The organism is Lachnotalea glycerini (assembly GCF_003201285.1).
GTDB lineage: Bacteria > Bacillota > Clostridia > Lachnospirales > Lachnospiraceae > Lachnotalea > Lachnotalea glycerini.
Map to the genome: position 1 here is coordinate 173,014 of NZ_QICS01000003.1, position 57,671 is coordinate 230,684.

The window sequence follows — 57,671 nt, forward strand, 5'->3', positions numbered from 1 at the left end:
TCCATCTACATCTTCTGCTGCTTTTTCTCCTAGATAAATCAAATCACCGGAATTCATAGTCTCTAATAAGGTCGCACAGCGAAGAAGCGTCGATTTACCCGATCCTGATGGACCAATAATGGATACCACCTCTCCTTCTTCAACTGACAAGCTAATATCCTTAAGCACTTCATTTCCATCAAAGCTTTTTTTCACATGATTCATTTCCAATAACTTTTTCATTTTGTGCCCCTCCTAACGATAATAACTCATTTTCTTTTCCCAAAGCTCCATCAGACCTGCAACAGCAAAGTTAAAGACATAGTAAAATACCGCTGCCGCAACAAATGGTACCATGCTCTTTTGCGAGGCTGCAATCGACTTTGCTATTGTAAACATCTCTGCATAAGCAATTGAAAAAGCAAGAGAGGTATCCTTTACCAATGTGATTACTTCATTAGTAACCGATGGCAGAATTCTTTTTATCACCTGAGGTAAAATAATCTTAAAAAATGTCTGCGCCCTATTATATCCAAGAACCTTTGCTGCTTCATATTGTCCGTTTGGCATTGATTCAATTCCACCTCTGAAAATCTCCGCAAAATAAGCGGCATAATTAATCGCAAAAGCAATAATAACTGCGTAAGCACGGTAGGAAGAGGATATTGAAATTCCCAATATGTAATAAGGTCCAAAATACACTACCAAAAGCTGTAGCATTAATGGTGTTCCTCTCATAATAGAGATATACATTTTGGTTATATTGCGAAGCAGAAACTGTTTTGACATACGTCCAAAAGATAGAATAAGTCCAAAAGGCAGAGAAAAAATTAAAGTCATAACGAATATCAATATAGTTGTAACCATTCCGGTGCTTAGCTGACTAAGCATAACTGATAAGCTCATTTATCCTACTCTCCTAATATACATACATCATAACCAAAATACTTGTCTGAGATTTTAGCAAAGGTTCCATCCTTTACCATTTCCATTAGTGCCGCTTCTACTTCATCTCTTAACTCTTCATTCCCCTTTAAGAAACCTATACCGTACTGCTCACTGGAAATTTGTTCCTCTAATACCGTAAATTTATCTTCTTTTCCCTGTAGCTGATACTTTGCAACACCGATATCAATTCCGATTGCATTTACAGCTCCCGATTCCAAATCCATAAATGCCGTATTGTATTGATCTACTGTTAAAAACTGCCCAAAGGATGCAAGCAAATCAGTATGATTTTCATCCTCTAATGCTGTTTGTGCAGAGGATTCCTTTTGTACCTCAACCACCTTGCCTGCTAAATCTGCAAATGATGTGATTCCTGAATCTGCCTTTACTATAAATACCTGAGAATTATCCATATAGGGTTTACTCCAGGTATAGTCATCCTCTCTCCCGTTAATTGTGAAACCATTCCAGATACAATCAATGGTACCTGACTCCAGTTCCATATCCTTTGCATCCCAATCAATTGGCTGAAGCGAAATTTCTTTTCCCATACGCTTCGCACATTCGGTTGCTAATTCTATATCAAAGCCTGTAAATTCTCCGTCATCACCAACGTAACCAAATGGTGGAAAATCCTGATCAAATCCCACAGTCAGGGTATTACTGCTTGCACTGTCCTTTGTTTCTTTGCTGCTATTTCCACATGCAGTCATGGAAAATATCATTCCCACTGATAGTATAACTGCTACTATTTTCTTCATACAATATCTCCTCCTGTTTTATATGGTAACATGTTATTACGCTGCCATAATAAAGTACTCATATAAACTAACACATTTGGAGTCAATTTGTCAATTATAATGGGATAAATTCAAAAAATTCCCGGGCAATATTTTATAAAATGAATAAATTTATGATGCAACCACTTTACTGCCTATTGAATTGCTTATTTTGATTTCAGATAGTGTCCTTTTTCTCTACAATGAAAGCAGAAATGGTCATACTAACTATGCATATAATACTTCCGCTAAATAGTATGGCAGTGCTACCCAGTAAGGAATGGTTTGCAAACCATTGCATATCTAGTTCTGTATATTGATTAATCATCTTTAAGAAATAACTTAATCCAAAAAGCATAATAAAACCTGGCGTCATCATAATAATCCCTGCTAACTGCTGACTTTTTATTTTACCTAACATATAAAAGATAGTATACTGAATGGAATAAAAAATCAAACCAATGCCCAAGCAGCCTAAAGTAGCAACTATTGCAAGCCTTGGAATTTTTTGAAAAAATATTGAATAGATACCTAAATCAATCCAGCTTAAGATAAAGGCTGCTATTTGTAACATAAAACCATAAAAATAACGGCCAACAACTCGATTCTTCTTGGAACCCGGGAGCATATTGACAAAGCCAACTTCTGCTGTTTGTTCCTGTACAAACGGCTGTATTGAAATTACAACAGCGAAAAAATATATATAATAAATAACACTTAATGAACTATCTGAAATTTTCATAAGCCACAGATTCCACGCAGCCATTACCAAAAAAATTATAACCTGTAATCTGCTTTTCATAAAATCTACAAAAGAAAATTTAATTGCCTGCATAAGTCATCTCTCCGTTCTTAATAATGTGAAGTACAATCTGATCAATACTTGGTTTTTCATAAACGAATCGGCTGCCAAATTCAGTTGCATCATCTGCCGATATAATTGCTTCAAAGCCAAAATCTCCGTTTATTTTTCCAATCAGTTTCGATCTTAAACTTTGATTTATTTCATTTTCTGCACCCTTAATTAACAAATATTGGTCAATCAACTCTTCTTTCGAAGCCTTGAATTGCATCTTGCCCTCATTAATGAAAATAATATAATCCGCAATCTGCTCTAAATCACTCAATATATGAGTAGAAAACAGAATACTCTTTTCTCCGTCTTCTATATAAGCCTGCAGAATTTTTAAAACATCATTTCTCACAACCGGATCCAAACCGTTTGTAGCTTCATCCAATATTAGTAATTTCGTATCTCTCGACAACACTGAAGCAAACATTAATTTCACTTTCATACCTCTTGAATATTCTGCAATTTTCTTCTTTTCCGGAAGTTTCCATTCCTCTACTAATTGGTTGAATTTATCGACTTGAAAGGTTGAAAAGAATTTCGTCATGATGAGTCTGATATCTTTTAGCTTAAATTCCTTCGGAAAATAAAATTCATCTCCTACATAGCCAATCATTTCTTTATAAGAAATGGGATTTTGAGCATAAGTCATTCCATCTATTCTAACTTCCCCCTTATCTGCATTTGATAATTGTGTAATTAAATTAATCGTGGTGGTCTTACCTGCTCCATTTTGTCCTATATATCCCATGATATAACCTTTCGGCAAGGAAAATGTTATATCATGAAGCTGAAAACCTGAATAACTCTTATACAAACCTTTTACTTCCAATAAATTCATTCTTCCATCATTCCTTTCCATATTTGTGATATCAAATTATGTACTTGTGCTTCCGTCATTTCTATTCTTTTCGCAGTTTCAACAGCAGTGAATAATCCTTGCTCGATGCGCACAAGATATTGTTCCTTTAAAATTTTATTTTCTTTGGATAAAACAATACTTCCTTTTCCCTGCATAGAAGAAATATATCCTTCCTTTTCTAAATCGTTATATGCTCGGGTAGTCGTTATTACACTGACTCCAATTTCTTTCGCAAGCATACGAATTGAGGGTAATACCGTTCCTTCTAATATCTGCCCATTTAAGATCTGTTCTTTTATTTGTTCTTTTATTTGAGCATATATTGGTAACTCAGATTGATTTGATACTAATATTTTCAAATTTTACCTCCATGTATTCCTAAAAAGCTCATACTGTATATATTTAATTATATACAGTATGAGCTTTTTGTCAATCAGTTTTTAATGATTCATAAATTTTTCTTTCTTGACACTCAAAGTTCTTAGCGGTTACAATGGAAATCAAATAGGAATGTATTTGGGAGGTATGAGATGAAAGAGAACCATGTTAAATTATACAACTTAATTTTTCCAATATGGATTTTATGGCTGATCCCCACTACTTGGGTTGTAGTACTGCCTTTGAATTTTATAATAGATATGACTGTTGTTATGTTAACTATGAAACATTTGAAAATTCAAAATATGAAAAAAAATGTAAAGTCTGTTATACTAAAAGTCTGGATATTTGGTTTTATTGCGGATTTTATTGGTACACTATTAATGTTTAGTGCTATTTTAATCGATTTTAATTACGAAACTCCCTTTGGCAAGTGGTGGTATGATAATATTTCTTCAGCGGTCAGTTATGATCCATTCAAAAGTATTTTTGCTTTATTATGGGTAACAATTAGTATAGTCATAACGGCATTTTTTATTTATTTGTTTAATTATAAAATATGTTTCAAAAAGTCAAATCTTGGTGACTATCAGAAAAAAAAGATATCATTAGCACTTGCCGTCTTTACAGCTCCCTACTTGTTTTATCTTCCTACGGCTTGGTTTTACTAGAAGAGAATAAAGTGCCTTTTCTATCTTTTCTAATACTTATTTATATAACTCTGATAGTTAGCCGTCAGAGTCATATAAAGGTATTCAACTATGTTGGCCTTAAGCTATTGATAAAATACTTCGATTAGATTAAGCAGTCCATCAAAATCCATATCCGCTATGCCACTAAATGCTTCGGTATGAAAGCCAGTATTTAGCACCATTTGCAGTGTATTAAAATCATATATGACCGGTTCATCTCTCTTTCCAAGCAGGTTTTCTCGTATGGATTCTATCTTTGCCAACAAACACAAACGCTGATATTTTTGATCAATATATTGTGTATTGTTGTTTGGATGTGCATAGGTAAAATGCTGCGTCGGTGTCAAAGCAATTAAGTCCTCCATACAGTCTGCAAGTGCGGGAAATTCACTTACAGAAAACATATGATGCATCTGCGTTGCCGTATCCAAAAGATGTCTTTCTTCTTTTAACTCTGTTTTTCCATCGCGATACCGGTCATTGAATCTTCTAAGATTACGTTTGGTTTTATTGATTCGATAGCTCGTCATATAATCTTCATTTGGCTTTGGTAAAGTGCTTTCGTATTCAATTCGTGGCATATTTTTTGGTTTTGCAGATATAACGTCACGCCAATTCCTCTGGTTATACATAATCATATCCTGTGTAATTATATCCTTCGATATACGCCCTCCTACCGTTCCATACTTTTTGTATTTGCAGGCAAGGGGATTTAGAACCTTCGTAAAAATTCGTCCACACTCTGTTTCACCATTGATTGGCGTATTTTGTATAATAAAGCTAATATAGGCATCTCTTAATTGTTTAAAACTGGTTTTATCCTGCTTTTGAAAGAATTGTTCAAAATATCTGTATATTCCACTGTCTTTTAATACTTTCTCAATATAGAGAGTAAGAAACTGTAAGCTGTTTCGATCTCGATAGCTGATATATTCCAAAAGTTCACGATTTATTACCGTATATTGATATCCACGCCCGCTTTTTACGCCACGAATGATTCCTGCTGCATCCAGTAACTTTATTGGCTGACCAAAATATTTATCATATTCATTTCTTGCCTTTTCGGTGGGGTTTGGCTTACTGAATATCTGCTGTACATTTTGGGCAGTATAATCGCTGTACCATATATCGTTTACCGTAAATAATCGGTTAAAGTCTCCGCTTGTAAACTCCAGTATGCAATCTGAAATAATGCTGACAACATCCATCGTACACTTTTGGTCAATCCATCTTCCGTTTTGCGTGATTTTGATATCGTAATTATGTTGGTCTAAAAAATTCTGTATTGCTTGTTCATTCATTCCCTTACTCCTTTAGTACTCCATAGAAATATACACTTGCCGCATCTACGTTTAACGATCTGGTCTGATAGTTCCTCGCAATTTTGTAAAACTCACGATATTCTTTTGTCGCAAAATAGGCTAACTGGCTATCTGTCAATTCAATATTTTCCTTTGGTATGAGCACAGCAACCGAACCATTGACTACTGTATTTTCTACATTTCTTATCACACGAGGTTTATAGGTCATATTTGGTGTTAGGTAAACTGTATGATCGTTTACATACTTGTATGCGGCAAGCTCTTTTACTATATCTACATCAATATAAGCATCGTAACCTGGTATGTCCACTATTTTGGTTCCATCCTCGTTAATGTTTCTCGATTTCAAAACCCTGATTGCATTTTGGGTTTTATCACTTGTCTTAGAATTTGTAATTTGCCTGTCACGAAAAACGTTAAATAAATTAAATGTAAGCTTTGAGCTAATTTGGTCAAAAAATTCATCTCGGTAAATCAGCCAGTACGGATATTTGGAGTCCATGATGTAGGATTGCTTTTGCTTTACTATTTTTTGAAGTGGCAAGGATTTAATTTTTGTGATATTTTTTCCTCCCTGCATGTTAATAAAAATACAAATGGTTTCTACTAGAACCCCTTTAAATCCTAACTCTCCAAAATCCTCGATGCATTCAACTTTTTGATTTTGCAACAACTCTCTGGTCAAACGAAATTCAGGTGTGTTTAACAAGGCTTTTGGTGTAATCATCGCTACATAATGACCTATTTGCATTGCCTTTTCTACGAAAAACTCAAAGGTATTTGTCGTCGCCTTATTATAATTGTTTTTAAGATAGTCCTTGGCTTCCTTTGCTTTTAGTTTGCTAAACGGAGGATTTCCAATTACTAAATCATATTTTTTATGAAAATTATGTTTTAAAAAGTCATCATGAATAAAACGAATTGTAACATTATCAGGAATTTGCTGGTTTTTCAATAAGGACTTGAGAATATTGATATTATTGGAATCAATATCAACCACATCCAAATTCACTTTTGCTGCTCCCTCGTATTTCCTAAAAATAAAAGGTAGAAAGTTACCTACGCCAACAGACGGTTCTAAAATATTAATTTCAGCTTTTTCAAAGTCTGGAAGCTCCTTATAGATTTCGTTTATGATAAATTTATTTGTATAGAATGCCGCATTGTTTTCACGCTGAGAATTTGCTAATTCCGCAATTCTTGCCAGTGTCGCATGACCTAAATTATGTGGATTTCTTTTTATAAATTGTGCCAGCTTCTTAGCATCTATCAGCTTATTCTCGTCAATCGTCTTTAATATCTGATTGTTGCTATAATGCATCTGTTCCATAAAGTTCTTGATATTACAGGCTACCTGATAAAAAATATGCGTCGGAACTGCTTCACCGATGCTTTGTCGTATTTTGATCTCTTCTTTTTTCAAGAGCTGCTGCTTTTGTTCACTGCTTAGTGCATTCAGTTCCTCTAATGACTGATTCACCCATTTGAAATCATCCGGAATGGTCATAATCTTCATCAGTTCCCGAATGGAAAATACGCGGTCTTCTACCGGGTGTACGGTGTTCTGACTTGCCAACTGATCGTTTCGTGTATGGATACAGGGTGCAGCTTTGTCCCAATTTTGTCTTGTATATTTATCTCCATTCTTTTGTTGATTCATTACGATAGTTCCGTCCACTATTTTATGTGGACGCTTTAATTCATCCTGATTATCAAATGCACTTTGTCCTTCCTTTAAATCATGCACCCAGCATCTCATCTCTTTAGGATAAATTCGAAACGCATGATAAAAATCTTCTTCACATATCTCTCCCCACTCAAGAGCGGGCATGTTCCCGATTACTTCTTTTAGCGTTTTTTCATTTTGGCAGGACGGATAAAGCTCAATCGGAGCTACAAATTCTGATAAGCTTTTACTTACTCCAATGACCAAAGTTCTTGTTCTGGAAGAATTCGAGCCATAATTTTTAAAATTTAAGATTCGGTTTGCAATAATATAATCCTCTGCCAGCTCCTCATAGATGACATCACCGATTGCCTTTATCGTTCCATCCAAAGCGGTACAGCCCGTCTTCATAAATGCCGAAACATTTTCAAAGACGAAAAATCTTGGCTTTATCTGCTTTACAATATGTATGGATTCCACAACAAGACTGTTTCTGACTATTTCATCCTCTGCCTTTTTATGATTAGCAACCGACATTCCCTGACAAGGAGGGGTTGCAATTAATACGTCAATTTTGTCATTACCAAGCTTTTCCCAGCGCTTTATCTCGTCAAATATCTGCTTTTTGGTAGAAGCTTTCGTAATATCCTCGCAGATGTAACCTGAGTCAAATCTGCATTTATGATTATATTTTTGTACCTTGATTCTTCTTTCTACCAATTCGTTTGTTGCAATGCATTCAAAACCTGACTCCTTAAACCCAAAGCAGCCAACTCCTGCACAACTGAATAAGCTAATATATGTTAATGTTTTATCCTTTAACATGATTACACCTTCCTATGTCATTTTTTAAACTGCTTCCACGTGCTTCTTTCTTGCATCCTGTGGTTTTATTGCATCATATGGTATCAACCATGTTTTTCCTTTTTTAATTACACCTTCAATTCGCTGTTCTTCACACAAAACGGCAATTCTTCGCGGTGAAATCCCCCATTTTACAGACATTTCATTCGTCGTTAAGTAATCCATTTTATGACCTCCTATTTCTTGTTTTATTATATTCATTTATCTGAATAAAATCAAGTTTTTTCGAACTTTTGTTCCTTGTTTTCTTGAAATAACAAAGCGGACAAGTCCGTACCTACTCCCTAATCTCTTACTCCTGAGAGACTTGACCGCTTTTTCGCGCCGAATGCAGTCACGCTGTGACATTTGCCACTTGCATTCGTGCGCATTGTGTTTTTATTTCATAGAATCAAAGCTTTTATACGTTATCACAGCAGATCTTTTCTATGAAATAACAAAGCGGACAAGTCCGTACCTACTCCCTAATCTCTTACTCCTGAGAGACTTGACCGCTTTTTCGCGCCGAATGCAGTCACGCTGTGACATTTGCCACTTGCATTCGTGCGCATTGTGTTTTTATTTCATAGAATCAAAGCTTTTTTACGTTATCACAGCAAGATCTTTTTTTATGAAATAAAAAAGCTTTGAAGCCAGTCTTCCAAGCTTCAAAGCCTATTCTTTATAGTATTATTTTATCCATTTCATTACCAGTTCTGCTTCGCCTGTATTATCATCAACCTGTTTTAAAATAATGGTAAAGCCTTCCCTAAGGTAAAAGCTCACTGCACGCTCATTCTTTTGATAAACCTGCAAGGATAATTCCTTATGCTTTGATTTTACATAATCAAGCAATTGCTTTCCGATTCCTTGTGACTGTGAATCCTCTGCTACAAAAATACCTGCTATATAGCTTTGGTTTAAGCCGATAAAGCCTTGAAGCTTCCCATCCTGTTCCACAACGAATAGCTTCGCCTGAGGCAACATTTCTTTTACTGCCTCATAATTATCTTTCCAATAAGCATTTTCTATAAAAGAATGAGCTGATACATTGGTGTCAAGCCATAGCTTCATTATTTTCTCAATATCCTCTGCCTTAAAATCCCGAATCATCTTATCTCCTTTACACATCATATATAATTCAGTTTATCGTTTTTATTATGAAAATCCTTTATCGATTCCCATATCTCTTCAATTGAAACAGGCTTTCCATCATGAGAATCCACGCCAACTTCATAGCGGCGAATCGGTTCTCTCGTTGCCTTTAAGCTGTGTAAATGTCCGTGAAGGTGAGCTCTGTCATTATCATAACCTACCCACACTTCGATAGGAAAATGAAACAATGCAAATTTGGTATTCAAGGTACGCAGCTCATAATATTGCTTCGTCCATACGTAAAGGCTTTGGTCAAATTGGGAGTCCTTTAGGTATTTATCATTATTTCCAATGACAAGATATTTTGTTCCATTCAGTCTCTTTAATATTTCATTTGTTTGCTCTCCCGTTCCGTCAGAAACGTCACCAAGCAAATAAACTTCATCCTCTGGTTTTACAACACTGTTCCATTGTCTGATGATGTATTCGTTCTTCTCCTCACAAGATTGAAACAGATGTTTTCCTATAAAAGGCGGCTTTTTGCAGTAGAAATGAGTATCTGAGGTAAAATATAGCATTTGTGTCACTCCTTTTTTATAAAAATCGAAATCGCTTGGATCAATAATGTAAAGAATTTTTGCATAGATATTTCATAGGATGGAAAAATGCATCCACAACTTTCACTGTAACGTTAAAAATATGTTACTGCTATCAGAATAATAGTGTAATCATGAATTAGTATTAAAATCCATACTAACTATTGTTTCTATGTTCTCATCTGATAACTCATACCATTGCACATCTTTTTTCTCATTTTGCTGATCGCAAAAAGCATTGTAATCATCTTCTGTAACAGAAGCATTATTTATGAAATACGAAACTACTGCATCATCTCCACTTAAATCTGCCTGCGAATACCCAAGTGTTTCCGTTTCAACGGTGTCCGAATTAAAGTTCAGAATTTTATTGATTCCTGCGTCTGCCGCACTGTCTGCATAACTATATGTTCCGTCTTCTTTTGGCATTTCAAAGCCCCGATACACAAAATTGTATCCATAAACCATGCCATTGATGTAATGTAATATCTCATATTGTTCCGGAGAATCACCCAAAGATAATTCAAGTACCACTTCCGGTATTTGATCCTTGTCCATATCGATTACGGTAAAATTTGTCACTTTGTAACTACCTTCGTATTCAGAATTTTTTTCCAAAAATTCCTTTAGAGAAAATTCGTGATTATCCTCCGTGCTGAGGAATGAAACCTCGTTTTGCAAAACAGCCTTATATGCATTTGCAGGCGAAGCGTCCTCATCCTCTGAGTAAGAGGTATCGGCAGCAGACTCGCTTGTTGAAACGTCATTCATTTGTGCACTGTCTGTGATAGTGCTTGATTTGCTGCTATTCGTAGTTGAATTGATCTTATTAGTGGAACACGCGCTAAGTGCAAGAATAAATAGTAAATTTAATAACATAATATAAGCTTTTAATTTCATAAAATACTCCTTTTTAATTTAAACAATGTTTGTCTTAAAATCTGTCACTTTAATTTTTGCCAGACTTCCACAACTTCACAATATGCATGGTTTTCATCTGGATAATGATCTCTTAATAAAATTTGTTCAGCTCTATGTTACTGATATTCCCATATTATTGACATTTTTATCTCCTTGTATAAAAACCACTCAAATTCACTCATTTGTAACTAACTTTATTACTAAAATTTAAATATTTGTTTTGCACATCAATATACATTCAGATAATATTTCGCTTTCTATTATAGAACTATCTATTATATCAAATCCATTTTTGCAGACAAATTCTATATATTCATCAGACTTCCACTTATGAAAAGTATGAAATCCTAATAGCTCCATTAACCTAATTCGTATCTTATTGACTTTTCCATCATAAACAAAAGTCGGTGCAATCAGTAATCCTCCCCTTTTTAAAATACGTCGTATTTCCGACAATGCATTTTCAGGGTTTGGCATAATATGAAGAGCATTTGCAATAATAACTGTATCGAACTTTTCATCTTCATATGACAGGTTCGTTGCATCCTGTATCGAAAAAGTAACTGGAAAACCAGATGCTCTTGTCTTTGCTTCTTCAATCATTTTTTCTGAAAAATCAGTTGCTTCCCAGGCACCTGCTTTTTTACATAGCGGAAAGGTAAGTTGTCCGGAACCACAGGCCAATTCTAACACTTGCATATTCTGATCCAAATATTTTGAAATTACCTTGCATAATTCCAGATATAGTTTCGCGTTTTTTCTCTCCTGCATGGGTGTATACAATTTTGCAAACTTTTCCCAGAACTTTTTATTTGAAATTTCTTTATCCATACTATCAATACCTCTCTTATTAAACATCTCCAACTCATTATTTTTGATACCAAATAATGTATATTTCAATATACCCATTATAGCATTCTAATACACAAAAATATAGCAATGAATACTCACAAAGTAAAATTCATTGCTATATATATTTCTAAATTTTTCTACCTAAACCGCAGTACTCCTGTGATCTTTTACTCATTGATTTCTATGCTTTCATTTACCATTACATAATGCCTGCCCTTTGGAACAATAAACGGAGAGCCGGAAACCGGGTCTTTGATGACAGCGCAGTCTAGTTCAAATACCTGCTTCATTTGTTCTTCTGTAATTACTTCAAAGGGCGTTCCCTGTGAAATCAGTTCTCCCTTTTTGACAGCAAAAATGTAGTCGGCGTAGCGCGCAGACAGATTAATATCGTGCAACACCATAACAATTGTCGTTCCCCTCTTTTGATTCAAATCGGTTAACAAGTCCAATATCTCTACTTGATAGGTAATATCCAAAAAGGTAGTCGGCTCATCTAGTAATAAAATGTCTGTCTGTTGTGCCAATGCCATGGCAATCCAGACTCTTTGTCTTTGTCCTCCTGAAAGCTCATCTACGCTTCGATTGGCAAGCTCCGTAATTCCCATAATATCCAGTGCCTCTTTTACTGCTTCATAATCCTTTTTACCCATTCCCTTTAGAAAGCTTTGGTAGGGAAAACGACCTCGAGATACTAAATCAGAAACAGTAATTCCCTCGGGAACAACCGGGGATTGCGGAAGCAGTCCCAATTTTCGCGCCAGTTGCTTTGGCGCAATTTCGCTGATTTGCTTTCCATCTAAAATGACTTCTCCCGAAACAGGCTTAATTAATCTTGCCATCGTCTTTAAAAGAGTTGATTTTCCACAGGCATTTGCTCCGATAATCACACTAATTTTATTTTTGGGAATTATAATATCTATGTTATTTACAATAATTTTTTTATCATAGCCGGCAACAAGACTGCTGGCTGTAAAGTAAGGTGTTTGTTTCATGCTGCCCCTCCGCTTTTATTCATGCGTATCAATAAGTAAATAAGATACGGTGCACCTAAAATACCCGTAATGATACCCACAGGGAAACGTGTATCAAAGGCATACTGTCCTATGATATCTGCCAGAAGCACCATAACCGCTCCTGTCAAACCCGCAGGCAGTATGGTGGAAATTCCCTTTCCAGCAAGCCACCCCGCAATCGGTCCTGACAAAAAGGCAACAAAAGAAATAGGTCCTGTCACCGATGTTGCCACAGCAATCAAAAATACTGCACACATTACCAGCAGAACTCTTGTCTGATCGGTTCTAAGTCCAAGCGTTATGGCTGAATGTTCCCCAAGCTCCAGAATTTTCAACTGTCTTCCCAAAAGAAACAACAAGCCGCCAAAAATCCAAACAGTCCAAAAAAGCCCTGCCATATCCTTACTTTGTATCCCATTTAAGCTGCCGCTAAGCCACCTGAGAGCTGCGGGTACATCATATTGATTGGCACGAAGCAACAAATAGGATATGACTGCATTTAGCATGGCCTGAATACCGATTCCAATCAAAATCATTTTTCCACCCGAAAAACTTGCACCGCGTGAAAGTACGTAAATCAGACAAGCAACTAACAGTCCTGCCAGAATAGACGCAATCGACGCAACTGTCGTGTTCACCTCTAATACCAAGATAAAAAACACCGCTGCCACACTTGAGCCTGAAGTAATGCCGATGATATCTGGACTTGCAAGAGGATTTCGAAGCATCGTCTGAAATGTGCTTCCCGCCATTCCAAATGCCATTCCTGCCATAATCCCTGCAAGCATTCTGGGATACCTAAGTGTCCTAATTGAGAAGGAAGCTCCTTGTATCTGCTCTCCCATAAGTACTCTGACTATCACAGAAAGTGAATATCTGGTATTGCCTAAATAAAGCATTGCGATACTTAGCATCAGTACGAAAACAGCCAGCAAAAATGTCACAGTGATAAAACGATTTTTCCTTTTTCGAAAACCTTCCTCTACATAATGATTCTTTTTTGTCATAATGAACGCACCTTCGCTCTCATCGCAATCGATACCAATACGGGTGCACCGATAAATGCTGTGACAATCCCTGCCTCTAATTCACCCGGAGTTCCAATTAGTCTTCCCAGAATATCAGATGTTGTTAAAAGGATTGCCCCTCCAATAGCAGACATTGGAACTACCAGACGCATATCTGCCCCACAAAGAAGCCTCATGGTGTGTGGAATCATAAGTCCCACAAAGCCAATTGGTCCTGCCAAAGCGGTAGTTGCGCCGCACAATAAAACACCTGCTAAAGCTCCGATTAATCGCACGACACCCGTTCGTACACCAAGGCCAGTTGCTACATCATCTCCAAGTGCCATAGCATTTAGGGCGGAGGCAAGGAAAATTCCCATAAGTAATCCTGCTGCCAAAAAAGGTGCTATGATGCGTATTCCGTCCCATGTAGCTCCGCTTACGCTTCCCACCTGCCAGAAGCGAAACGCATTCATGACTTCGGTTCTGGGCAAAATAACTGCACTGACCAGTGATGACAATGCAGCACTGGTTGCTGTTCCCGCTAATGCTAACTTGATTGGTGTTGCTCCACCATACCCCATTGAACCGATACGATATACAAATATCGCAGTAACCGCGGCACCTGCCAGTGCAAACCATATGTATTCACTTGCTGAATTGATATGAAAAAATGCTATTCCGCTGACTACAAACAAGGACGCTCCTGTATTAACACCCAGAATACTTGGATCAGCCACCGGATTTCGAGTTATCGCCTGCATCAGGGCACCTGAAACTCCAAGAGAAGCTCCTGCTAGAATACTAAATACCGTTCTGGGTATGCGCTCACGTATGACTCGCGACTCAAAAGAACTGCCGCCAGCTAACAGAGTATGTAAAACCGTATCTAAACTGATGTTTCTAGAGCCAAAAGCCAATGATGCTGCAAAACACAATATGATTCCAAGGCTGCTGGCGCCAATCATCAGGATCATTTTTTTTCGCATCATTCTACTTTATCTGCCGCCTCTCCAATCAAACTCAGATATTCATCAATGGTTGCGGGTATGGAGAGTGCACTTGGTGTTCCAGAAGCGGCAAGCGGTGTTTTGTCCTCAATCAAGGCAACAGAACCTCTTTGTACAGCGGGCAGTGTACCAATCAATTCGTCAGACTGCAAAGCCTCAAGAAGGGATGTATCCCCATATGCAATTAAAATATCTACGTCCTTTAATAAGTCCACATTTTCAGCACTCATTTCAATTGCAAAGCTGTCTGCATTCTCTGCAAGCTTCTTCACACTATCTGGCACGGACATACCAAGATCTGTTAAATAGGCTGCTCTTGGATCTGTCGGAAGATAAACATAGAATTTTCCTAAATCGGCAGGATTGAAATAAAAGAAAGCTGCCGTCTTATTTTCTATTTGTGTATACTTGGCTGATTTTTCTGCAATTAGCTGTTCTAAATCTGTAACCAACTGCTCTCCTTCTGTTTCCATTCCCATACCGGCTGCATCTAAAATAATCTGTTCACGCCAATAGGTCTGCCATGCAACTGTTGGATATGCAATGACAGGTGCAATTTCACTTAACAGGTTATATTCCTCCTGTGTAATTCCAGAATAAGAAGCAAGAATTACATCCGGCTGGGCATCACTGATTGCTTCATAATCAAGCCCATCCGTATCGTGAAATAAATTCGGTGTCTCTACACCTAATTGTGTAAAAGCTTCTTTTGTCCATGGAAGTAAACCACTATCATCTGTTACTCCGTAATTTGCTTCTGAAACACCAACCGGAACAACGCCAAGTGCTAAAGGTACATCTTGATTTCCCCACGATATGGTTGCAATTTTCTCTGGCTTCGTTTCAATGACAGTTTCACCAAATGCATGTTTTATAATGATTGGATATTCTACCTCTTGCGCGCTTTCGGTTTCTTTTGCATCTATTTGTTCTGTTTTTGAATTGTCTGTTTGCACTGTACTGTTTGTTATACCACTTGACTCAGTTGTATTTGTTGTTTCACTTGAGCATGCAGTCAATGTTATGACCATAGCAACTGCTATAATTGTACTTAATTTTTTTAATCCCATAGTAAACTCCTAACTTTGTGTATGTGTTTTATTATTCTTACTATTATTAGTTGTATCTAACCAATGTAGTCTAACATTGCTTTCCTATTTTGTCAATATAAAAAGTATGCTTTAGCAACTACTTTATGCTTTGATCTGTCTCTTATTTACTGTTCATGATTACTTACACAAAAACAAAGGACTTGATTTTTGCCCATTTAGCTATTACAAGTCCTTTGTTTTTATTGGTACATATTTTGTATCTTATCTGCCCTTATGTTTCTCTTTTCTTTTCTGTTGCTTTCGTTCGAATTGAACTAATTTTTCAGCCTCTTTTTGTTCACGGGAACGAGTCTTTTTTTCCATTTTTCCCAGTTCGTGCTGAAGCTTTAAAGCTTGTTGCGACTTTGTTCCTATTCCCACTTTCGTCATCTGTTTTTTTACTTCTCTTTGCAGGCGCTTCGGATTCATCCGCTCCTTTGCTTCTTTTACAGTATCAACAAAAGGGCTAAAGGGAAGTTTTTCGTAATTTTTCAAAATGAACTCCTGAATTTCATGATCTTTAGGTTCTTCGCCAAATGTAACCTTACAAGCAGATAGCTTACCATCAACTACTTGTTCAAAGACCCCTATCCAAAATGCTCCTTCAAAAAATACCTGTAATCTCCCTGATACTTTGTTCATTGTAATTCCTCCTTTTAGAATAAATGAACAAAGAATGGACAACCAAGGAGGCAGGTTACTGACAACAATAGTCTATGTTGCTCCCGGACTACCTACCGGGATGTGTTTTTATCTTTGTATTTACATTATATCAGATTGTATTCAAATTTCAAATAATATGTGACCGTTTCACTGCAGCCATCTCTATATAACCTCTTCTGCCAATCGGTTCTAACTGAATGCTTGGATTTGTATCATCCCATTCATATCCTTGAACACTTGGATTGTATTTCTTAATCAATTCTTGCACCTCTTCGATTGCCTGACAATAATCCGCTTCCAAAAACGGCTCCCCCTGAAACATCAGATAATCCGCTTCCTGCAGTTCTATCACATCAAATCCATTTGGAATATTTCCTGTATAGTCAAGTGGCACTTCCACGCCCTGAACATATTCTGAGGTTTCTGGTTCTCGATATTGTTTTGGCAGCCATAAACTGACTGGCTCGCCAAGAGTCCCTTGCATACTGGTAAGCAGTCCCCATATATCACAACCCATTTCCTCACAATATGAGAAATACTCTTTTGCATTTTTTCCACGTTTTATCAGCACTTTCCTTGCCGGTTTATGAATCAGTTGTATAAATACATGTTTTAATTCCGCCATTTTTTTATATTCCTTTCGAATTTCATTATATATCACTCCGTATGGAATGAATAAATAAATAGGAACCGGATTTTTAGCATATTCTCTTGGATTACATCCAAATTCGCGGTAAAAAGCCCGTTGATATCCCTCCACACTTTGAAATCCCATATCAAAAGCCACCTCTATCACTTTGCACTTATCATCTCTCAACCTTAGTGCTGAGGTAGATAACCTCAGCTTTCTGATATAATCAGCCGGTGTAAGATTGGTATATTCCTTAAAGAGACGATAGGAATACCAAGGTGAAAATAAAGACACATTCGCTAAATCTGCCAATGTAATGTTTTCATTGATATGTTTGTTGATATAATCTTGCATTCTTTGAACTGCTAAAACCTGCTCCTGCATTTTTTCTCCAATCTGAGGATTTTAACCGCTGCTAATCAATTTAGTTGATTTACATGTTTAAGAGTACAAGATTTACATACCCGTACTCCAAATATTTAATTTATAAAACTATCATACATGATTCTTTTATTATTTGCTCGACTTATTTTGCTTTTATAAAGCAGTAAGCATTTTAATGCAACTGCTTTCTTATTCCCAACGAAACAAACGAATGGAGCAGCCAATACAGACGATTGCAATGATAAGCATTACAATAACAGGGATCAGAACATTTTCTAATGCAATACCTAATGTTGCTGCTTTTAATATTTTAATTCCTTGCGTCAGAGGCATCAGATCTACTATTTTCTGCATTGGTATAGGCATCACTTCGTAAGGCAGCGTTGCACCTGAAAATACAAGCATTGGAAAATATAAAACAGATGCAATAACGGATGCGCTCTTACTGTTTTTTGCCACACCACCAACCAACATACCGATGCTTAGTATGGATAATAAAATTAGAAACCATCCTGCAAAAAAGACAAGATAAGAACCATGCATCTGAAAGCCCCATAATAATTTCGCAAGTATCCAAAGAAGTATAACCGACACGACCGAATAAATAGTATAAATTACTAAGTGAACAAACAAGATCAATGCAGGACTTACAGGAGTCACCTGAAACCTTTTTAAGATTTTTCGTTCTCGATAATCCGATACCAAAATTGGCAATCCCATTAGACCACCTGCGCATATTGCTATTGTACTAAGTGCTCCAAATGATTGCTCCAAAAATGTATATTGGGCTCCTTCAAAAGCTGGATTTTGTCCATAAATAATTCCTAGAATAGCAAGAACGATTATCGGCATAATAATAGCAAAAATAACCATATTCATATCACGAATGGATAATTTCATTTCAATTTTTAACATTTTTCTAAATGTTTTCATCTTGTCTTCCCTCCTCATCCGAAAACCAAAGATATGCATCCTCGAATTTGTCATATGGACTCTTTGCAATTGCTTCATTAACTGTTCCGTAAAATACAGTTTCGCCTTTCTTTAATATACAGATTATGTCGCATAGCACCTCTACTTCATCCATAAAATGCGAAGTTAAGATAATTGTTAATCCATTTTTCTTTAGGTTATCTAGTGTTTTCCATACTTCTTTCCTTGCTTTTGCGTCTAATCCTGTTGTTAACTCATCCAGAAACACAATTTGGGGGTTTGGAATCAATGCCAGAATTATAAACAGTCTTTGACGCTCACCACCCGATAAATCCTTAACTGCACATCTTTCTTTTTCTATAATACCAAACTGTTTTAATAAGTTATGCCAATCTTTGGGATTTTTATATATTGCTGAGGTTTCATCGCATAGTTCATCCACTTTAATTTCTCTTTGGTAATTTGCTTCTTGAAATTGTACACCTACGTTTTGAAATAATTGCTTTCTGTCTGATATGGGATTCTTTCCAAGAACCGTAACGAAACCACTATCTGGTTTTTTTGTTCCAAGAATACATTCAATACTTGTACTTTTTCCCGCACCGTTTGCTCCCAATAGACCTAGAACCATTCCCTTTTTCACTGATAAGTTTAAATTCGTAACAGCTCTATTTCCATGATACGATTTTGAAAGTTGTTTCACTTTTAATATTTCTTCCATTATTGCCTCCTATCTTTCACAACTCCATCATATCGTAAATTTATTTGGAATCTCTCGACTATTTTTGCTATTCTGATAGACATTAGCCAATTAATATCTTAAATATCAATTGCATTTATTCCTGTAGTGAATTTAAAGAGAATTAACTTGTTTGATACAAAAAGTATGCATTGACAACCTTATAACCAATTGGCTGACAATGCATACTTTATCTATACTTTATTTCTATCAATTACTTCCACTCTTTTTAGACATGGCTAAGCTGTAGTTACTTTAAACCTTAATATTCCTTATGTTTAAAAGACAAGCTAATGCCTATTGACATGATTACCATAAATAGTAACAAAACTATAATAAATCCATATATCATATTACTTCTGATAAATACTTCTTTCATATCTATCGTTAAATAATGAAATGGTAGTAGTTTCTTCCATCTATATTTTTCAATTAACAAATTAATTTTCCCTGCGAATATAAAAGTTGAAATGGGAACAATCAAAGCAATCTTGTCATTATTGAAAATAAAATATATAAAAGTCATAAGTACAATTAAGAAAATTGTTTTATATAAACTCAAACCAATACTCACAAAAAAATCTACTATATAGTTACTTTCTACTATACTTTTTTCAACCATTTTTACATAAATATAATCATTTCCATTGATACCAAACCGAAATAATCCCACAAGAAATGAAATAAAAGCATAGCTTAAAAATACTGCACAGGTAAGCATGATTGTAAATATCATTTTACCTAAAATAATTGTATTTCTATTCCTGCCACAACATACAAGATTTTTCCAAGTCTCATTTTCACTTTCTACACTATATACTCTACTACATAAGTATATGCATAGGAAAATAACAATTGTGAACAAATTTGTAGTTCTTGACATAAAATAATATACATTAGATGGATTGTAAGGTATATTATTTTTTAAACAATAATCTATAGTTGATACAATTCCATTGAAATAATCAATTAACTTGTCATAGTTTTCTTCTCCTGATTCTTTAGAAAGTGCTAATATACCCTCTTGTTGCAATTCTTTCATTTCCTGCGCATTTTCTTTCCATTCTTCAATCGGAGCAGACTCAAATAAAAGAGAATATGCCGATATTACAACAAACATAGAAATAAATACCACAATCAAATATTTTAATGTAACATTTTTATATAATTCACTCAATATCATATTCTTCATATTATGTATTACCACCACTTATTTATTGTCCATATATTGTTTCCAAATCTTCTGATTCCATATAGGTATTTATGATTGAAACCATTCTGCCGGATTTAATAAAACATACTTTGTTACATACTAAATTCAACTCGCTAAGTATATGACTTGAAACAATAACAATCTTATTTTTATTAGAAAGACTTTTTATAAGTTCTCTTACATATTTAATACCATCAGGATCTAAGCCATTTATCGGTTCGTCTAATACCACAATCTTAGGATCATTTATTATACTCATAGCAATCCCTAATCTTTGCTTCATTCCTAAGGAATATTTCCCTACCCGCAAATCCTTACTACTTAATAATCCAGCATTTATGATTGCATTATTACAAATTTCCTTGTTTCTTATCCCCTTAGTTAATGCATTAATTTCTACATTCTTATATCCAGATAAATGCTTATACATAGATGGTGATTCAATCATTACTCCAATCGGATATTCTTTTTTACCATAATAATAAGAAATTGGCTGATCATCCAACAAAACACTCCCTGATGTCATTTGACATAACCCACATATAATCTTCATGATTGTTGTCTTTCCAGCTCCATTCGGCCCAATTATTCCCAAAACATCTCCATGTTCCAAATTAAATGAAATATCCTTAATAATAGCTTTCCCTTTTATTTCTTTCGAAATATGGTTTATTGTCAATTGCACTAATGTCCCTCCAGTATATTTTTTCTTAAGAACCAAGTTGTTAAATTAGCTTCTACAAATGCTGCAACTACCGTAAGAATCATGATAAGAATACATAATTTAAAATTAGCCTTAAAAAAATCTTTAATAGATAATTTTTTTTTACAAATACAAATCAGACCGACCCATATATGAATTCCAATAGCTCCTGAAAGTACAATGGACGGAACTTCTAGTATTCCATGAAAAAATATAAAAGACATTGCATACATAAACGATTTTCTTATTGCAATACCACGAATAATCATACCTAATGATAACATTTCGCTTCCAACAAATAAAATTCCATACAATCCAAACGATCTGATTGATGTTAGAATAGCACTGAAGTTCACCATTAAATTATTCGATAAGATTTCCCAAAATGACAAATTTAAATTTGGATTATAGTCTATATCTAGTTCAATTAAATAGCCCAAAAAGAAACATATTATACCCAATGTAAATAGTACACCAAAGGAATACCAAATCGTTTTTTTTAATACCACAGCAATCTTCCTTATTAATATAAAGTAGTAGTTTTTATTGTCTCTCTCCAAAGACCCTATATATACTAACAATTACATATGAATTCAACGATAGATCATCGTATTTGTATTTACAATATTAAGCTCATTTGTGGTAAATCTATCTAACTTCTCATCATTTGAATGAGTCGCATATATCATAATTGCCTTATTTTGCTCAATATATCTTTTTAGATAGATTAACAGATTACTTACAGAGTTTTCATCCAGGTTGACAAATGGCTCATCCAAAAGAATCACTTTTGGTTTATCCAACAAATTTGTAACAACCGATACTTTTTGCCTGGTACCTAATGACAAATTTTTAATTAAGGTATCTTTAAAATCATTCAACTCAAGCAAATCAATTAATTCAAAGATTTTATTCTGCTCCATTATGCTCTTTTTGGAAGTATTCATAATATCAGATAATAGTTCGATCATCTCCATAAGAGTTAAATATTGATACGAAAAAGCTTCATTCGATAAAAATGAAATATTCCCCATATATTTAACGTAATTATTATGTAAGCTTATATCATCATAATACACATTCCCTTCAAAATTTATCAAACCACCAATTATATTTAATAATGTAGTTTTTCCGGAACCATTTTTACCTCTGACTGCAACAATGGATTCATCGCTAATGACACTATTAATACCATTTAAAACAATCTTTGACTCATATTGTTTTCTTATTTCTTGTAATCTTAGCATTTTTAGCCTCCATCTATCTACTTGTTTTTCTATTCACTCTAAGTGTAATTAAAACAGCATATAAATACATAATAAATGTATATCCAATCATTGTCCAAACATATACTAAAATTGAATATCTATAAACATAATATATTATGAGTGCAGTCAATATAATCGGCAATCCAATAATGAGTAATTCTTCAAAAGGATTTTGAATGACGTTTGCATATAGTTCAACTTTAATATCATCATAATCATATTTAGAATATATATATGTTTTGACTGAAATTATTTTTGATATGCAATAGTATTGTAAAGTGCTACATACAATAAGTAATACATTTGTCATCTCAATTCCTGTTATGAGCAAAATAAGTAATCCATAAATCGCCATAAATGATTTACTTAATCTCAAAAGAATTTTCTGAGAATACTTAATTAAATTATGCTTTATATTATACTTCTTCATTAAATAGTAATTCATAGAAATAAAGTCATTATGTAAAAAATTTCTTGTAATTATGTTTAACATCAACGTATTGACTATACTCGGAAAAAAATTAAACACAATGACTATCAAATACACTTTATCTACCTTTGTGACAGTATATAATATCACCCCTAAGACAAATATTGCTATTAATCCAATTTCACATAACCGTACAAAACTCTGCGTCTGATTATATCTTAACTGGCGCATTAAAAGTGTCATAAATATATCTTCCGACACATATTGATCCGTAGCTTCCTCTTCTCTAACAATTATTTGCTTAACATTATAACTATCTTTCTTGAATACTTTCTTAAATGGAACCTTATATACTCTTATAAAAAAAACTGCTATTGTAATAATCGCTATAATTAGCAAAATAATGCAACTAATAAAAGAAAAGATTAAATTAAATTTTCCAAATATGCATTGAGCTAAGTTAATAAATATAATTGCCATTATAAATTTACGAACATAAAACTTCTTCCAATGCATAAATATTATCTTATTAATCAATACTTGATTTTGGGCATACTTTAATAAAAACGCCATTTCACTTCTTATCTCATTTTTCTCTGGCTGTTCCCCAAAATAACAACTGGCTAAAAGATAAATAAAACTTGCCAATAGTGCTAAATTTGCAGGTTTGATTCTTAAAAAAATCAGCATATAAAAACAAACTTCAAACAATATACTCAAATAATCTCCAACTTTATAAATATAATAAAAGATATTTATTATCTTACTCTGATCTTCTTCTACAAAATTATCTAATAATTGTCGAAAAAGAACAGCTATTCGTTGTACTATATGTCTATATTGTTGTTTTTTTAAAAAGCTTTTATATTTCTTCATCTCTGCGCCATCTATCTAAATATAATCCATATCAAGCTTATTATGCCTACAACAACACCTAAAATTGATAATCCCATATAAAATAGAGCACGCTTTCTAAAATCTTTATCCATATACTTCATTCCTTTATCCAAAATAATTTTAATAGGTTGCTATGTTAAAATCTATTTTAATGATATAAGTATTTGAAATCTCAAATATGTAAATTTTGTATAACTTGACTATTTACTACTCCCTATCAAATATCTATATAGAAAAGTATCCTACACATGAATATGCATACTCTAAAATAAAAAAAATTGTCATCTTTATAATTCCTTTTTTATATATAAATATAGTTCGATCAAAAATTTTTCTCCTATCTAAATACAAGAAAAAAGAAACAATCATTACTTTCAATAAAACCCCAAAAGGAAGTAAGTTAAATACTTTTAACATTCCAACACTTTCTATACCAATAATATTAATAAAAAAGACGTTATATAAAATTAAAACAATATTTCCAATCACCAATGGCCTAAAGAATTGACTCATTTTCATTTTAATATTATCTATTTTTTTAGTCAATATACACAATGTAATAACTTCAACAGCTAACAAAGATATTTACCCATAATGTAAATTTTTTAATATAACAGATTTTATTTTCATACGCTTCTTATAATATAGTTTCGTCATTTGTTAGTAGTATTTGCAAATATGAATGCCTCAAAAGCGAATACTGCTGCTGCTTTTTAAATTATTTTATCAAATAAATACTTTTCAATTGTTATTAAATTTATTTTAGCAAAAAAATTGATATCTATCTATGTAAACGGCGTGAGTGGACAGTTTGAAAGCACGAATTAACTATTTTGCAAAACTAATCACTTATAGGGTAGAAAATAGAAATGATTCTTCAACAAAATAACAGTCGTTATCCTTATAAGAAAAATTTATAGTTCTCCAAGCTATCTACTCTTCTTATTACTAAATTCTTCTTTGCATACAGATTGACTCTGGCATGTCTACATATTGTCCATAATTAGGAATTACTTTATATCCTAACTTTTGGTAAACATGGCTCGCTGCCTGAAGCAATTCTCCTGTTTCTAATATACACCATTGATACCCTTTTATCTTTGCTTTTGCTTCCAGACGACGTACAATTTCCGACCCAAGTCCTACTCCCTGGCATGATGGTTCTACAAAAATACGTTTTAATTCTGCATGCTCTTCATCATACATTTTGAAGCTGCCACAACCTACGGGCACGTTATCTTGGTACACAACTATCACATCGTGAATACTATCTCTTTGGTTATACTGTTCATACTGACTTCTCTGAAATTTTACCCCTACTATTTCATCCAATGTCTGATCCAAATTTTTACACAGTAAGGCAAAATCTGCATTTTCACCATCTGTATCGCAATATACCATTTCTGAAAGTTGAATTAACTGTGCCTTTACTTTTTTAGTAAATTTTTTAACCAGTGCGTCATAGGCTTCATCAATCATCTGCCACAGCATTTGCTTGTCGTCAAATACATCCAAATCTATAGTGTTCCAATAAGGCTGCTGAACGGGCGGGCAATGATAACCACGTACCACAGCCTTTGGATAAAGTTGACGGTAGAGTTGTGCTTGTTCTGGCTCACATTTCAATGTTATTTTGTAGAATTCCTTCTGCGGATTTAATTGTGCAAATATTTTTCCCATTACCTTAAAGCATATTGGAAATTCTCCAAAGGGTCTAGCTTCATATGCACCGTGTTTTCCCCTGCAGTATGACTGAATCTCGTTTAAGATTATTTCATTATTCTCCACAAGTACTCCTTATCTCTTATTCAATGCGAATGGAAAGCATGTTATATTCTTATTTACATTTTCTATCTGATATTAGTATTTATTTAAAAAATTTTGTAATTTATCAGCCAGCTTTCCAATATGCAAACCATCCACAAAGGAATGGTGCGCTTGTACCGAAAATGGTACTATTATTTTTCCATCTTTTTCAAAGTATTTTCCCCAGTCAAATAATGGAGTTGCATTATCCTTTTTCCCGGAGATTGTATGTGAAATATGTGTATAAGTTACCCAAGGAAGTGGAGAAAACTGGAACACATCATTTCCTAATGGTCCTGTAAAATATGCTTCCTGCTTTATAGCTGCTTTAGATGCAGCGGTGACATACTCTTCTATAGTATCTTTCATTTCTACATTAACTACCTTAAATAGCTCCGTATCCTTATTAAGACATGTAAATGCTGTATCAATTCGATCATAAAGAACTATTTTATCATCTACGAAACGATAGCGAAACTCTTCAATCTCGTTGGCACAGTACGAAACAGCAAAGATAAGGGCCATAGTAAATGAGTATTTTTGTTCTTTAATTTTTGCCAAGAAGTGTGTAATATCTAATTCAAAGGTAACGCAAAATGATGGCTCCACACTGTTTCTAAAAATGGAACAATGTAATGCCCTTTTCCAGTTTTTCTCGTCAATAACTGTATAATGATTCAACATAATATTCTGCCTCCTATAAAGCTTTTTTGCAAATGGTACCCATCTAGTTACCCCAGCCTGCAAACATGAACCCATGTAATAAAGCCAGTTGCACTTGATACTTCAATAATCTGGCTTTCCTAATGCTCTGATTAATTCAATGCTAATTATACAATTATCTTATTCATATTGCAAATTTATTCGATTGCATAAATATGACAGCTAATCCTAAGGACCAGCTGTCAAAAGTTTTATATATTCTTCAGTTTATTGGAATGATGCAGGATATTGAATTTCTACTTCTGCTTCATCAAATGGCCAAACGGATTTAATTTCTTCATCTTGGAATTGTGCCACTACTAAATTACCTAACATATTTGTCTGCTTATATTGGATTCCGTTAAATTCTCCGTCTGTGAACTGGATTGTATTATATGGAAGAATGATTTCGCTTCCACCTTCAAATGAATTTTCAATTTTAATCGTTTGAAGTTCTGTTTTCAAATTCTCAGAGTTTATTTCTTTTCCAGCATTTGCAAGATTTTGTAATGCTTGCTTAAAAATCCATACTACGGTATATGCTTCTGCTGAATGGCCATTTAAAGCAACATTATATTTCTGCATAAATCTATCATATATGTCTTGGCTCTTCTCTCCTTGCAAATATTCTGTTGCAAAGAGGATACCATTTGCTTGAGCACCTGTAGATTCAAGGTATGAAGTCTCACTATATCCGTTTCCTTTCGCAATCATAATCTGTGGTTTATAACCTTGCTCATTCATCGTCTTTGTAAGTAAGATTGCATCAGATACATAATTATCTACGATTAAAGCATCCGGATTCAATTGTTTTAATTGCAAAACTTCTGATGTTAAATCTGCTGCTCCTTTTGAGTATAAAACATCTCCCAAATATTCCATTCCATTTTTTTCAGCCCAGAACTTTGCCCATGTAGCTGTTTGTTGACCCAGCTCTGTATTATCAGCACAAACTGCCACTGTTTTGATTGTTGCATTACTATGTTTTCCGGCATAATCAACCAGACACTGGAACATGTCACGAATGAACATCATATTGGTAGGTGCCAAACGGAAAAAATATTCATAGCCATGAGAGGTAAGTGAATCCGCTGTTGCATTGGCTGTTATCATCGGAATTTGATAATTTTCGGCTACCTGCGATACTACTTCAGTAACACCACTTTGGTAAGCTCCCATCACTGCAACCACTTTTTCCTGCGTAATCAGACGTTCCATTTCTGTCATACCAGGTGCTCCATCTCCTTGTGTATCACCATAAATAATTTTAATTGGGCGACCATCAATACCACCATTTGCATTAATTTCTTCTACTGCAAAATCAATTCCATACTGCATGTTTTTACCTGAATCTGCCAAATCACCTGTTAATGGATAAAGTGCTCCTATTAAAATAGGATCTCCTGTTGCAGTTGACTCCTGTGTCTTCGCTGTTGTCGAATTATCACTACCCTGAGTCTCCGTAGTAGTTGATGTATCAGTTGTATCACTGCCTTTTGAACTTCCATAGCCACCACATCCCGCCAAAACACCTGTTGTCATCGTTAATGCTAGTACCATTGCCATTACTTTCCTTTTCATACCTTTTCCTCACTTTCATCTTTATAATAAAGTTTTTGACTTAGCACCCCATCTAAAGTCTAAAAACCAAGATACGCTTTTTTTACTTCTGCATTACTTAACAACTCCGAAGCAGTACCTGTAATACGAACAACACCATTCTCCAACACGTAGGCTCTATTCGCAATTCGAAGTGCTTTGCGAACATCCTGCTCCACTAATACAATACTTATGCCTTCTTCTTTTGCAATTTTTTTGGTTATTAAAAAAATATTATCAACAATGTTAGGTGCCAGACCCAAAGATGGCTCATCCATCATAAGAAGTTTTGGAAGTCCCATCATTCCTCTTGAAAATGCAACCATTTGCTGCTCTCCTCCTGAAAGTGTGCCTGCCTGCTGATTTTTTCTTTCCTTTAGGATTGGAAACCATTCAAATATCTTTTCTACTGTCTCTTTCTTTTTTGCTTTTGCTTCCTTACTGCTGGCTCCAATTTCCAAATTCTCATATACGGTCATATTTGGAAAAAGCTGTCTTCCTTCCGGAACGAGAATAACACCCAAATCGATAAATTGACGAGACGTCTTTCCTGCTAATTCCGCTCCATTATAATAAATACTGCCGCTTTTTATGCCTATCAGTCCCGCACAAGTTTTTACAATAGTACTTTTACCTGCACCGTTGCTTCCCACAATTGCTATTATTTCACCTTTATCCACATAAAATTCTGTATCCCAAAGTACCTGAATATCGCCATAACATACATTTATCCTGTCTACCTGAAAATATTTTTGTGTCATATCAACTTTCCTCCTTGCCAAGATAAATCTCAATAACATATGGATCATTCATAACCTCTTGTGGCATTCCTTCTGTAATTTTCTCGCCGTGATGCATCATAACCACTTTTTTGCAAAGACTTGCCACTGCACGCATAACATGCTCAATTAAAAGTATGGTTGTTCCATCTTCGTTTATTTTGCGAATTAACTCCACTGCCTCGTCTGTCTCAGTAGGATTCAGTCCTGCCATAACCTCATCTAAAAGCAATAATTCGGGATCGGTCGCCAAGGCTCTTGCCAGCTCTAAGCGCTTTTTAAAAGGAGTTCCCATGTCTCCTGGTAAACAATATCTCTTATCATACAGTCCGGTGTTTTGTAGGATTTCTTCGGCATATTCTTTTGCCTGCTTTGTTGATTGATATCCTTTTCTTCCATAAAGGGCACCAGAGGCTACATTATCCAGAACTGTCATGTGTTTCAACGGCTTCATAATCTGAAATGTCCTTGCAATGCCCATAGAGGTATAATGATATGGTTTTAAGCCCGTGATATCTTTGCCATTATAAAGAATTTTTCCAGATGATGGAACCAAAACACCGCTAATCATATTAAAAGTAGTTGTTTTACCTGCTCCATTAGAACCGATTAGTCCTGTAATTGCTCCTTTTTCAACAGAAAAGGTAACATCACTCACTGCCTTTAAGCCTTTAAAATTTTTAGATAGTTCTTTAATTTCTAAAATGTTTTCCATTCTCTTGCCTCCTTTCCTCTATTCTTTTTTTCTACCGTCTAATTTATCAAGCCAGTTATTTAACTTTATCTTAAATTTACTATTTTCGTACCATCCCATAATACCTCTAGGCTGAAATAAAATAACCACAATCAAAATAACCGCATATACTAAGAGGTTGGCTCCGGGTGCAATGCTGCTTAATGTAGCATTTAAGTATTCCGATAACGGCGTTAATATAATCGCTCCGATTAAAGGACCTATCGCACTTCCTATTCCACCAATTACTGCCGGAAGCACAAATTTAACAGATTGATCCTGCATCATAATGTCTGGACTGATGAAGCGAATATAGCTTGCATAAAAAACACCGCATACTGCTACGAGGCCACAGCTTATAAATGTTGCAATTACTTTATATTTCCATGGATTTATTCCAATCGCATTGGCGGTATCTTCGTCCTCACGTACAGTCTTTAACGCATAGCCCAATTTTGATTGGTCTATATATTTCACTAGCAAATACATCAGTATCACCATCACAAGTGCCAGATAAAAGTATGGTGCCTTACTCTTAAAACGCATCAAGATCAAACTATTGTCTCCGAATGGTAATAAGAGTCCTTGTCCTTTACCTGCATAGTTCCAATTGGTTAAGAGATTACGAAAGGCTTCCCCAAAAGCTATAGTAACCAGTGAAAAATACGGGCCTCTTAAATGGAAGCAGGGTGATAGGAGTAATGCCGATATGCCTCCAACTACAAAAAACACTACAATAATAGAAACCCATGGTGTAAAATTAGCATTCATTAACAATAATGTAGAGATATAAGCGCCCAGTCCCATAAATGCCGCATGTCCCAATGATATCTGTCCTGTCATTCCCCCCAGAATACTCCATGCCAGAGAAGCACTGGCAGTGTAGAACGTCATAACCAGAATCGACAGTATATAAGGAGTTTTAATGAACATCGGAATCAATGCGACCAGAAATAACATAATCAATAATAAAATTTGCCTTGAACCTATTCTTTTTTTCATCTTTATTACCCCCGTTTTGTCTTTAAGCGCTGCTTCACAACAAGTATACAAATAAAGGTAAGAAATACAATTGTATCTTTAAAAGAAGATCCTACTACAACTGCGCCGATGGTCTCCATTAAACCCAATACGATTCCGCTGACCAAGGCACCGACCACACTTCCCAGACCTCCCATTGTAACAACAATAAAAGAACGTGTACCATAAATCTCACCAACACTTGGAAATACATAATAAAAGGACATTAAACAGGCTCCTGTTATTCCGGCAATTGCTGCTCCAAGACCATATGTAGCTGCATAGATACTTTTTGTTTTAATTCCAGATACTTCTGCACCGATTTTATTTTGTGATGTTGCCCGAATTTGTTTCCCAATGTTAGTATATTTAAGAAGTAAAAACATCAAAGCTGTTACTATAATAAGTAATATAAAGCTGACTAATTTAGGAAGACTAACCGTAATTACTCCAAGTGAGACAATCTTATCGGAAAAAATACTTGATGCTGTTCTGTAGTCTGATTTAAAATAAAGCAGTGCTAAATTTTGAAATAATATTCCCAGACCTACTGTTAAAAATAAAACATTCGTATCGTCATCCTCGTCCTTTAATGACCTTGTAATTAAGGTGAATTGTAGCAATGCCCCAAAAATAAACATAAAGATTGCAACAATAGGAATCGCCAAAAATGGGTCTAATCCAAATTGATCATAAAGGACAAACGAAGTATACATTCCAAGCATTAACAGTTCGCCTTGACAAAAATTAATAATTTTCATTACTCCAAAGATTAATGTAAGGCTTACACCAATCAGTGCGTAAATGCCCCCAACCATCAATCCATTTGCACCCGCCTGCAAAAATGTGCTCATAAAATAACCTCCTCCAAGTAGACTTAGACTTTCTATGTGATTTGTTTATCAGTCTCAGTATCTATATGTAAAGCCGTATCTGCCACCTGCAACTCTATGCCAATTCTGACACTTCTCATAACCCGCTCTGCTGCATCTGACACATAATCTGATGCATGTTCCATTGCAAGGCTTAATTCCATCGGACGGCAAACCGCTGCCTCTATCGTATCAATGCCTTTTTCATAAACCATTGAAATATCAGTTCCAATACTTCCTGCTATAGCAATAACGGGTTTTTTATATTTCTTGGCTCTATTTGCCAAACCATCAATTACCTTACCACAAACTGATTGCGAATCTATTTTTCCTTCTCCTGTAATTACCATATCTGACCATTTTATACGCTTATCAATTTCACTTACATCCATAACTGCTTCAATACCATGCACAATTTCTGCGTTCAAAAATGCCATTAGTCCCATTCCTGCTCCACCCGCTGCACCCGCACCCGGTATCCATGCTAGCTCTTTATGTAAGTTTTTTTGAATCAATATAGATAAATGAAGTAAATTTTCATCTAGTCTCGCTATCTGCTCGAGTGTTGCTCCTTTTTGCGGTCCATAAACATTAGCTGCTCCATTTGGTCCAATCAGCGGATTTGTTACATCACACATGACACATATTTCTGTTTCAAAAATTCTTTTATCAATTCCAGACATATCTATATCGTTTAAATCCTTTAAGGTACCTGCACCAAGTCCTATCTCTTCACCATATCGGTCGAGAAAGCGAACGCCCAATGCTTTTGCAATTCCAACTCCTCCATCATTTGTCGCAGAACCACCAATGCCAAGATAGATTTTTCTACATCCTTGATCTAGCACTGCCTGAATTAACTGACCTGTCCCATAGGACGTTGCATTCATTATGTCTTTTTCTGTTTCCTGCACCAATGTAAGACCCGATGCAGCCGCCATCTCAATCACGGCTGTGTTGTTTTCTAAAATGCCATATTTGGCTTCTACCGTATTCCCATTCGGTCCCATAACTTGTTTAAAATAATATTGTCCCCCTAAAGATGTAATTAATACCTCTACGGTTCCTTCTCCGCCGTCCGCTATCGGTATAAAATCAATCTGCGCATCAGAAAATACTTTTAATATCCCTTCTTTAATACTTGCAGCAACCTGTAATGTACTCAAACTCCCTTTATAAGAATCTGATGCTATTAGTAATTTCATCTCGTCACCTCCTCTCTTCTTGTCTTTTTTTGTATAATATGTATATATATTTGGCTGTAACATATTATCATTGTGTATTTTGTTTAACTTTTGAGTCGATTATAAACAAATTTCAGCTTTTTCACAATGTCTTTTAAAACAAATAAAAGAGAGAATTATCGTTATCTGAAACAATCATTCTTTAAACTCTGCCATGTAAGCCGCTATCATTAACGGAATCGCCTCTGCTAATGTTCTTGGGTCATACCCTGTCAGTGCTTTAATTCTGGTAAGACGGTATTGGAGTGTGTTTTTATGTATAAATAATTCATCGGATGTCTTAGAAATAGAACCGTTATTATTAATATAGCATCTAAGACACTGCAATACATTTTCCACCTGCTCCTGTTCACAATCCTTGAAAATAGTATTAATGTAAGTAAGCCTTTTCTTATATGGAATATTTACAAGCAGCATACGCAAATCTGAATTACTGTAAACTTTAATGGTCTCCCCGGTAAGCTGCTTGACTAGATTACAAGCACTTTCTGCTTCACGATAGGATCTTTGAATCCCCGCCTTATCATCCCCAGTGGTTCCAATCCCGCAATAAAATTTGCAGGAATATAACAGTTCAATTTTATTTTTTGCAGTGTTAATACTTTTGTAAACCTCGTTTGTATTTTGCATTTGATAAAAAATAACAATTTTCATCCCCATGGTCATGACAAGCTGCTGCTGATTTTGTTCTATTTCTTTCCGAAGCATATTTGTGATTTTTTCAAACAAATCCTGTGACTTATTATCATTCACGCCTTTTCTTTCTTTGACTACAAAATCCAGCACTGCAACAATTCGTGACAGATTCATATTGATTCCTAATAGTTCTCTTCCAAATTCCAGCCTTTTTTCATCATCACCAAAAAGCAGCTCAATAGCAAAGCTGCGTTTCATATCCTCTAACGCTTTTTTTTGGTTGCTCTTATACCAATCCAATATCAGAATTTCTGTCATTTTTTTAATAACCGTGCCAAGTAATTGCACCTCCTCTACTTCTCCGGTTATACCTACAACTCCGATTACCTGCTCTTCAATTACTAAGGGAAGGTTGATTCCACTTCTGGTTCCTTGATAATCCTTTTCATCTCGATGGATAATTAATTTCTCCATTTGATGATTCAAAAGCTCCATAGCTCCCCTATGAAACATGCCTATCCTTTCAGGATCCGTGCTTGCTATAATACAACCCGTTTCATCCATAATATTTACATTTTTATGGATTGTTTCCCCTACCTCTTCTGCAATTTTTTGCATTTGCTTTTTGGGTATGAGCACAAATTATTCCTCCAATCCTTTTTCTACTTTTGTTTCTCTTTTGTTACGTAATTTATTTTTATATTATATCACCATCGCGTAACTGTATCAATATGTTTTAAGTCATATTGCTTAATATTTCTTCTTTTTTCATATTTTTTTTATGTTAATTACCTATTTTTGATACATGTAACAACTTTTTGTTTCTATATTTTGTTCTATATCTTATTGACAGTTACGTATTTTAGATTTATTATTAGATATATTTAACGTATACGGTTACTTAAATGAGTAAGGAGAAATATGATATGAACAATGAGGATTATATACTTAATGGTAATGATTATTGGCCTGCTTCTATCCTGGATGGATTAACATCTCATAGGTTTATGGATCAAGACTTTGATTTCTATCCTGATGTTCCAACAAATCTTTATGATGCACTTTGTCATAATGCATTTGTTTTGCCTGATTCTGTCTGTATCGTGGATGATTCTGGAAAAACATATACCTTTATAGAATTTTTGAAGCTGGTTGACAACTTTTCCAACATGCTTTTTTACAATTATCATGTTGGTCCTTCTTCTCATATTGCTTTACTTCTTTATAATGGAATTGAATTTTGCGTTTCTTTTCTCGCTATAATTAAGCTTGGAGGCATTATGATCCCTCTGCCGACCAAATACAAAAAAGAGGAGATTCTTTCCCTGATACGCAAATCAAATCTAACTGGAATTATACTGGACCAGAGCTTTCAGACATGGTTTGAACCTTCCTTTGACAGCTTGCCTTATTTTACAATATGCGTAAATGGTGATTATGAAAATTGCGGACTGCCTCTTTCTGAAGAAAATTATTTCACTACTGCTGTGAGCTGCACGGCTCGTGCAGCAGATACTGCTATTATTATGTTTACTTCTGGAACTACCTCGCGCAGTAAAGGCGTGATGATTACGAATTATAACATCATGCATGCTGTTGCCGTATATCAAAAAATTTTTCACATTACGAGCAATGACACTTCCATAATTCCGGTTCCAATCTATCACGTTACAGGACTTATTGGATTATTTGGATTATTTATCTATACCGGCGGCTGTATTCATTTACACAAATTATTTAATGCAAAACGTGTACTATATGAGATTGAAAAATATCAGATTTCCTTTTTACATGGTTCACCTACCGTATTTTCACTGCTTCTTGAGCTGGCAGATTCATATACATCCTTGCCATCTTTGCGTATTCTTGCATGTGGAAGCAGCAATATGCCAAAACAAAAAATATTGCAATTGCATAACTGGCTTCCCAATGCACAATTTCGTACTGTTTACGGGCTGACCGAAACCTCTTCTCCTGCTTCTATTTTTCCGGATGATGCAGCGTTGAGCAACTTTATTTGTTCTTCTGGGCATCCCATTCCAGGCGTTATGTTCAAAATATGTGATGAAAGCGGTAACAGTCTTCCCCCTCAAAGAATAGGCTCTATTTTCGTAAAGGGAACTGTTGTTTTAGCCGGCTATTATCACCAGGAAACTGAGCTGTTTCAAAACGACTGGCTGGATACCGGGGACTTAGGCTACTTTAACCCAGAAGGGTACCTTTATATTGTGGATCGAAAAAAAGACATGATTAACCGTGGTGGAGAAAAAATCTGCAGCTTTGATGTTGAAAATGCACTATATAACTTAGAAGGAGTCCGTGAGGCGGCCGTAGTAGGCATTTTAGATGCAATTTACGGAGAAGTTCCGGCAGCAATGGTCGTTCCTGAACAAGGATTTCTGATGACAGAGGAATCGATTAAAAAACAGCTTAGCAGTCAATTGGCTAAGTTCCAGATTCCAACCAAAGTTATCGTTGCAAAGGCACTTCCGCTTACCCCTAATTCTAAAATCAACAAAAGAGCAATCAAACGTATAATTACTCAAAATTTGAATAAAAATTCTGTAAAATAGGAGGATAGATTTATGAGAAAACCAGTATTTTTAAGCGGTGAAAAAGCCGCTGCCTTAATTAATGACAACAGCACCATTGCAACCATTGGTATGACTATGGTATCTGCATCAGAAACCATACTTAAGGCAATCGAAAAACGTTTTTTGGATACAGGAAGTCCTAACAATCTTACTTTGGTTCATTCTTGCGGTCAAAGTGATCGTGATAGAGGAATTCAGCATTTTGCGCACGAACACATGTTATCTCGTATTATAGGGGGGCATTGGGGATTACAGCCTAAAATGATGAATTTAATAGCCGAAAACAAGATTTTAGCTTATTGCATTCCTCAGGGACAATTCGCACAGCTATACCGCTCTATGGCAGGCGGAGAACCCGGAAAAATAACAAAGGTTGGTCTTGGAACCTTCATTGATCCCAGAATTGATGGAGGAAGAATGAATGAGATTACGAAAAACGCTCCTGATATCGTAGATATCGTTACGATCGACCAGGAGGAATATATGAGATATCGCCCAATTCCACTTGATTATGTCATAATCCGTGGTACTTATGTAGATGAATTAGGTAATTTGACCACAGACGAAGAAGCAATGCAATTAGAGGTATTTTCTGCTGTCATGGCCTGTAAGAAGTTTGGTGGAAAAGTAATTGCCCAGGCGAAATACAAGGTCATATCCGGAGAACTGCATTGTAAACGTGTTATTGTTCCGGGGGTTTTTATTGATGCTGTCGTGATTTGCCCTAATGCAGAGGAGGATCACCGTCAAACTCACAGTTTTTCTTTTAATCCTGCATATTGTGGTGATATTAAGGTTCCGGTGTCTTCATCTGACAAGCTTGCTTTGACAGTGCGAAAATTGATTGGCCGCCGTGCTCTGATGGAGCTTTCTCCAAATGATATTTTAAATGTCGGAACCGGCATACCAAATGATGTAATAGGACCGATAATTGCAGAAGAAAGCATAGCTGACGATGTTACTGTAACAGTAGAATCAGGCATTTACGGAGGAATTCCAATGGGTGGTGTAGATTTTGGAATAGCCAAAAACAATTTTGCCCTTATCCGACACGATGATCAATTTGATTATTATAATGGTGCCGGTGTTGATGTCACTTACATGGGCGCTGGACAGATTGATTCAGAATGCAATGTAAATGCTACAAGGCTTGGAACACTTCCTACCGGTGCAGGAGGCTTTATTGATATTACCACAAATGCAAAACATGTCGTTTTTTGTTCCACCTTTACCGGTAAAGGCTTATCTTGTTCTTTTTATGATCAAAAATTACATATAGACCAAGAAGGCTCACTTATTAAATTTGTAAATCAAGTAAACCAGATATCATATAATGGAAAAATTGCCCGTTTAAAAAAACAAAAAATGCATTACATTACAGAACGTGCGGTATTTGAATTATGTCTGGATGGACTGATGCTTACAGAAATCGCTCCCGGTATTGATTTAAAGTCACAGGTTCTTGATTTGATGGAATTTAAACCCATCATCAGTCCTAATTTAAAAGAAATGCACCCCAGTCTTTTTCAGGCTGAACATCCATTCGGCCTAAAAGAGATTTTATATAACAAAACTATACAGTAAGTATAGTAAGTCTATTTAATAGTTTGAATCAGGAGGATAAAATAATGAGATTAGAAAACAAGGTTGCAATCGTGACCGGAGCAGGCAGAGGACTTGGAAAAGGCATTGCAAAAAAATTAGCCCAGGAAGGTGCAAAGGTTATTCTGGCAGATATGGAACCTGCAATCGAGGCAATAGCAGAAATCGAAGCAGATGGTGGTACAGTAAGTGCATTTCAGGTGAATGTTGCAAATCAAGAAGAGGTAAAGGCTTTAATCAGTTACGCAATTGATAAATTTGGATCTTTGGATATCATGGTTAACAACGCAGGCATCAACCGAGACAGCATGCTCCACAAAATGTCAATTGAGAACTGGGAATCGGTGATTTCAATTGATCTGACCGGTACCTTTTTCGGCACACAAGAGGCATTGAAATACATGCGTGACAAAAATTATGGAAGAATCATTAATATATCATCAGGCAGTTGGCTTGGGAATATCGGTCAGGCTAATTATGCCGCTGCCAAGGCAGGTGTTATCGGTCTAACCAAGACTGCTGCCAGAGAAAATGCCCGTAAAGGTATCACTTGTAACGCAATATGTCCAGGTTTTATAGAAACAGATATGACACGAAAGTTGAAAGAAATAAATGACGGTGCGGCTTGGGAAAGTATGATGCAGAGAATTCCCATGGGATACGCAGGAACTCCTTCTGATGTCGGAAATTTAGTGGCTTTTCTGGCGTCTGATGAAGCCTCTTATATTACTTCTGAGGTTATTAATGTTGGTGGCGGTATGATTGTATAATCACATCATATAAAAAACAAAATATTTTATTATAATGTTAGATTGGAGGAAAAAATGAACGGATTAAAAGATGTTGTAATTGTAAGTGGTGTACGCTTGCCTGTCGGAGCTTTCGGCGGCAGTTTAAAGGATATTTCCGCTATTGACATGGGGGCAATGGTTGTTTCGGAAGCAGTAAAAAGAGCCGGAATCAAACCGGAAGATGTGGATGAAGTAATTGTTGGACAAGTAGGTCAAATTGCAGAAAATGGTTTTGTCGCACGTGCGATTAGTTTAAAAGCAGGACTTCCGAAAGAATGCACTGCTTATTCTGTAAACCGACAATGTGGATCAGGCTTACAGTCTATCGCTGACGCTGTAATGGAAATTCAGACCGGATTTGCAGATGTGGTAGTAGCAGCCGGTACAGAAAATATTTCCCAGCTTCCTTATTATGTTAAGGATGCACGTTGGGGCGCCCGTATGGGACATAAAAATTTTGAAGATGGTGTCATTGATATTCTTACTTGGCCATTAAATGAGAATCATAACGGTATCACTGCTGAAAATGTAGCAAATACCTATTCTGTATCCAGACAAGATCAAGATGAATTTGCTTTTCAGTCACACAAGCGAGCTTGCTCAGCAATCAAAGAGGGCACCTTTCAAGATGAAATACTACCGGTTGAGTTAAAAGATCGCAAAGGCAATATAACCGTTTTTGATACGGATGAAGGCCCCCGAGAAGGACTTACTGTAGAAAAACTTGCTAAGCTTCGTCCTTGTTTTGTAAAGGATGGAACCGTAACTGCAGGTAATTCTTCCAGTCTAAATGACGGAGCTGCTGCTGTTGTTGTAATGTCTATGGATAAAGCAAAGCAACTTGGCGTTTTTGCCAAATTAAAGATAGAAGGCTATGCTGTTGCGGGCTTCGACGCAGAATTAATGGGTTATGCTCCAAAACTATCCAGCGAAAAACTGGCGCAAATGCTTAATCTTGACTTAAAGGAAATCGATATGTTTGAAATTAATGAAGCTTTCGCCAGTCAGGCCTTTGCCGTATCAAGAGATTTAGAGCTTGATATGAACAAAGTAAATATTTATGGGGGCGGTATCTCAATTGGACATCCAATTGGAGCAACCGGTTGTATTTTGACGGTAAAGGTACTCTATGAATTAATGCATACCAGCAAAAAAGATGCTATGATATCCATGTGTATCGGCGGCGGTCAGGGAATTTCAATGTACTTTACAAAATGTGAATAATTTTAATGCAGAGATGGCACGTTTTAAGTAATTCAATTTGCCATCTCTGTTTACACTTTTTTATTTAACATGTTATAATGAAATAGATACCAAAATTTTGTAAGTGGGGAGATTTCCTATGAAAAATAAAAAATACACAATAGCAGATATTTCTGAAATGCTTGGTGTTTCCAAAGCTACCGTATCCCGATCTATTACCGGCGCTCCTGGGGTAAGCGACGCTCTTCGCGATAAGGTACTTAAGTTAGTGGAAGAAGTTGGTTATCAGCCTAATACCGTTGCCCGGGGACTAAGCACAGGAAAACTAAATATTATAGCACTAATTTTGGGTGATATGCGAAATCCTTTCTATGCTGATTTAGCCTTTGGCATCCAAAAGCTACTAACCGCCCACAACTATATGGTAATGATTTTTAATAGTGAATATGATTCTAAGCGCGAGCTTGAATTTATTCAGTTGACGGAGCAATTCCACTTTGCCGGTTTAATTTTGATTACTGCTCAAAACAAAGAGATATCGGATAAATTAAAACAGTTAAACCTTCCAAAGGTACTGGTAAATAGAATTTTTCCCGACTATGACGGAGACTCTGTCCTTACCGATAATTTTCAGGCCGGCTATGAGGCCGCTCTTCATCTAATCGAATTAGGTCATAAAGAAATCGGATTCATAGCAGGTCACTTATACTCATCAGCTGCCACACACCGATTCGAAGGATATCGGCAGGCTTTACGCAACTACTCTCTCCCATTCTTTGAAGAGTATGTTTTCCACAGTGATTTAAAGATGGAAACAGGATATGAGCTTTCTAAAAGCTTTTTGGCTTTAAAAAAGCGCCCAACAGCTATGCTTTGCATTAATGATATGACTTCACTGGGTTTTATGGACGGTTGTAAAGAGGCAGGAATCCGCTTTCCAGATGATCTTTCGTTAGTCAGTTTTGATAATATTGCACTTGCCTCTTCTTATGATGTACAGTTGACTACCATTAATCAGCATTCTGAAGAAATGAGCTGCGAAGCAGCTCGTTTAATACTGAAACAGCTAAATGACAATGAATCCAGACCGGAACGCATTATTTTAAAACCCTCTTTAATCATAAGAAAAACAACTGGTCCTTATATGGACAAGCTGAATATAAAATAGAAAGAGCAGTAAATTAGATATATTTGAAGTTATCATATCTATTTTACTGCTCTTTTTCTGTATTTACTTTTATTTACCCAAATATCCACCATCAACTGGAATTATTGCTCCAGAGATATAAGAAGCTTCATCGCTGGCCAGAAATACTGCTATTCCCTTTAAATCTTCTGCCTGCCCCCATCTGCCCATTGGAATTCTAGAAGTAATTTCTTCATACTGTGCCGGATTTTTTTCTTTCATATCCGCAGTCATAGCAGTTTGCATATATCCAGGAGCGATCGCATTAACATTGATACCTTTTCCCGCCCATTCATTAGACAACGCTTTTGTCAATTGAGCAACTCCGCCTTTACTGGCAGTATAAGCGCACACATTCGTACTGCCTAAAAAGGCTGTCATAGATGCTATATTAATGATTTTTCCATAATGCTGATTCAGCATAGTTCTTCCGGCCAATTGAGCTATATAAAAAACCGCATTTAAGTTGATTCCGATCACTCGCTCCCACTGTTCTATCGGGAAATCTGCCGCTTCACAACGGTATTGAACTCCGGCTCCATTTACCAATATATCAAGATGACCTCCTAAATATTCCAACGACTTTTCGTATGCTTCCTTGAGCTGTTTGATATCGGATAAATCGGCTGAGACAGCATATACTAATGCTCCACTTTTTCCCAGCTCTTCAGCAGCTGTAGCGACCTCATCTCCTACACTAAGCAGTACAATCTCTGCTCCAGCCTCATGCATTCCTTCCGCAATTTTATAACACAATCCGCTTCCTCCACCTGTTACAATAGCCTTTTTCCCATCAAGTCTAAAATTCATATACAATCCTCCATTTCAGTACGCAACATCTTTCTCTTCCATTAAGGGTTATGTAATCTTTGTTGTTTCTTATATTCTACATTACTGAAATAGCTTATACAATTGTTCTATGTAACATATAATTGTACCCCTTTTTTGTCAAGATGAATTACACTGCCCTCCTACTATCATGACAGATAAAGTAAATTGTCTGATAGCTTTCACCAATCTTTTTTAATAATGAGGTCGCATGACTCAGTCTGTCGTTATCAAGATTAACAAAAGGGTCATCTAAAACTAATATTGGCTTATCGACATCCTTATATACTGCCTCAACTAAGGCCATTCGCATACATATTTGAATCAGATCCTTCATGCCCTTACTAAGCGCACTGCTGTCATGAAGCTGACCTTCCTTTTCAAGCATTACATTTAGTCTGATATCAATATGATATTTATCCGTTTTCTTTGAATCAAGTTCATTGATATACTTTTTAAAGGATGCAGAAATGTCCCCCATATACTTTGCGGCAAGTTCCTCTTTTGCATCGGTCATACAATCTTTTGTAAGCGTTAACAAATCAATCTGTTTTTGAAGACTGTCAATATCTTCTTGGCATTGCAGCATACTTGATTCAATGTCTTCCATTTTGTCTGCCTTTAAGCTTAAAATATCATTATCTTTCTTATAGTTAGTAATCACGTTAATGATATCTTCTTTTTTATCCATATAAGTTAGCTTTTCCTTTTCGAGAGACTCTTGTGTATCTGTGGGTAATTCAACCATTTCAAGATCTGAAACAGTGTGCTTTTTTTCAAAATCCATTTTCATTGCCTGAGCCTTTTCAAGAACTGTTAGCTTTTCCTTATGTTTGATTAATAACTCTCTTATCTTTGATACAGCTCTCTTAACAGAATCAGGATATGTATCATAATAAAATAATAAAATTGGTTTTAAATACGCCTCTTTCTCCCGCGCAATCTCATTTGCTCTTTGATAAGCATTCTCAAGGCGTTCTAACTCTTCATAACGCGTTATTTTTTTCCTTAAATCCTTTAATGCTTCCTCATAATCATTCAATACAGATGTATTATAATACTTACTTAAAAATTTCTCCACTGTTGCCTTTTTTTCATCGGCACTTTCTTTCGTCACACTCACTTTTTGCTCAATTTCATGAAGTAAACTCTTTAATCTAAGGTATTCCGTCCATTCTGACTTTGCTCTGGCTAATGCCGCAAATATATTTTCCGAATTGTCACCTATCTCCTTTAAAAATGCTGTATAAGGAGCTGCTAATTCATCTCTTTTTTTCATAACGTGAGAAAACTTATTTAAATATTGCTCTCTCTCTTTTGCAAGTGCTTTTAAAGTTGAATCGCTTAAGGCGATACTGCTTTTTTTACGAGCAAACGCTATCGCTGCTAAAATAATTCCTGCAATCGCTGCAACTATACCAATAAGCGGAAATCGAAATGCTATAAATAGTCCTGCTACCACTAATAAAATGCCTGCATAGAAAAGAGAAGATACCTTAGTTCCTATATTTTCTTTCTTCTTGTCCGATATTTTCTTATCTACATGCTCCATGTCAGCTTTAATAGAATTTGCTTCTGATTCCAGCTTAATGACCTGATTGTAATCCTCAATATAAGATTCAATCATTAATGAATCCGGATTTAGCTTTCCATACTTTGTATTTAGTGTTTGTAAACTGTTTTGCATTTCACTAGACACAACATAGGTATCTAATTTTGTTCTTTCATTTGACAATGAAGTTAAAATGCTGTTGCATTCATCTAATTCATAAGATTTAGGTACACCTTGTTTAAATTGGTTGGATAGATCCTCTAATTCTTTTTTATTCACCTCTGTTAATTGATAGCTGTTTGCATTGCTTTTCTGATTGATAAATTCATTTGTTTCCTCTTCCAGCCGATTCATTTCTTCCACTGTAAGAATTTTTCCTTTGAAAAATTCTTGCACAGCTTCCAGTTCCTTTTTGGCACTGTCATACTCTTGCATAATGGTATTATAGTGTTTTTTCTTTTCATATAAAGCAAATTTAGCCTGTTCTTTTTCGATTGCAAGTATCCTTTGATTTATTTCTAAAAGCTCTTGTTCCTTTTCACTAATCCATCTTTCGTTGGTTTCCATCTTTGCCAGACTATCCTTACATTCTTTTCGTTCACTCTTTAATAAAACAGCTCTCTCTTGTTTTTCTCCAAGAAGACCGCCATTTCCTCTTTTGGGCTTAATCCGAACAATTAGATTGTCGAGTATTTGAAGAGCCTTTGACGACGCTTCCATATCTGCTTCCTGCTCATCGATGTCACCAAGTTTACTTGATATGATATCGTTTAGCAAATCACTTTCATTCAACGTAATAAAAGCTGTCTTTTCGTATGAGTCACGATCAACTTTCCAAATATCTTCCCCTATATTGCTGCTGAAATCTTCTGATAGTGTATTTCTCGCCAAATCATAAAGCGCAAAGGTATCATCCTTATCTCTTTTTCCAAAAAATCGTTCTAGCTTATATTGCTTGTTCTCCATTTCAAAGATTAAATAGCCGCCAAATCGATTGCCGTTCCAAGGCATATAGCGCTTACGTTCTGTAATTGATTTACCCATTTTATATTCCATACCAAAAAACATTGCTTTCATAAATGCGGCGAGAGTTGTTTTTCCCCATCCGTTTTCTTCTTCAATTACATTCAAGCGCTCATTAAATTCATAATTAAACTTGCTTAACTTTCCAAAATTTTCTATATAGCAGCGTATCAATCTCATTCTTTCACCTCTTTTCCAACCAATGCTCTAATTCCCATCATAATAATCTTACTTTTCTCTTCCTCGGTAGTATTTAAACTCTTGACTTTTCTTATAAATTCACCTTTTAGAGAAATATCATTTTCATATTTTAGATAGTCGATTTTTAATTCCGTTTTATCCACTATTTTAAAGAAATAATAGCGGCTTTTCATTTTCTGCTCGATATAGGAACTGTCAATCTCTGTCTCTTCCAAAATTTCCCCTTCCAACACTACTTTTAATAAATCTTTTTTAGGAATTTCTTGAATTGCATTTTCAACCTTTTCGATTATCTTATCCGAATCAATCATATTGGCTAGATTAACATGTATTTCATGCAAAGTCCTTTTTGTCTGTGATATGAACTTTGAGGTAATCTGATGGTTTTCAATATCCAATACAACAAAGCCCTTTTTCCCACATTCATCAAATCCTCTGCCTTCTAAACAGCCGGAATAACAATAAACTCCTCTATAATCCAGCTTTTCACATTTATATTCATGAATATGGCCCAAAGCCAAATAATCAATATACTTATTCTGTAACGCATTCAGCCAAATCAGCTCCCCCTTATTGTCCGTGCGATACCCAGATATTTGTCCATGCATCACAACAATGTTAATTTCATTCTCATTTAGAATTAATTCTGAATAAATACCGCTGTTATCCTCTTTTCCAAATTCAATACCGGTTATGACTACATTGTCGTAGGTATAACCGGACCATTCCTGGCAAAATAATTTTAGATTATCTGGTCGTTTCGATAAACTTTTGAAAAAATCATCCTTATCATGGTTTCCTTGCAAATATAGGAAATCAATATTGCCCGCATTCCTAATTGCGTTTAAAACACGATTCTTTATTGTTTTTTGCTGATTTTGTGCGGTATCAAATAAATCTCCTGCAATTATAACAATCTTAACTTCATTCTTTATTGCATACTCTACCATATTCTCAAAGGTTGACAGTATTTCATATCTTCTTTCCTTTGCCTGTTCGCTTGTAAGGTTTGTTTCCATTTTTGAATCCAGATGTAAATCCGCACAATGTATAATCCTCATTTTACAGTCCTCCCACTTGCTAATCATTTAATATATTTTATATCTTATGTGTTTCTTTTGCCAATCAGCAGCGTCGGCATTCATTCATCACTACTTTACTCTAACATGGCTTTTAAATTACAATAAGCTTTGTTTTTTATTCATATGTATTATATCATATCAACGTTACTTACTATTACTAAGATTTAAACATAAATAAAAAACCCAACTTGATTCGCATCATTGGAAGCTCGTTGGGTTTTGTATCTATTATTATTACACGATCAGTTATCAATATATTATTACTGCTTCTTTGTCAGATTAAATCTACAAATTATGACAAAGTGCGTTTTAAAAATTCTCTTGTTCTCTCCTGTGTCGGATGATTAAAGATTTGTTCCGGACTTCCTTCCTCAACAATCACTCCTTGATCCATAAACACAACTCGATCAGAAACTTCCTTTGCAAATCCCATCTCATGGGTTACTACAAGCATTGTAAGTCCTTCATCTGCAAGCTTTTTCATGACTTTCAAAACTTCTCCAACCATTTCAGGATCCAGTGCAGATGTCGGTTCATCAAAAAGCATTACATCCGGTTCCATGGAAAGCGCTCTGGCTATGGCAACTCTTTGTTTTTGCCCTCCAGAAAGCTGCTTTGGCTTGGCTTTCAAATATTGTTCCATTCCAACTATTTTAAGAAACTTCATTGCCACATCTTCTGCTTCTTTTGGGGTACGTTTTAAAACCTTCACCTGACCTACAACACAATTATTTAGTACATTGTGATTATTGAACAGATTGAACTGTTGGAAAACCATACCTAGTTTTGTTCTGTATTTAAAGATATCGTGCTTATCATCCAGTATATTTTCGCCCTTGTATATAATCTGTCCACCGGACGGCTTTTCCAAAAGGTTAATACAGCGAAGAAGCGTTGATTTTCCAGAGCCTGAGGAACCGATGATACATACTACTTCTCCCATATTTACTGAAAAATCTATATCCTTTAGTACTTCATGAGTGCCATAAACCTTACTTAAATGCTGTACTTCTATTACTTTTTCCATTTCGTTTCCTCCTATTTGCAACTATACCTGAATTTGATTCATTGAATAATTGGCCGGGCCATCTAAACGCTTTTCAATGTATCTGAGTATTCTTGTAACGGTAAATGTCATAACAAAATAAATGACACATGCAACAAAGAAAGATTCAAAATATCTAAAGTTATTTCCTGCAACTGACTTTGTTTGAAAATAAAGCTCTGTGACCGCAATTACATTTAAAACCGACGTATCCTTTATATTGATAACAAACTCATTTCCAGTCGCAGGCAAAATATTTCTGATTACCTGTGGAAGAACAACATTTCTCATAGTCTGAAAATGATTCATTCCAATAGCCTGCGCCGCTTCAAATTGCCCCTTATCTATAGAAACAATTCCACCACGGATAATTTCAGACATATAAGCTCCCGTATTAATAGAAACAATAAAGATTGCAGCTCCAACCGGATTCATATGTATTCCGAAAGCCAGAGCAGAGCCATAATAGATTACCATAGCCTGTACAATCATTGGTGTTCCTCTGAAAATTTCAACATAGATAGAAAGCATTGCATTGATCACTTTCTGAAGAATTCTTTTCCCTTTCTTAAGAGGAATTGGAATCGTCTTAATAACACCAACCATTAAACCCAGCAAAAATCCAAGAACTGTTCCTACCATAGAAATTAACAAGGTCATTCCCGCACCTCTGATAAACATTGGACCATTATCTTTTATAATACTAACTACCCAAGAAAGACTAGTCTGCTCTGCATCTGAGCCAGGCTGGTTTTTTATCGCTTCATCCATAAGCTGCTGACGCTCTTCTTGTGAAACTCCCGAAAGAATTTCATTAATCTTTCCAGTTAATTCACTTCCCTTTGCCACTCCGACAGAAATCGCCGTATCCTCTTCGTCTGTAACAAATCCATCCTCAAATGTAACCATTACAAAATTTTTATTCTTAGATGAGGCACTGATACCTTCCGGTTTTTCCGATACATAACCATCTATAATCCCTGACTGAAGAGCAACTCGCATCGCAGGAAAATTATCCATAGCCGTTTGTTTTAAAACACCATCAATCTGATCGATTACACTATAGTGAAAGGTATTCAATTGTGCAGTGATCTTAGCTCCAGAAAAGTCTTGTATGGATTTTGCATTTTCATACTTTCCGCCTTTTAGCACTACCATGATCAAATCTGATTTATAGTAAATATCTGTAAAATCTATCGTTTCTTTTCTTTCTTTCGTGGGGGACATACCTGCTATAATTGCATCTATTTTTCCTGATTGAAGTGCCGGAACAAGTCCATCCCATTCGGTTTTTACGATTATCAGCTCTTTTCCCAATTGTTTTGCAATTATCTTAGCTATTTCAACATCATAGCCACCTGCATATTCTTCATTTCCATCAATTTTTACCCCACCATTTGAATCATCACTTTGTGTCCAGTTAAATGGAGGATACCCTGCTTCCATCCCTACTCGAAATACATTATCATTTTGTTCACTTTCGCCTTCATTGATTGTTTGTGCAGAAGCTTCGCCTTCGGCAGCTGTCACAGTATAGGCAGAATTCATCAATATGCCTATCAGCAAAGGTAATACTGCCAATGCTGCAATGATCTGTGTTCTTAATCTCTTTTTCAAAGTCTTTTCTCCTTTAGTTCAATTTTTAGTATAGCTACCCCATTGAAACGAAATCTAGTATTAAGTCTAAAATATAGATCGAATATTGTCAACCTATTAATCTGCATTAATATACATTTTTTATTTACCAATTATTGGCATATAAATGTAGATTTTTACTATAAGTCTCGCTATTACACTCTATACGTCGATATGTATAATCTTAATAATACTTTGGTGAATGTCATTTTTATACTTTTTACTGCAACTTAATGAAAGATGTTGAATCTGTAACGAGCCATGTACTGATATAATCCTGCATGAAGTTCTCATTCATAACATATCCAAAATTTTTATATTCAATATTATTTTTTTAATTCTTTAAAGTAATATATAATAGCAAACAAAAAAGCAATACATACAATTGCCAACATGGCATCTCCTGATAATTTATCCAAAAGTTTTGTGTATTCAAAAATCTTTGTTATCACTATGCCTGCTGCAAAGTAAACGAAAAGACTTACGATTTTTTTTACTCTTTTCATTCTATTCTCCCTGTGAAATTATTAAATTTCTATCGATTCCTTTCCGCCAATCATAAATTAATGACATTTTCATGTTTACTTCTTGTAATTATATGTGATTTTTGTCCAACAGACAAGAAATTTTACCACTACTTCACTAATTTTTCAACTTATTGAGTACCTTCTTTAATTATTTGTTCTATCATATCCATGTAATCTCCACAATATTCTTCATATACTTTTGTTACTGCTTCCCTAAATCTTTCTTTTTCTTCTGCTGAAAGCACGACTACTTCTACTCCATTTTCTGAAATAATTTTCTGTGATTGCTTTTCTCTTTCTATCCACAACGCTCTTTCATATAATGCCGATTCTTTTGCACATTCACTTATAATTTCCTGATCCTCAGTTGAAAGCTTATCCCAAGTAGATTTTGCACATAGCTGAACCTCCGGTACACGCGTGTGTTCGTCAACTGTATAGTATTTTGCTACTTCATAATGACTTTTTATTTCATACGAAGGCCAATTGTTTTCAGCTCCATCTATTACATCTGTTTCCAGAGCAGAATATACATCATCATATACAATTGGCACTGCAACTGCACCTAACGCTTCTACCATATCTATCATTAAGTCTGACTCTTGTACCCGAATCCTCAATCCACTCATGTCTTCTAATGACTTAATTGGACGTTTGGTATTATAAAAATTACGTGCTCCTGCGTCGTACCAAGACAAAGCCACCAAATCGGAACCTGCAAATGAGTTTAAGAATTCATCTCCTATTTCCCCCTCCAATACCTTCCACATATGCTTAGAATCCTGATAAAGATAAGGCATCTGCAATACATTTAGCTTAGGATTTGACTCTGATAATGTTGATAGAGAAGCTCTTGTAAAATCAATTCCTCCAAATTGCATTTGCTGAATTACTGCCTTTTCATCTCCTAAAATGCCTTCGGCCTGTACCATAATTTTAATTCTTCCATTGGTTCTTTCCTCTACTAATTCAGCAAACTTATGACCACCCAACGTTGTAGGGTAATTTTCCGGCTGATTTTCCGCATAAGTAAATACATATTCAGGTTCCAAAACATTTTGTTTCTCATTGTTTTGAATAATTGCTATTATTGTAATAATTATAATCAATGCAATTCCTAATCCTATTTTTTTCATTTTATCACCCATTAACTAATTTTCAAATTATTTTCCCAATACAATCATTCGATATTCACTTGGTGTCACACCAACTACACGTTTAAATACTTTTGCAAAGTAGTTGGAATCTTTATAACCAACTTTATCACTAATCTCTTTTACATTAATAGTAATATCAATCAGAAGCTGCTTTGCTTTCTCTACTCGATACTCCGTAAGATACGTTGTGAAACTTTTATCAAAGCTTTGCTTGAATAGTTTACAAAAATATGCATTTGAATAATTCATAGCTTCAGCAACATCCTGTGTAGAAATTTCTTCAATATAATGCATTTTAATAAATCTTAAAATTTCCTCTCGCACTACACTAATACGTTCATATTCCAATTTATCATTTGTCGTATCAAATGTCTCTTTGTTTTTTAATCCTTTTTGTGTGTCACTTTCCTCCTGCTCACCAAGCATTTTGATAGCTTCATTCACTACAGAAACAATTTCGTCTTCTGAACTGGGCTTTAATAAATAATTTAAGGCTTTAATTGTAATCGCTTTTTTAGCATAGCTAAAGTCATCATATGCGGTTAAAAAAATGATATTGCAATACTTATCCATTTTTCTTATTTTCTCTGCTGCTTCAAGCCCTGTAATTCCTGGCATTTCAATATCTAAAATAACAATATGAAATTTTTTTTCTTTAAACAATTCAATGGCTTCTCTGCCATTTACTGCCTGTACGATTTCAAACTGATTCTTGAATTTTGCCTTCACGGTCTTACATATAACCATTCTTTCTATTGGCTCATCATCTGCAATTAGCATGTGATACATGTTATCCCTCCCGATTTTTATGCGGTATGGCTACCCTGACTATTGTTCCTTGATTCTTCCTGCTAAGCAACTTCACATCTCCATCAAAATACATTCTTTTTATTCTTTTATAAATATTCCCTAAACCAATACCGATTTTTCCGTTTGTCCCTTGTTTGATTGCAAGTCTTAAGCTTTCTAATTCTTCTTGTGTCATACCAATACCGGTATCTACTATCGTTATAATTATTTTTTCAGCTTTCATACGGATATCAATAAAAATTTTGCCGCCTTCTTCCTTTTTAGAAATTCCATGTATGATTGAATTTTCCAGTAGGGGCTGTAAACAAAATGAGGGAATCATAATTAAGTCCTTGTCCACCTTGCATTTAATACTATAATCAATACGGCTTCCAAAGCGCATTTTCTGCAAATACATGTAATCCCCGGCTACTTGTAATTCTTGCGCAAGCACAACTTCGCTTTGTGGTGTTTTTAGATTATATCGAAATATTGTACTCAAAGCCTTTATCATCTTTTCGGTTGTGTCTGCATCCTCCAGTTTAGCCATACCACCAATCACGTTCAACGTATTAAATAAGAAATGTGGGTTTATCTGGCTCTTTAGTAATTCAAGGTTCGCTGTCTCTAAGTTTTTCTCGGCCTCTATTTTTTCCAATTCTTCCTTATGCAGTAAATCCATCATTTTTCTTCGCTCTTCCATCGTTGTTATATATTGTCCTGTTGCGTATTTCATTTTATTAAACGCATTGACCAAATCACCCATTTCATCCTGATTATTGACCTTTACATCATCCGTAAAAAAATTATTGGAGGCTATTTCTTTTGATACATTCACCAACTTCATAATTGGAATAATCATAGTTTTATTCATTAAACCGGACAAACTAATCATTACACTAAATAACATAATTCCACTTAAGATCACCACCAATGGAAGCTTTCGTAAGCTGCGCACTTTTTTTACATAGACGGCTTTACCATCTTCTAGCGAATATCGCATTAGGCTTCTTGCATAATCATGTAAATATGCTTGCATATCATATACTTTATATAACTGCTTAATATATTCGGGGTTACTTTCATTCATTCCTAATACGGTATCTCTCTTCTCTATATAGTTTGCATAGCTATTTTTAATTGACCATGTTTTTGCATACCTTCGTATACTCATAGATGAATAATCACTTGGCAGTGATAAAACAGCTTTCTTCGTCTGGTCAATGGCATCTTCCATCTCTTTGTGGTTCTCCTCATTTGGATGTTTGATATAAGCTTCAAACCAACTACTTTCTGCCTCAATCGTATCAATGAGATCACTGCTTTTCGCATTATCGTCTAATATAACTCTAAAATCATTCAACGAAAAATTTACTACCCAGATATCAAAGATTACTGATAATGAAATGATCAGAAACACAACCCCGGTAAAAACCTGAATTTTTTTCTTTAGGGATAAAGAAATCCACTTGTTATCCACTTTTTTCCTGCGCTCATTTGCACTCATCCGTTTATTCCCTTCGTAATATGATATTTTAATTATACCAAACTTTAATCATATTATAATACAAAAAAGCCGTAAATACGGCTTTATTATATGATAATATGATTTCTTAGTGATTCATTTTTGATACTAAATAATGATAAAACTCATTATTTTGTCTTCCTAATACTTTATTTGTTAATATAAAACCTCGTGTTGTAGTGGAAAATATAACAAGCATATTAGGTTTTTTAGATACCTTCTTAATACTTTTCCAATCCAAATCAGAAATCGTTTGATCCGATTTCACACGAATTCCTCCATCATCAAAGCTGATTTCTATTTCCCTGGAAGCTGCTGCCTGTTTTCTTGCTCTTATATAAATTCCTAATGGTTGAAAAATGGGAAACAAGAATATTGAAAGCGCCAAAAGCATTCGAACAAAGCTACTTACATCACTCCATATTCTTATTGCTAATAGTATCATAGCTGCTGTAAAAATTGTATTACATATGCCTATCATTGAACCATATATAAAATACATCGATAACTGCCAAAAATCAGCGGTAGAGTTTTTATATTTATATTTATATTTCATGATTCATTATCCTAAAACAGATGGAAGCCACAGGCTTATTTCCGGAATAAAGGTAATTAGTAAAAGTGTAATTATCATGCAAAGGTAGAATGGTAATGTAGCTTTCACAACACGTTCCATCGGCACCTTTCCTACTGCTGAGCCAATAAACAATACTGCGCCAACAGGAGGTGTTAACAGACCAATACCACAGTTTAATACTAACATAATTCCAAATTGAATTGGATCAATACCAATTGAAGTTGCAATAGGAAATAAAATTGGAGTAGCAATTAATATAATTGGAGCCATATCCATAATGCAGCCTAACACAAAAAGTATCAGATTTATTAATAACGCTAAGATAATCGGATTATCTGTCATACCAATAATTGCATTTGCTGCTAAATCTGGTACATGCAAACGTGTCAGACAATAGCCAAAAATACTTGAAGTTGAAATTAAAATTAATACGATAGACAATGTATTAACACAATCTTCAAATACATTCCACACACCTTTCCAGTCAAGCCCCTTATATATAAATATGCTGACAATTAAACTGTAAATAACAGCAATTGCTGCTGATTCAGTAGCCGTGAAAACACCACCAACAACACCGAATACAACGATTAATACTGCAGCAAGAGCCCAGAATGAAACACTAAGCTGTTTCAATAAATTCTTCATACTAAATTTCTGTCCTTTAGGATAGTTTCTTTTTACTGAAATAATATAAGATCCTACCATTAGACTTAATGCAAGTAATGCGCCAGGTAAATATCCTGCTAAAAAAAGGCTTCCAACAGATATCCCACCTGCCGCTGTAGCATAAATAACCATATTATGACTTGGCGGAACTAAAAGTCCTTCACAAGATGATGTAATCGTAACCGCAGTTGAAAAATCATCATCATATCCTTGATCTACCATCATAGGTATCAATATGGTACCCAAAGAGGCAGTATCTGCAGATGCAGAGCCTGAAATTCCCCCAAAGAAATAAGAAGCAACAATATTAACCATTGCCATTCCTCCTCGCATCCAGCCAACACAAGCATCTGCCAAGGCAATCAGCTTTTTTGAAATACCTCCTGATCCCATCAAGCATCCCATCGTAATAAAAAACGGAACAGCCATAAGGCTAAAGGAGCTAATACCTTTTACCATTTGCTGGCAAATCGTAGTAAGTGGCAACCCTTGGTATAATAGGCATAAAAAAGAAGAAAGGGCTACTGCATAGGCAATCGGAAATCTCAATAATATCAAAACAAAAAAACTTCCAAGTAATATTAAAATTGCTAAGCTTTCACTAGACATTATTTAACCTCCTTTATAAAAAATGATTTTACATGATTATATACAGACTCCAGTTCAAATACAAACATTGCCACACCTGCTAACGGAACGGGAAAATACATCCAGAATCTCGAAAGAAAAGGCATACTTACATAAGTTCCCTTTGAACCAATTCCTACCGCATAATTCCATCCTACTACAATCATAATTATTGCAAGTAATAAAACTCCTAAATCAGCAATAATGTCTAAAACTCCCAAAACTTTTTTGGGTAAATAAGTGTCAAAGGCTGTCATACGGATATGTGCACCTCTTCTGATTGCTAATGCGGCAGAAAGAACAGCCATATAAGCCATACATGTCAAAACAACTTCCTCACTCCATGATGGATCAGGAATAAAGGATATATATCTTCCAGCTACTGAAAAGCTGGTAATTAAAATGTCAATGACCAAAAGAATCTTACATAAGAAAAGCACAAATTTATATGTCATATCATAAGCTGGCTTTATCTTATCTATTCTAGAAAAGATTTCTGGCATATTTTACCTCCTCAAAAAACGGGCACAAAGGCTTTTTTCCTCCTCTATGCCCATAGATATTCATCTCGTTAACTGTATCTTGTAAACTAATGAAATTATATTTATTGCATGTCTAGAATCTGTTGATACAGTTCCTTATTATCTGCTGTAGATGCTTCTATAATATCTTTACAAGCCTCCTGCCATGGTGTAATATCAGTAACCTCTACAATGTTAACACCATCTGCTTTTAGCTCTTCAAGAACTTTGTTTTCAGCCTCTTCAGAAATTTTTCTATTATATTCTGATGCATATTTGCTAGCTTCTTCTATAATACTCTTGTGCTCATCTGATAGGCTATCCCAAGCTGCATCCGTAATTACTACCTGAACAGCTCCAAGTGTATGTCCATCCAGAATAAGATTTGGTGCAACTTCCTGAAATGCGTTCGATTTATAGTTTGCGATTGGTTGTTCTGCTCCGTCAACTACACCTGTTTGTAATGCAGAATAAAGTTCTCCAAAGGACACAACCGTTGGGGATGCTCCAAGACCTTCTACCATACCGTTCATAATTGGATCATTAGAAACCCTAAGCTTCATACCTTTTAAATCTTCTAATGAATTAACCGGTTCTACAGTAAAGAAATGACGAAAGCCTTCTTCTGCATAAAATAAACCTGTAATACCGCTGCCATTTTCATGTGGTTCAACAAGAAATTCTTTTGCTAAATCAGATGTTGCAAAATTCCAAAAATGTTCACGGCTTACAAAGGTGTAAGGTACGGATAAAAGTTTTGATTTTTCTCCACCGTAGCTTGTGAGAGCAAATGCGGAAATACGAGCCATATCAATAGTTCCTCCTCCGCCAAGCATTGTATCAAGCACATCATTTTCTGAACCTAAAACACCGCTCGCCTGAAGATCAATTTTTATTTCTCCACCTGAAAGTTCTTCTACTTTTTCTTTAAAAGCAGTGTCAGTTTGACCAACGATCGTATCTAGCGGATTAACTTCTGCATAAACAAGTGTTACCATTGCAGCAGTATCATCGCTTTTTGTTTCAGTCGTTGTTTGAGTTGCGGTCTCGGTTTCATTTGTAACTTCTGTTTTTTCCGGTGTTTTCAATCCACATGCCGAAAGAGAAGCTACCATTGTTACGGTTAATAGTGCAGCTAACATTTTCTTTTTCATATCCTAATCCTCCATAAAATTGCATATATAATTTTTTTATACAACTGTATATTGGTATTTTAACAGGTATTTTACACAACCAAAACCGTACGATTTTAATATTCATAGTACATTTTTAACCTATTTTTTGTAATAATATTATTAAATTATAGATATTTTGATCAAATAAAAGTTCTTTTCAAAGGAAGCTCATTACTACTTACATAAAGAATCATGCAATCATCTGCCTTAACAATATATTGCTTAGAGCAAATACCGCCCATGCCACATACATCAGGAACCCTATTTAAAATAATCTTAAGGTAATGCTCAAAGAGCTCATGATTGACTAAATATATAAAATTTGCTATATTAATGGTGGGAAGATTATTTATTCAGTAGCTGATGATACTAACATCCCAGATTATATACAATACTTGTTGATGCAAGAATTTTTACTACTGATAAAAATCGTAAGCTCAATTAATTAACAGGATTTTTAATGTGATCTATAAAATGATAAAGGAAGAATTTCCATCAGATAAAAGACATAGTTCAAACAGTGGACTATGTCTTTACTATTATTATTTATAACATACTGCAGTAGACGCAGTAATTCTATGAATGACATGATACAGTTCACTTTAAATTTCCCACAGGGTACTGATTGGATATTTTTTACTGATTCAATGGGCAAATACTCTTTCCATCGATTATAGGTTAAAAAACATTTTTGGAAAGGTGATAATATTGAAAGGATATACTGAACATAATGAATACAAATAATGAACTACTTCAAAATATCGAGAAAATACATACTACTGAAATGGGAGTTACACGAATTAAAAACAATCTTTCTTTGGATACAGATAATATTGTTGATTGGTGTAAGACCAAGATAAAGTCAGAGAATGCGCATATCACTAGGCATGGAAAGAACTGGTATGTAAATGTAGATGCCTGTATTTTAACAATTAACGCACATAGTTTCACAATTATTACTGCACACAAAATATGCCTATGAGACAATGAAAAAGCAGGCAAACGAAAATGAGGAACAAGGGAGCATATCAGTAATTAGTGTAACAGCCCCTTTTGATAACATTAGCTCATCTTAACTATAGAGTATAACATAGTGTGAAAGTCAATAAGAAATCTTTATTTTAACTACTGGTTAAAAATCTGTCGTAATATTTAATGAATGCTCAATTGTATTCCACACTTATTCTTGCTAGAATATGTTTAGAAAAGGCCTTTTCCTGTTTCCTGAAATTGTATAAACATGGAGGTATTACTATGCCCATTAACTTAGTCATTCGAAATAAAAGAAAAGAACTAGAACTTACACAAGAACAGATAGCTAATTATCTTGGCGTATCTGCGCCCGCAGTAAACAAATGGGAAAAGGGTACAAGTTATCCTGATATTTCTTTATTACCCCCTCTGGCACGTACTCTAAAAATAGATTTAAATACTTTACTTTGTTTTGAAGAAAGTTTAACAACTCATGAGATTGCTCAATTTAGTACGCAAATTATTAAAAACATGGAAAAAAACGGCTATGAAAGTGGATTTCATATGGCAAATGAAAAAGTCAAAGAATATCCAAATAGTGGGGAACTCATCGAAACTATGGCAACGATTTTAGAAGGTGCATTATTTATGTATGGCGCAGAAATAGAACATAAAGAATTTTATGAGGAACAAATTCTATCCTTTTATGAACGCGCAGCCAAATGTGATGATGAAAAAGCTCGTAATAAAGCTCATTATATGTTAATCTCTAAATACATTAAGAAAAAAGAATATGAAAAAGCACAACAAACTTTGGACTTACTGCCTGAACGTTCTGCACTAGACAAAAAGCAACTTCAAGCTATGCTTTTACAAGAACAAAATCAACTGGTTGAAGCTGCAAATATTCTGGAACAGAAATTATTAAGGGGAATCAATGAACTACAAATAACTATTTTTAGCTTAGTAGATGTTGAATTAAAAATAGGAGATGATGAAAAAGTTGAAAAATTATCAAATGCATTTAAAGAAATGATAAGTCAGTTTGAGCTATGGGATTATAATGCATATGTAATTCCACTTCAAATAGCCCAAAAAAGAAAAGATGTCGATGAAAGTATTACTATTTTGAAATCTATGTTAAAAACACTCATGAAGCCCTGGACTCCAAAAAATTCCAGTTTGTACAACCACATGAACTATGGAGAGTCTCCATCAGAGGAAGAACTTC

The 57,671-nt window shown here is 35.1% G+C and carries 56 protein-coding genes (2 of these 56 only partly in view); 8 read left to right on the plus strand and 48 right to left on the minus strand.

Annotated features, from left to right (window positions below; all coding sequences use genetic code 11):
- From C8E03_RS08215 to C8E03_RS08240, 6 genes are all read right to left on the minus strand, one after another.
- Positions 1-222, minus strand: the 5' end (the start) of a protein-coding gene (locus C8E03_RS08215; RefSeq protein WP_094376929.1) for an amino acid ABC transporter ATP-binding protein. Its footprint begins 543 nt before the window's first position; only the first 222 of its 765 coding nucleotides appear in the window; its start codon is at positions 220-222; its stop codon lies beyond the left edge, outside the window.
- A gap of 12 nt (positions 223-234) precedes the next feature.
- On the minus strand, positions 235-885 hold the full coding sequence (locus C8E03_RS08220; protein WP_094376930.1) for an amino acid ABC transporter permease: 651 nt from the start codon (positions 883-885) through the stop codon (positions 235-237).
- A 5-nt stretch (positions 886-890) separates the two neighbouring features.
- A complete protein-coding gene (locus C8E03_RS08225; protein WP_094376931.1) occupies positions 891-1,688 on the minus strand; it encodes an amino acid ABC transporter substrate-binding protein in 798 nt (265 codons plus the stop codon).
- 196 nt (positions 1,689-1,884) lie between these two features.
- Entirely contained in the window at positions 1,885-2,541 is a 657-nt protein-coding gene (locus tag C8E03_RS08230; protein ID WP_110290772.1) for an ABC-2 transporter permease, read from the minus strand.
- Positions 2,528-3,397 carry an ABC transporter ATP-binding protein gene (locus C8E03_RS08235; protein WP_094376933.1) on the minus strand — a complete coding sequence of 290 codons (870 nt, stop codon included), beginning with the start codon at positions 3,395-3,397 and terminating at the stop codon, positions 2,528-2,530. The genes C8E03_RS08230 and C8E03_RS08235 overlap by 14 nt, the downstream gene beginning before the upstream one ends.
- Positions 3,394-3,777 carry a GntR family transcriptional regulator gene (locus tag C8E03_RS08240; RefSeq protein WP_110290773.1) on the minus strand — a complete coding sequence of 128 codons (384 nt, stop codon included), beginning with the start codon at positions 3,775-3,777 and terminating at the stop codon, positions 3,394-3,396. Before C8E03_RS08240 ends, C8E03_RS08235 begins: the two co-directional genes overlap by 4 nt.
- Before the next feature lie 171 nt (positions 3,778-3,948).
- Between C8E03_RS08240 and C8E03_RS08245 the strand changes: the two genes are divergently transcribed.
- Entirely contained in the window at positions 3,949-4,467 is a 519-nt protein-coding gene (locus C8E03_RS08245; protein WP_094376935.1) for a hypothetical protein, read from the plus strand.
- A 104-nt stretch (positions 4,468-4,571) separates the two neighbouring features.
- Here C8E03_RS08245 and C8E03_RS08250 read toward each other — a convergent pair whose 3' ends face one another.
- The 29 genes from C8E03_RS08250 to C8E03_RS08400 all read right to left on the minus strand — a co-directional run bounded on the left by C8E03_RS08250 (position 4,572) and on the right by C8E03_RS08400 (position 33,798).
- Entirely contained in the window at positions 4,572-5,789 is a 1,218-nt protein-coding gene (locus C8E03_RS08250; RefSeq protein WP_094376936.1) for a restriction endonuclease, read from the minus strand.
- A 4-nt stretch (positions 5,790-5,793) separates the two neighbouring features.
- Positions 5,794-8,301 (minus strand): DNA (cytosine-5-)-methyltransferase, encoded by a 2,508-nt coding sequence (dcm, locus tag C8E03_RS08255; protein WP_110290774.1) that lies wholly within the window; start codon positions 8,299-8,301, stop codon positions 5,794-5,796.
- A 24-nt stretch (positions 8,302-8,325) separates the two neighbouring features.
- A complete protein-coding gene (locus C8E03_RS08260) occupies positions 8,326-8,505 on the minus strand; it encodes a MerR family transcriptional regulator (protein WP_094376938.1) in 180 nt (59 codons plus the stop codon).
- A 504-nt stretch (positions 8,506-9,009) separates the two neighbouring features.
- Positions 9,010-9,432: an N-acetyltransferase gene (locus tag C8E03_RS08265; protein WP_110290775.1), complete on the minus strand. Its 423-nt coding sequence runs from the start codon at positions 9,430-9,432 to the stop codon at positions 9,010-9,012.
- Positions 9,433-9,449: 17 nt separating this feature from the next.
- Complete coding sequence (locus C8E03_RS08270; RefSeq protein WP_110290776.1) at positions 9,450-9,992, minus strand: metallophosphoesterase; 543 nt, start codon at positions 9,990-9,992, stop codon at positions 9,450-9,452.
- A gap of 150 nt (positions 9,993-10,142) precedes the next feature.
- Positions 10,143-10,910 (minus strand): hypothetical protein, encoded by a 768-nt coding sequence (locus C8E03_RS08275; protein WP_094377097.1) that lies wholly within the window; start codon positions 10,908-10,910, stop codon positions 10,143-10,145.
- 228 nt (positions 10,911-11,138) lie between these two features.
- Positions 11,139-11,840, minus strand: coding sequence for a class I SAM-dependent methyltransferase (locus C8E03_RS08280; RefSeq protein WP_242993451.1), 702 nt, complete (start codon positions 11,838-11,840; stop codon positions 11,139-11,141).
- Between the two features lie 110 nt (positions 11,841-11,950).
- Entirely contained in the window at positions 11,951-12,778 is an 828-nt protein-coding gene (locus C8E03_RS08285; protein ID WP_110290777.1) for an ABC transporter ATP-binding protein, read from the minus strand.
- Positions 12,775-13,806 carry a FecCD family ABC transporter permease gene (locus tag C8E03_RS08290; RefSeq protein ID WP_110290778.1) on the minus strand — a complete coding sequence of 344 codons (1,032 nt, stop codon included), beginning with the start codon at positions 13,804-13,806 and terminating at the stop codon, positions 12,775-12,777. The genes C8E03_RS08285 and C8E03_RS08290 overlap by 4 nt, the downstream gene beginning before the upstream one ends.
- Positions 13,803-14,798, minus strand: a complete 996-nt coding sequence (locus tag C8E03_RS08295; RefSeq protein WP_207657796.1) for a FecCD family ABC transporter permease — start codon at positions 14,796-14,798, stop codon at positions 13,803-13,805. Before C8E03_RS08295 ends, C8E03_RS08290 begins: the two co-directional genes overlap by 4 nt.
- Positions 14,795-15,886, minus strand: coding sequence for an iron-siderophore ABC transporter substrate-binding protein (locus tag C8E03_RS08300; protein ID WP_110290779.1), 1,092 nt, complete (start codon positions 15,884-15,886; stop codon positions 14,795-14,797). Before C8E03_RS08300 ends, C8E03_RS08295 begins: the two co-directional genes overlap by 4 nt.
- 243 nt (positions 15,887-16,129) lie before the next feature.
- On the minus strand, positions 16,130-16,549 hold the full coding sequence (locus C8E03_RS08305) for a YjdF family protein (RefSeq protein ID WP_094377101.1): 420 nt from the start codon (positions 16,547-16,549) through the stop codon (positions 16,130-16,132).
- Between the two features lie 148 nt (positions 16,550-16,697).
- Complete coding sequence (locus tag C8E03_RS08310; protein ID WP_110290780.1) at positions 16,698-17,585, minus strand: helix-turn-helix transcriptional regulator; 888 nt, start codon at positions 17,583-17,585, stop codon at positions 16,698-16,700.
- Between the two features lie 189 nt (positions 17,586-17,774).
- Positions 17,775-18,518, minus strand: coding sequence for an ABC transporter permease (locus C8E03_RS08315; protein ID WP_110290781.1), 744 nt, complete (start codon positions 18,516-18,518; stop codon positions 17,775-17,777).
- Positions 18,505-19,239 (minus strand): ABC transporter ATP-binding protein, encoded by a 735-nt coding sequence (locus C8E03_RS08320; RefSeq protein WP_110290782.1) that lies wholly within the window; start codon positions 19,237-19,239, stop codon positions 18,505-18,507. Before C8E03_RS08320 ends, C8E03_RS08315 begins: the two co-directional genes overlap by 14 nt.
- Positions 19,240-19,519: 280 nt before the next feature.
- The gene (locus C8E03_RS08325; protein WP_094377105.1) at positions 19,520-20,449 is read right to left on the minus strand and encodes an ABC transporter permease; all 930 of its coding nucleotides are present in this window, start codon (positions 20,447-20,449) and stop codon (positions 19,520-19,522) included.
- 22 nt (positions 20,450-20,471) lie between these two features.
- Entirely contained in the window at positions 20,472-21,155 is a 684-nt protein-coding gene (locus C8E03_RS08330; protein ID WP_170122941.1) for an ABC transporter ATP-binding protein, read from the minus strand.
- Positions 21,155-21,682, minus strand: a complete 528-nt coding sequence (locus C8E03_RS08335; RefSeq protein ID WP_170122942.1) for a stage II sporulation protein M — start codon at positions 21,680-21,682, stop codon at positions 21,155-21,157. The genes C8E03_RS08330 and C8E03_RS08335 overlap by 1 nt, the downstream gene beginning before the upstream one ends.
- 84 nt (positions 21,683-21,766) lie before the next feature.
- Positions 21,767-22,420, minus strand: a complete 654-nt coding sequence (locus C8E03_RS08340; protein ID WP_094377108.1) for an ATP-binding cassette domain-containing protein — start codon at positions 22,418-22,420, stop codon at positions 21,767-21,769.
- A 13-nt stretch (positions 22,421-22,433) separates the two neighbouring features.
- Entirely contained in the window at positions 22,434-23,747 is a 1,314-nt protein-coding gene (locus tag C8E03_RS08345) for a hypothetical protein (RefSeq protein WP_094377109.1), read from the minus strand.
- Positions 23,748-24,716: 969 nt separating this feature from the next.
- The gene (locus C8E03_RS22415; protein WP_242993452.1) at positions 24,717-25,556 is read right to left on the minus strand and encodes a GNAT family N-acetyltransferase; all 840 of its coding nucleotides are present in this window, start codon (positions 25,554-25,556) and stop codon (positions 24,717-24,719) included.
- A gap of 72 nt (positions 25,557-25,628) precedes the next feature.
- Entirely contained in the window at positions 25,629-26,258 is a 630-nt protein-coding gene (locus tag C8E03_RS08365) for a CatA-like O-acetyltransferase (RefSeq protein ID WP_181899350.1), read from the minus strand.
- A 246-nt stretch (positions 26,259-26,504) separates the two neighbouring features.
- Positions 26,505-27,857, minus strand: a complete 1,353-nt coding sequence (locus tag C8E03_RS08370; protein ID WP_110290785.1) for an ABC transporter substrate-binding protein — start codon at positions 27,855-27,857, stop codon at positions 26,505-26,507.
- Between the two features lie 59 nt (positions 27,858-27,916).
- A complete protein-coding gene (locus C8E03_RS08375) occupies positions 27,917-28,636 on the minus strand; it encodes an ABC transporter ATP-binding protein (RefSeq protein ID WP_094377112.1) in 720 nt (239 codons plus the stop codon).
- 1 nt (position 28,637) lies between these two features.
- Positions 28,638-29,369 (minus strand): ABC transporter ATP-binding protein, encoded by a 732-nt coding sequence (locus C8E03_RS08380; protein ID WP_094377113.1) that lies wholly within the window; start codon positions 29,367-29,369, stop codon positions 28,638-28,640.
- Between the two features lie 18 nt (positions 29,370-29,387).
- A complete protein-coding gene (locus C8E03_RS08385) occupies positions 29,388-30,389 on the minus strand; it encodes a branched-chain amino acid ABC transporter permease (protein WP_094377114.1) in 1,002 nt (333 codons plus the stop codon).
- Positions 30,390-30,394: 5 nt separating this feature from the next.
- The gene (locus C8E03_RS08390; RefSeq protein WP_094377115.1) at positions 30,395-31,261 is read right to left on the minus strand and encodes a branched-chain amino acid ABC transporter permease; all 867 of its coding nucleotides are present in this window, start codon (positions 31,259-31,261) and stop codon (positions 30,395-30,397) included.
- A gap of 32 nt (positions 31,262-31,293) precedes the next feature.
- The gene (locus C8E03_RS08395; RefSeq protein ID WP_094377116.1) at positions 31,294-32,484 is read right to left on the minus strand and encodes a glycerate kinase family protein; all 1,191 of its coding nucleotides are present in this window, start codon (positions 32,482-32,484) and stop codon (positions 31,294-31,296) included.
- A gap of 174 nt (positions 32,485-32,658) precedes the next feature.
- Positions 32,659-33,798 (minus strand): CdaR family transcriptional regulator, encoded by a 1,140-nt coding sequence (locus tag C8E03_RS08400; protein WP_094377117.1) that lies wholly within the window; start codon positions 33,796-33,798, stop codon positions 32,659-32,661.
- 287 nt (positions 33,799-34,085) lie between these two features.
- On the opposite strand from C8E03_RS08400, the gene C8E03_RS08405 reads away from it, so the two are divergent.
- From C8E03_RS08405 to C8E03_RS08425, 5 genes are all read left to right on the plus strand, one after another.
- Complete coding sequence (locus C8E03_RS08405) at positions 34,086-35,732, plus strand: class I adenylate-forming enzyme family protein (protein WP_170122943.1); 1,647 nt, start codon at positions 34,086-34,088, stop codon at positions 35,730-35,732.
- 12 nt (positions 35,733-35,744) lie between these two features.
- Positions 35,745-37,337 (plus strand): acyl CoA:acetate/3-ketoacid CoA transferase, encoded by a 1,593-nt coding sequence (locus C8E03_RS08410; protein ID WP_110290786.1) that lies wholly within the window; start codon positions 35,745-35,747, stop codon positions 37,335-37,337.
- Positions 37,338-37,381: 44 nt separating this feature from the next.
- Positions 37,382-38,125, plus strand: a complete 744-nt coding sequence (gene fabG, locus C8E03_RS08415; RefSeq protein WP_094377120.1) for a 3-oxoacyl-ACP reductase FabG — start codon at positions 37,382-37,384, stop codon at positions 38,123-38,125.
- A 54-nt stretch (positions 38,126-38,179) separates the two neighbouring features.
- A complete protein-coding gene (locus tag C8E03_RS08420) occupies positions 38,180-39,370 on the plus strand; it encodes a thiolase family protein (RefSeq protein WP_094377121.1) in 1,191 nt (396 codons plus the stop codon).
- A gap of 118 nt (positions 39,371-39,488) precedes the next feature.
- Positions 39,489-40,517, plus strand: coding sequence for a LacI family DNA-binding transcriptional regulator (locus tag C8E03_RS08425; protein ID WP_110290787.1), 1,029 nt, complete (start codon positions 39,489-39,491; stop codon positions 40,515-40,517).
- 69 nt (positions 40,518-40,586) lie between these two features.
- Here C8E03_RS08425 and C8E03_RS08430 read toward each other — a convergent pair whose 3' ends face one another.
- From C8E03_RS08430 to dctP, 13 genes are all read right to left on the minus strand, one after another.
- Positions 40,587-41,345 (minus strand): SDR family oxidoreductase, encoded by a 759-nt coding sequence (locus tag C8E03_RS08430; protein ID WP_110290788.1) that lies wholly within the window; start codon positions 41,343-41,345, stop codon positions 40,587-40,589.
- A 148-nt stretch (positions 41,346-41,493) separates the two neighbouring features.
- A complete protein-coding gene (locus C8E03_RS08435; RefSeq protein WP_110290789.1) occupies positions 41,494-44,118 on the minus strand; it encodes an ATP-binding protein in 2,625 nt (874 codons plus the stop codon).
- Positions 44,115-45,200: a metallophosphoesterase family protein gene (locus C8E03_RS08440; protein WP_170122944.1), complete on the minus strand. Its 1,086-nt coding sequence runs from the start codon at positions 45,198-45,200 to the stop codon at positions 44,115-44,117. Before C8E03_RS08440 ends, C8E03_RS08435 begins: the two co-directional genes overlap by 4 nt.
- 313 nt (positions 45,201-45,513) lie before the next feature.
- Positions 45,514-46,248 (minus strand): amino acid ABC transporter ATP-binding protein, encoded by a 735-nt coding sequence (locus tag C8E03_RS08445; protein ID WP_094377126.1) that lies wholly within the window; start codon positions 46,246-46,248, stop codon positions 45,514-45,516.
- Between the two features lie 21 nt (positions 46,249-46,269).
- Positions 46,270-47,883 (minus strand): ABC transporter permease subunit, encoded by a 1,614-nt coding sequence (locus C8E03_RS22690; RefSeq protein WP_330410739.1) that lies wholly within the window; start codon positions 47,881-47,883, stop codon positions 46,270-46,272.
- A 344-nt stretch (positions 47,884-48,227) separates the two neighbouring features.
- The gene (locus C8E03_RS08455) at positions 48,228-48,407 is read right to left on the minus strand and encodes a hypothetical protein (RefSeq protein WP_094377127.1); all 180 of its coding nucleotides are present in this window, start codon (positions 48,405-48,407) and stop codon (positions 48,228-48,230) included.
- Between the two features lie 149 nt (positions 48,408-48,556).
- Positions 48,557-49,564: a TRAP transporter substrate-binding protein gene (locus C8E03_RS08460; protein WP_110290791.1), complete on the minus strand. Its 1,008-nt coding sequence runs from the start codon at positions 49,562-49,564 to the stop codon at positions 48,557-48,559.
- A gap of 27 nt (positions 49,565-49,591) precedes the next feature.
- Complete coding sequence (locus C8E03_RS08465) at positions 49,592-50,374, minus strand: response regulator transcription factor (protein WP_094377129.1); 783 nt, start codon at positions 50,372-50,374, stop codon at positions 49,592-49,594.
- Position 50,375: 1 nt separating this feature from the next.
- The gene (locus C8E03_RS08470; RefSeq protein ID WP_110290792.1) at positions 50,376-51,881 is read right to left on the minus strand and encodes a sensor histidine kinase; all 1,506 of its coding nucleotides are present in this window, start codon (positions 51,879-51,881) and stop codon (positions 50,376-50,378) included.
- A 106-nt stretch (positions 51,882-51,987) separates the two neighbouring features.
- Positions 51,988-52,455 carry a YcxB family protein gene (locus tag C8E03_RS08475; protein WP_110290793.1) on the minus strand — a complete coding sequence of 156 codons (468 nt, stop codon included), beginning with the start codon at positions 52,453-52,455 and terminating at the stop codon, positions 51,988-51,990.
- Positions 52,456-52,461: 6 nt separating this feature from the next.
- A complete protein-coding gene (locus tag C8E03_RS08480; protein WP_110290794.1) occupies positions 52,462-53,754 on the minus strand; it encodes a TRAP transporter large permease in 1,293 nt (430 codons plus the stop codon).
- Positions 53,754-54,275, minus strand: a complete 522-nt coding sequence (locus tag C8E03_RS08485; protein ID WP_094377133.1) for a TRAP transporter small permease — start codon at positions 54,273-54,275, stop codon at positions 53,754-53,756. Before C8E03_RS08485 ends, C8E03_RS08480 begins: the two co-directional genes overlap by 1 nt.
- Positions 54,276-54,376: 101 nt before the next feature.
- Positions 54,377-55,447, minus strand: coding sequence for a TRAP transporter substrate-binding protein (gene dctP / locus C8E03_RS08490; protein WP_110290795.1), 1,071 nt, complete (start codon positions 55,445-55,447; stop codon positions 54,377-54,379).
- A gap of 751 nt (positions 55,448-56,198) precedes the next feature.
- Between dctP and C8E03_RS08495 the strand changes: the two genes are divergently transcribed.
- Positions 56,199-56,450 carry a DUF3781 domain-containing protein gene (locus C8E03_RS08495; RefSeq protein ID WP_110290796.1) on the plus strand — a complete coding sequence of 84 codons (252 nt, stop codon included), beginning with the start codon at positions 56,199-56,201 and terminating at the stop codon, positions 56,448-56,450.
- A 272-nt stretch (positions 56,451-56,722) separates the two neighbouring features.
- A protein-coding gene (locus tag C8E03_RS08500) for a helix-turn-helix domain-containing protein (RefSeq protein WP_170122945.1) crosses the window boundary here: on the plus strand, positions 56,723-57,671 show its 5' portion. The gene runs 173 nt beyond the window's last position; the window shows 949 of its 1,122 coding nt (coding positions 1-949); its start codon is at positions 56,723-56,725; the stop codon falls past the right edge of the window.

Excerpts from the sequence above, each read along its gene's own strand:
- C8E03_RS08220 (WP_094376930.1), bottom strand. The coding sequence starts at position 885 with ATGAGCTTATCAGTTATGCTTAGTCAGCTAAGCACCGGAATGGTTACA.
- C8E03_RS08225 (WP_094376931.1), bottom strand. The coding sequence starts at position 1,688 with ATGAAGAAAATAGTAGCAGTTATACTATCAGTGGGAATGATATTTTCC.
- C8E03_RS08230 (WP_110290772.1), bottom strand. The coding sequence starts at position 2,541 with ATGCAGGCAATTAAATTTTCTTTTGTAGATTTTATGAAAAGCAGATTA.
- C8E03_RS08235 (WP_094376933.1), bottom strand. The coding sequence starts at position 3,397 with ATGAATTTATTGGAAGTAAAAGGTTTGTATAAGAGTTATTCAGGTTTT.
- C8E03_RS08245 (WP_094376935.1), top strand. The coding sequence starts at position 3,949 with ATGAAAGAGAACCATGTTAAATTATACAACTTAATTTTTCCAATATGG.
- C8E03_RS08250 (WP_094376936.1), bottom strand. The coding sequence starts at position 5,789 with ATGAATGAACAAGCAATACAGAATTTTTTAGACCAACATAATTACGAT.
- dcm (WP_110290774.1), bottom strand. The coding sequence starts at position 8,301 with ATGTTAAAGGATAAAACATTAACATATATTAGCTTATTCAGTTGTGCA.
- C8E03_RS08260 (WP_094376938.1), bottom strand. The coding sequence starts at position 8,505 with ATGGATTACTTAACGACGAATGAAATGTCTGTAAAATGGGGGATTTCA.
- C8E03_RS08265 (WP_110290775.1), bottom strand. The coding sequence starts at position 9,432 with ATGATTCGGGATTTTAAGGCAGAGGATATTGAGAAAATAATGAAGCTA.
- C8E03_RS08270 (WP_110290776.1), bottom strand. The coding sequence starts at position 9,992 with ATGCTATATTTTACCTCAGATACTCATTTCTACTGCAAAAAGCCGCCT.
- C8E03_RS08275 (WP_094377097.1), bottom strand. The coding sequence starts at position 10,910 with ATGAAATTAAAAGCTTATATTATGTTATTAAATTTACTATTTATTCTT.
- C8E03_RS08280 (WP_242993451.1), bottom strand. The coding sequence starts at position 11,840 with ATGGGTATATTGAAATATACATTATTTGGTATCAAAAATAATGAGTTG.
- C8E03_RS08285 (WP_110290777.1), bottom strand. The coding sequence starts at position 12,778 with ATGAAACAAACACCTTACTTTACAGCCAGCAGTCTTGTTGCCGGCTAT.
- C8E03_RS08290 (WP_110290778.1), bottom strand. The coding sequence starts at position 13,806 with ATGACAAAAAAGAATCATTATGTAGAGGAAGGTTTTCGAAAAAGGAAA.
- C8E03_RS08295 (WP_207657796.1), bottom strand. The coding sequence starts at position 14,798 with ATGATGCGAAAAAAAATGATCCTGATGATTGGCGCCAGCAGCCTTGGA.
- C8E03_RS08300 (WP_110290779.1), bottom strand. The coding sequence starts at position 15,886 with ATGGGATTAAAAAAATTAAGTACAATTATAGCAGTTGCTATGGTCATA.
- C8E03_RS08305 (WP_094377101.1), bottom strand. The coding sequence starts at position 16,549 with ATGAACAAAGTATCAGGGAGATTACAGGTATTTTTTGAAGGAGCATTT.
- C8E03_RS08310 (WP_110290780.1), bottom strand. The coding sequence starts at position 17,585 with ATGCAGGAGCAGGTTTTAGCAGTTCAAAGAATGCAAGATTATATCAAC.
- C8E03_RS08315 (WP_110290781.1), bottom strand. The coding sequence starts at position 18,518 with ATGAAAACATTTAGAAAAATGTTAAAAATTGAAATGAAATTATCCATT.
- C8E03_RS08320 (WP_110290782.1), bottom strand. The coding sequence starts at position 19,239 with ATGGAAGAAATATTAAAAGTGAAACAACTTTCAAAATCGTATCATGGA.
- C8E03_RS08325 (WP_094377105.1), bottom strand. The coding sequence starts at position 20,449 with ATGAAGAATATGATATTGAGTGAATTATATAAAAATGTTACATTAAAA.
- C8E03_RS08340 (WP_094377108.1), bottom strand. The coding sequence starts at position 22,420 with ATGCTAAGATTACAAGAAATAAGAAAACAATATGAGTCAAAGATTGTT.
- C8E03_RS08345 (WP_094377109.1), bottom strand. The coding sequence starts at position 23,747 with ATGAAGAAATATAAAAGCTTTTTAAAAAAACAACAATATAGACATATA.
- C8E03_RS08365 (WP_181899350.1), bottom strand. The coding sequence starts at position 26,258 with ATGTTGAATCATTATACAGTTATTGACGAGAAAAACTGGAAAAGGGCA.
- C8E03_RS08370 (WP_110290785.1), bottom strand. The coding sequence starts at position 27,857 with ATGAAAAGGAAAGTAATGGCAATGGTACTAGCATTAACGATGACAACA.
- C8E03_RS08375 (WP_094377112.1), bottom strand. The coding sequence starts at position 28,636 with ATGACACAAAAATATTTTCAGGTAGACAGGATAAATGTATGTTATGGC.
- C8E03_RS08380 (WP_094377113.1), bottom strand. The coding sequence starts at position 29,369 with ATGGAAAACATTTTAGAAATTAAAGAACTATCTAAAAATTTTAAAGGC.
- C8E03_RS08385 (WP_094377114.1), bottom strand. The coding sequence starts at position 30,389 with ATGAAAAAAAGAATAGGTTCAAGGCAAATTTTATTATTGATTATGTTA.
- C8E03_RS08390 (WP_094377115.1), bottom strand. The coding sequence starts at position 31,261 with ATGAGCACATTTTTGCAGGCGGGTGCAAATGGATTGATGGTTGGGGGC.
- C8E03_RS08395 (WP_094377116.1), bottom strand. The coding sequence starts at position 32,484 with ATGAAATTACTAATAGCATCAGATTCTTATAAAGGGAGTTTGAGTACA.
- C8E03_RS08405 (WP_170122943.1), top strand. The coding sequence starts at position 34,086 with ATGAACAATGAGGATTATATACTTAATGGTAATGATTATTGGCCTGCT.
- C8E03_RS08410 (WP_110290786.1), top strand. The coding sequence starts at position 35,745 with ATGAGAAAACCAGTATTTTTAAGCGGTGAAAAAGCCGCTGCCTTAATT.
- fabG (WP_094377120.1), top strand. The coding sequence starts at position 37,382 with ATGAGATTAGAAAACAAGGTTGCAATCGTGACCGGAGCAGGCAGAGGA.
- C8E03_RS08420 (WP_094377121.1), top strand. The coding sequence starts at position 38,180 with ATGAACGGATTAAAAGATGTTGTAATTGTAAGTGGTGTACGCTTGCCT.
- C8E03_RS08425 (WP_110290787.1), top strand. The coding sequence starts at position 39,489 with ATGAAAAATAAAAAATACACAATAGCAGATATTTCTGAAATGCTTGGT.
- C8E03_RS08430 (WP_110290788.1), bottom strand. The coding sequence starts at position 41,345 with ATGAATTTTAGACTTGATGGGAAAAAGGCTATTGTAACAGGTGGAGGA.
- C8E03_RS08435 (WP_110290789.1), bottom strand. The coding sequence starts at position 44,118 with ATGAGATTGATACGCTGCTATATAGAAAATTTTGGAAAGTTAAGCAAG.
- C8E03_RS08440 (WP_170122944.1), bottom strand. The coding sequence starts at position 45,200 with ATGAGGATTATACATTGTGCGGATTTACATCTGGATTCAAAAATGGAA.
- C8E03_RS08445 (WP_094377126.1), bottom strand. The coding sequence starts at position 46,248 with ATGGAAAAAGTAATAGAAGTACAGCATTTAAGTAAGGTTTATGGCACT.
- C8E03_RS08455 (WP_094377127.1), bottom strand. The coding sequence starts at position 48,407 with ATGAAAAGAGTAAAAAAAATCGTAAGTCTTTTCGTTTACTTTGCAGCA.
- C8E03_RS08460 (WP_110290791.1), bottom strand. The coding sequence starts at position 49,564 with ATGAAAAAAATAGGATTAGGAATTGCATTGATTATAATTATTACAATA.
- C8E03_RS08465 (WP_094377129.1), bottom strand. The coding sequence starts at position 50,374 with ATGTATCACATGCTAATTGCAGATGATGAGCCAATAGAAAGAATGGTT.
- C8E03_RS08470 (WP_110290792.1), bottom strand. The coding sequence starts at position 51,881 with ATGAGTGCAAATGAGCGCAGGAAAAAAGTGGATAACAAGTGGATTTCT.
- C8E03_RS08475 (WP_110290793.1), bottom strand. The coding sequence starts at position 52,455 with ATGAAATATAAATATAAATATAAAAACTCTACCGCTGATTTTTGGCAG.
- C8E03_RS08480 (WP_110290794.1), bottom strand. The coding sequence starts at position 53,754 with ATGTCTAGTGAAAGCTTAGCAATTTTAATATTACTTGGAAGTTTTTTT.
- C8E03_RS08485 (WP_094377133.1), bottom strand. The coding sequence starts at position 54,275 with ATGCCAGAAATCTTTTCTAGAATAGATAAGATAAAGCCAGCTTATGAT.
- dctP (WP_110290795.1), bottom strand. The coding sequence starts at position 55,447 with ATGAAAAAGAAAATGTTAGCTGCACTATTAACCGTAACAATGGTAGCT.
- C8E03_RS08495 (WP_110290796.1), top strand. The coding sequence starts at position 56,199 with ATGAATACAAATAATGAACTACTTCAAAATATCGAGAAAATACATACT.